The sequence below is a fragment of the Brevundimonas sp. AVps7 genome (assembly GCF_058681545.1).
This window is the reverse complement of sequence record NZ_CM178742.1, coordinates 3,227,535-3,282,471: the sequence shown is the minus strand read 5'-3', so window position 1 is coordinate 3,282,471 and position 54,937 is coordinate 3,227,535. Positions and strand designations below refer to the sequence as shown.

Sequence of the window (54,937 nt, the reverse complement as noted above, 5' to 3'; positions counted from 1 at the left end):
GCGACCTCGGTCTGGCCTCCCCGCGAAACGCCGAATACGCCAGCATAACCCTCGTCCGTCTCCAGCCGCGCCTGCATGGCCGCAAGACCTTGCTCCGCTGTCTGCGCCTGAACGGCGCCGGTTCCGCACAGCAACAGTGCGAGCGCGATGCCCAAACCTCGACCCATCGTCGTCTCCGATCCGTCTTCGCCGCTTCCGATGGCAGCGATACCATCGATCGCGCGTTGTTGTCCGCCTTCCGGCCTGCGGCTATACCGCCTCGCCGAACCCTCCTGCCTTTCAAGGACATCGCATGCTGAAGCCCCGCCAGGACCTGGTTCCGAACACCTTCGAATTCGAGACCATCCCCCTGGTCAAGCCGACGGGCTTCCGGGAGTACGACGCCCGCTGGATCCTCGAGAAGGAGATCAACCTGCTGGGCATCCAGGCCCTGGGTCTGGCTCTGGCCACCTATGTGCATGAGAACGATATCCAGCCGCGCATCGTCGTCGGACACGACTTCCGCTCCTATTCCTCGACCGTGAAGCACGCCCTGATCATCGGCCTGCTGGAAGGCGGGATGGAGGTTCTGGACGTCGGTCTGGCCCTGTCGCCCATGGCCTATTTCGGCCAGTTCGCGCTGGAGGCGCCCTGCGTCGCCATGGTCACCGCCTCGCACAACGAGAACGGCTGGACCGGCGTGAAGATGGGCACCAACCCGCCCGTCACCTTCGGCCCCGAGGAGATCGGTCGCCTGAAGGAGATCGTTCTGACCGGAACCGGCGTGGCCCGGCCCGGCGGTCGTCTGGAGCGGGTCGAGAACTTCCGCGAACAGTATCTCCAGGAGGTGGTCGGCGACATCAAACTGAGCCGCCCGCTGAAGGTCGTCTGCGCCTGCGGCAACGGCACGGCCGGCGCCTTCGCCCCCGAGGCCCTGCGCCGTATGGGCTGCGAGGTGATCGAGATGGACTGCGACCTCGACTACACCTTCCCCAAATACAATCCGAACCCCGAAGACCACGCCATGCTGATGCAGATGGCCACGCGGGTGAAGGAAACGGGCGCCGACCTCGCCCTGGGCTTCGACGGCGACGGCGACCGCTGCGGCGTGGTGGACAACACCGGCGAGGAAATCTTCGCCGACAAGATCGGCCTGCTGCTGGCCCGCGACCTGTCGGCCCTGCACGCCAACGCCACCTTCGTCGTCGATGTGAAGTCGACCGGCCTCTACAAGACCGACGAGGTCCTGAAGGCCAATGGCGCGACCACGGTCTACTGGAAGACCGGCCACTCCTACATCAAGCGCAAGACCGCCGAACTGGGCGCCTTGGCCGGGTTCGAGAAGTCGGGCCACTTCTTCCTGGCGAACCCGATAGGCCGCGGTTACGACGACGGCCTGGTCGCCGCCGCCGCTGTCCTGCAGATGCTGGACCGCAACCCGGGCAAGACCCTGTTCGATCTCAAGTCGTCCCTGCCGGACGCCTGGACCAGCCTGACCATGTCTCCGCATTGCGACGACGAGATCAAATATGACGTCCTCGCCAGGGTCGTCGCCGAATACGAAAAGCTGGCGGCCGAAGGCGGCTCGATCCTGGGCCGCAAGATCGTCGAGGTCATCACGGTCAACGGCGCCCGGGTCCATCTGGATGACGGGTCGTGGGTCCTGGTCCGCGCCTCGTCGAACAAGCCGGAGATGGTCGTGGTCGTCGAAAGCATGCGGTCCGAGGACGACATGCGCGACCTGTTCCACAAGGAGGTGAAGCCCCGCCTCGCCGCCCACCCGGAAGTCGGCGCCTACAACCAGGAAATCTGACCCTCCTTTCCGCTGACGCCGCGCGCGGACTCAAAAACAGAGTCCGCCGGGTCCGGGGAGTCCGGATGCCTCGCGCCGTTCCACACGTAAGGGGCGAGTGTAAGGGCGTTTCGGGCCGTGATGGATAAAAGGCCTCTCGTTAGAGCCCGGCTCTGATTCCAAAGGCGGATTCGGACGATCCGTTGATGGGTATGACCGGATTTCCTTCTCCCGCAAGGCGAGGGGGCCGCGCAGTTTGACCCCCGGCGCGGCGCGGTCCAGAACCGCCGCAACGGGGCGGGAGGCGGCGTGGCGGGACGGATCGACAGGGTAGCCATCGTTGGCGGAGGTTTCTCCGGCGCCATGCTGGCGGCGCGACTGGCCGAGGCCGGGATCACCTCGACACTGATCAACCGAACGCCGGACTTCGGCCTCGGCGTCGCCTATTCCACGCCGTTCGAGGGGCATCTGCTCAACGTCCGCTCCTCGCGGATGAGCGCCCTGGCCGACCAGCCCGATCATTTCGTGCGTTGGCTGGAAGCGAGCGCGCCCGCCTTTGCCGACCCCGACGGATTCGCGCCGCGCCTGATCTTCGGCCGCTATGTCCAGGCGCGGCTGGCCGAGGTCGAGGCGGCGCATCCGGGCCTGATCCATCGCATCACGGGCGAGGTGGCGAGGGTCGAGACCGACGGCCTCACCCTGTCAGACGGCCGACGCATCGCCTCCGACGCCGTGGTTCTGACCACTGGCAATCCGGCGCCAAAGACGGCCTCCGGCGCCTCGGCCCGCGTGCTGTCCGACCCCTGGGCCCCCGGCGCGCTGGAGGCGATCGGGGCGGACGATGACATCCTGATCGTCGGCACCGGCCTGACCATGGTGGACATGCTGCAGGCGCTGGAAGGACAGGGCTGGCGCGGCCGGGCGCAGGCCCTGTCGCGGCGGGGCCTCCTCCCGCGGGCGCATGCCGACCTGCCCGATCCGCCAGAAGCGCCGAACCCCGCCATGCTGGAAGGCCCGCTCTCGGGGCGGATGAAGGCGTCGCGGGTCGTGGCCCGGAGCGCCGGCTGGCGGGAGATGATGGAGGGGCTGAGGCCGGTCACCGCCGACCTGTGGGCGAAGGCCGATCCGACCACGCGCCGGGCGATCGTCCGGCATCTGAGGCCTTGGTGGGATGTGCATCGCCATCGGATCGCGCCCCGGATCGGCGTCTTCATCGACCGGCTCATGACCGAAGGACGGCTCAGCGTCGTCGCGGGCCGGGTGAAGGGGATCACGGCCGACGACACAGGAGTCCGGCTCGACTGGGTGCGGCGTGGTCAGGCGCAGCCGCCGCTGACCGCCCGCTGGCTGATCGACTGCACCGGTCCGGGCCATGCGCCGGAGGTCGATCCGGTGACCGGACCCTTGCTGACCGGCGGACGGGCGCGGCTGGATCCGCTGCGGCTCGGGCTTGAGCTCGACGCCTCCGGCCGGGTGCTGGCCGCCAACGGGAGCGCCGATCGGCGCCTGTTCGTCCTCGGCCCGCCGGCCCGAGCGGCCTTCTGGGAGACCATCGCGGTGCCGGATATCAGGAAGCGGATCGAGGACGTGGTCGCGGCGCTGAAGGCCTAGAGCATGATCGTTTCTGGTGGACCCGTTTGGCGGGTCCGGCATGAAGCGTGAATCATGCTCTCGCTTAACTCTGAAGCCTGATTCACGGCATCAGCGGAATCGCGAAGCGATTCCACCTCAGCCGATCAGGCTCTAGCGGAAAGCGCCTTCGCGCAGGTTCAGCCCGTGTTCGACGAAAGCCTTCAGACAGGCCAGCATCTGGGTCCAGCCCATGCAATTGCCGTAGGAGGCCTTGAGCCCTGTCGGCGTGTCGCGCCAGCCTTCCTCGCCGATGCGGACCAGGGTGCGCGTATCGCCGTCGAGCGGTGAAAAGCTCATCGTCACCGTGGTCATGTATTTCGCGCCGACCACCGGCTGGCCGTCCTCGGGCACGCCCTCGTTGGCCTCCCACTTCAGAACGATCTTCTCGTCCTGGACGACCTCGACCACCTCGACCGGGAAGGCGCCGGGGAAGTCGGCGAAGTCCCACTGGACCGTGGCTCCGGTTTCCAGCCGCCCGACCGCGCCGCCGGTGGTGAAATAGCCCGAGAGTTTCGCCGGATCGGCGACCGCCTCGAACACCTCGTGGACGGGTTTCGACACCCGCATCGACACCTCGAATTTCAGCGCCATCGTCTCTCTCCGTGGTTGCTGACCGGTTTCATATGTTATAGTCTTATAACATGTCAAACGCCGACGATCTGGACGCCGTGTTCAAGGCCCTGGCCAATCCGGTGCGGCGGCGGCTGCTGGATGCGCTGAAGGACCGGCCCCTGACCACCGGCCAGCTGTGCGAGGCGGAGGAGGGGCTGGATCGCTGCACCGTCATGCAGCATCTGAAGGCGCTGGAGGCGGCGGACCTCATCCTTGTCCGGCGCGAGGGGCGCGAGCGCTGGAACCACCTGAACGCCGAACCCATCAAGGCCGTCCACGACCGCTGGCTGGCGCCCTATACGCGCGGGGCGGTGAAGAAGCTGGCGGAGCTGAAGGAACGGGTGGAGACGGACGCCTAAACGGCGTCGGGCGCATCCGCCGCCCAGCAGCCGTCGAGATCGCGATAGAGCCTCTGAGCCCAATCGGCCAAAGGCGATCCATAGTTGCCTGACATCCTGAGCTCGTAGCCGACCAGTCCGTCCCATGTGGGCCAGCGCGCCCAAAGCGCGAACGTCGCCCCATCCGCAGTCATCCGCATGGGAAACTCGCGTCCAAGCCCCATCACATCGACGCGTGGCGGCTCGACCTCTTCGAGTGCGACAACCAGCGCCTCGACCTGAGGGCAATCCAGGGAATTCGCCCAGGTCGGATCGCTCTCTGTACGGCTGGCTTTGCGGATCGCCAGACCGCGACGTCGCTGGGGATCACCATGGGGCCGATCCCAATAGCTGAAGAATGCGAACCCATCCGCAGGATCACCCCAGGCGCCGTCGACAGTCAGACGCACGAAGGGTTCGTTGGAACCCAGCCTGGCCTCTTCATTCGCACGCTGAAATACGTCGAGGTCCTGAGCTGCGGCTGGCAAGGCGAAAGCGACCACAAACGCCGCGGCGAGCAGCGCCGAGCGGCTCATCCGCCCGCCGCCTTCACCGCCGCCGTGACGTCGGCCACGACGCGCTTCACCAAGGCCCCGTCGTCGCCCTCAGCCATGACGCGGATCAGTTTCTCCGTGCCGGAGGGGCGGACCAGCAGGCGGCCCTGACCCGACAGGGCGGCCTCGGCGTCGGCGATCGCGGCCTTGACCTTCGTGTCGTCCAAAGGCTTGCCCCCGGTGAAGCGGACGTTCTGGAGCAGCTGGGGCACGGGCTCGAACTGGCGGGCCAGTTCGCTCATGGGCTTGCCGCTCTCGACCAGCACCGCCAGCACCTGCAGCGCCGCCATCAGGCCGTCGCCGGTGGTGGCGTGGTCGTGCAGGATCAGGTGGCCGGACTGTTCGCCGCCCAGGTTGAAGCCGCCCTCGCGCATCCGCTCCATGACGTAGCGGTCTCCGACCTTCGTCCGCTCCAGCGTCAGGCCGTCGCCGGTCAGGGCGCGCTCGAGGCCGAGGTTGGACATGACGGTGGCGACCACGCCGCCGCCCTTGAGCAGGCCGCGACGGGCCCAGTCGCGGCCGATCAGGGCCATGATCTGGTCGCCGTCGACGACCTTGCCGTTCTCGTCGCAGACGATCAGCCGGTCGGCGTCGCCGTCGAGGGCGATGCCGATGTCGGCACGGTACTGTTTGACGGCGGCGGCCAGGGTCTCTGGATGGGTCGAGCCGCAGTCGGCGTTGATATTGGTCCCGTTCGGGGACACGCCGACGGCGCAGACCTCGGCCCCCAGTTCGAACAGGGTCGTGGGCGCGACCCGGTAGCCGGCACCGTTGGCGCAGTCGATGGCAATCCGCAGCCCGGCCAGCGACAGGTGGCGCGGGAAGGCGGCCTTGGCGATCTCGATGTAGCGGGGCGGGGCATCGTCGATCCGCTTGACCCGACCCAGTTGATCCGACGCCGCCAGACCCTCGTCGAGGCCGGCGTCCATCATGGCTTCGATCTTCAGTTCGATCTCGTCACTGAGCTTGTAGCCGTCCGGGCCGAACAGCTTGATGCCGTTGTCGGCATAGTCGTTATGCGAGGCCGAGATCATGACCCCGAGATCGGCCCGCATCGAGCGGGTCATCATAGCCACGCCCGGCGTCGGAATCGGGCCGAAGGTGCGCACGTCCATCCCGACCGAGGCGAATCCGGCGACGAGCGCGGGCTCGATCATATAGCCCGACAGGCGGGTGTCCTTTCCGATGACCACCAGATGGCGGCGATCGTCGCCCGACATGAACAACTTTCCGGCCGCCAGACCGACGCGCAGGGCGATCTCGGCCGTCATCGGGCTGCTGTTGGCCCGCCCCCGAATGCCATCGGTCCCGAAATATTTGCGCTCGCCCATAACCGGCTCTCCGTGTTCGGAAATCTTCCGAAACCGCTTATTAGGTGCCGGACACTAACGGCTTCACTAGAGCAGACGACACCAGTCGTCATCCTCGACCGAACCTTCCAGAACGAGCATCCCAGAATGTGCGGCATCATCGGCATCGTCGGAACCCAGCCCGTCGCGGATCGCCTGGTCGAAAGCCTGAAGCGGCTGGAGTACCGCGGCTATGACTCGGCAGGGATCGCCGCCCAGGTGAACGGGCTGCTGGAGCGCCGCCGCGCGCCCGGCAAGCTGAAAGAGCTGGAAAAGGTGCTGGCGGCCAACCCGCTCAGCGCCACGACCGGTATCGGCCACACCCGCTGGGCCACCCACGGCGCCCCGACCGAGGCCAACGCCCACCCTCACATCGCCGGCCGCGTCGCCGTGGTCCACAACGGCATCATCGAGAATTTCGCCGAGCTGAAGGCTGAGCTGATCGCCGCCGGCCGCGTCTTTTCCTCACAGACAGATACCGAGGTGGTCGCCCATCTGCTCGATTCAGAACTGGCGACCGGCCTTTCGCCGCTTGAGGCCTTCAAGGCGACGCTGGACCGGCTGTCGGGGGCCTTCGCCCTCTGCGTGCTGATCTCGGGCGAGGATGAGGTCATCCTGGCGGCTCGCAACGGCCCGCCGCTGGCTGTCGGTCACGGCGACGGAGAGATGTTCATCGGCTCGGACGGCCTGGCGCTGGGGCCCTTCACCAACAGGGTCACCTATCTGGAAGACGGCGACTACGTCATCGCGACCCATGACGGCGCCCGGATATTCGATGGCTCGGGCGCCGAGGTCGAGAGGCCGATCAAGACCGTGCCCGCGTCCGCCGTCCTGATGGAGAAGGGCAACTACCGGCACTTCATGGAAAAGGAGATCCATGACCAGCCGGAAGGGTGCCAGCGCACGATCGCCGCCTATGTCGACACCCTGACCGACCACACCAGGGTCGAGGGCGTGGATTTCGCCGCGCTGGACCGGATCCAGATCGTCGCCTGCGGCACCTCCTGGATTGCCGGAATGATCGGTCGGTACCTGATCGAGGATCTCGCCGACCTGCCCGTAGACGTCGAGATCGCCTCCGAGTTCCGCTACCGCAATCCGTCCCTGCGGCCCAATGCGCTGGCCATCGCCATGTCGCAGTCGGGCGAGACCGCCGACACCCTGGCCGCCTTCCGTCATTGCGCCCAGGCCGGGATGAAGACGGCGGCCATCGTCAACGCCACGGAATCAACGATTGCCCGCGAGGCCGACGTCGTCTGGCCGATCCATTGCGGACCCGAGATCGGCGTCGCCTCGACCAAGGCCTTCACCGCCCAGGTCTCGGTCATGATCGCCATCGCCATCGCGGCCGCCAGGGCGCGCGGCCGCATCGACGACGCCGAAGAGCAGCGACTGGTCCGCGTCCTGCTGGAGGCGCCGCGCCTGATCGCCGAGGCCATCGGGCTGGAAGATGCGCTCAAGGACATCGCCGTCGAGATCGCCAAGGCGAAAGACGTCCTCTACCTCGGCCGCGGGCCGATGTCGGCGCTGGCCCTCGAAGGCGCGCTGAAGCTGAAGGAGATCAGCTATATCCACGCCGAGGGCTATGCCGCAGGGGAGCTGAAGCACGGGCCGATCGCACTGGTCGACGAGGCGACCCCGATCATCATCCTCGCGCCGTTTGATTCGTGGTTCGAAAAATCGGCTTCAAACATGAGCGAGGTCATGGCGCGCGGCGGCCAGGTGGTCTTCATCACCGATCCCGAAGGGGCGAAACACGCGCCGGCGGGCGCGAAGGTGGTGGTAACGGCTCCGGCCTGCGACCCGCTGATCTCGGCCCTGGTCATGTCCGCACCGATCCAGCTGCTGGCCTATCACGTGGCCGTGGTGAAGGGCGCTGACGTGGATCAGCCCCGGAATCTCGCCAAGTCCGTCACCGTCGAATAGCGAAATCGCGCGCGCGGGGCTGTGAAACGTCGCGGCGCGCGTTAGCCTGCGAACCGCTGTCTGGGAGCCATCATGAGTTCGTCATCGTCCCGCGTCCGCAAGGCTGTCCTTCCCGTCGCCGGTCTGGGCACCCGTGTCCTGCCAGCGGCCAAGACGACGCCGAAGAACATGCTCAATGTGTTCGACCGGCCGATCCTGTCGCACATCGTCGAGGAGGCCCGCGCCTCCGGCATCGAGCACATGATCTTCGTGGTCGGGCGCGGTCAGGGCTCGATCGAGGACTATTTCGACCACGCCTACGAGATGGAAGCCATTCTCAAGGCCAAGGGCAAGGACGACATCCTGCTCCAGGTCGTCGCCGACCTGCCGAAGCCCGGCGAAATGAGCTTCGTGCGCCAGATGGCGCCGCTGGGTCTGGGCCACGCCGTCTTCTGCGCCCGGGACCTGATCGGCGACGAGCCGTTCGCCGTGATGCTGGCCGACATGCTGATGATGGCCGAGACGCCCGCCTTGAAACAGGCCATCGACGCTCACAACCAGACCGGCGGAAACGTGGTGGTGGTCGAGCCGGCGCCGGACGGCGAGACACACAAATACGGCATCGTGGCTCTCGATGGTCGCGAGAGCCGTCTGAACCGGATGACGGGCATGGTCGAGAAGCCGCCCTTGGGGACCGAGCCGTCGAACCTGTTCATCTCGGGCCGCTACGTCCTGACGCCCGACATCTTCCCCCTGCTGGCCGACCAGCAGACGGGGGCGGGCGGCGAGATCCAGCTGACCGACGCCATGGCGCGGCTGATGAAGGTCCGGGATTTCCACGCCCTGGAATACGAGGGAACGACCTTCGACTGCGGCGACCCCGTGGGGTTGCTGCGGGCCAATGTGGCCTATGGGCTGAAACACGCAGGCCTCGGCGCTGCGGCGCGTGCGGCGATAACGCCCCTGCTGTGATCCACCGCTCCGCTTTGCTCCGACCCCCGGCTTCGGCTACGCAAGGTCTCGGGGCGGAGGAAAAGACGCGATGAAGGTACTGGTTCTGGGCGGCGACGGCTTCTGTGGCTGGCCCACGGCGCTGCATCTGTCGGCACGCGGCTGGGACGTGATCGTCGTCGACAACCTCAGCCGACGGAACATCGACAACGAGCTGGAGGTCCAGTCCCTGACCCCCATCCGGACCATGGGCGAGCGGATCGCCGCCTGGAAAGAGGTCTCCGGCCGCGAGATCGGTTTCGTCAACATGACGGTCGGCAAGGAGTTCGACCGGCTCGTCGCCCTGATCCTGGACGAGAGGCCCGACTCGGTCGTCCATTTCGCCGAACAGCGGGCCGCCCCCTATTCGATGAAGTCGGCGCGGCACAAGCTCTACACCGTCGACAACAACCTGAACGCCACCAACCACCTGCTGGCGGCCATCGTGGAGAGCGGGCTGGACGTCCACCTGGCCCACCTCGGGACCATGGGGGTCTATGGCTACACCACCGCCGGGCTGCGGATTCCGGAGGGCTATCTGAAGGTCACGGTCCAGACCGACTTCGGGCCCACCGAGCAGGAAATCCTGTTCCCGCCGAACCCGGGCTCGATCTACCACATGACCAAGACCCAGGACGCGCTGCTTTTCCAGTTCTACGCCAAGAATGACGGGGTGCGGATCACCGACCTGCACCAGGGCATCGTCTGGGGCGCCCAGACCGAGGAGACCCGCAAGGACGAGCGGCTGATCAACCGGTTCGACTATGACGGCGACTACGGCACGGTGCTGAACCGGTTCCTGATGCAGGGCGCGCTCGGCTATCCGCTGACCGTGCACGGCACGGGCGGCCAGACCCGGGCCTTCATCCACATCCAGGACACGGTCCGCTGCGTCGAACTGGCGCTGAAGAACCCGCCGGAGAAGGGCGAACGGGTCAAGATCCTCAACCAGATGACCGAGAGCCATCGCGTCCGCGACCTGGCCGCCATGGTCGCCGGAATGACGGGCGCCGAGGTGCACAATGTCGCCAATCCCCGGCTGGAGGCTGACGAGAACGAACTCGTCGTCGCCAACGACCAGTTCCGCGACCTGGGCCTCAAGCCGATCACCCTGGCCGAGGGGCTGATGGCGGATGTCACCGACATCGCGCGGCGTTACGCCGACCGGGCCGACCGGTCGAAGATCCCCTGCGTGTCCGCCTGGAACGGCAAGCGGGCGGAAGCCCTCCGGACTGCGCCGGAACCGGCATCCACCCCGACGCCCGCCCCCCCGCGCGCGAAGGCGCGGGTCGGCTGATCCCCGGAATGGCGCAAAAGTCCCTGCTGGTTTTCGGCGCCGGCTATCTCGGTCGGGCCGCGCTGGCCGAAGCGAACGCGCGCGGCCTGTCCGTGGCGGCGACCTCCCGGGACCCGGAACGCCGGGCCGGGCTTGAGGCTGACGGCATCACCGCTGTCGATCCTGCAGACACGACGGCCCTTGCGACCGTGGTCGGTCAGGCCTCCGCCATCCTCGTGACCGCTCCCCCTGAAGGCCAGGGTTGCCCCGGGGCGATGGCCCTTCTGCCTGCGCTGAGTGAGGCGCAGGCCTATCCCGACTGGATCGGCTACGTCTCCTCGACTGCCGTCTATGGCGACCGGAACGGCGGCTGGGTGTTCGAGGACGACGCCCTGAACGCCGCCAGCCTGGAGGGCGCGCGTCGCGTCCGGGCCGAGGCGGACTGGCTCGATGCCGGACGGGGCATGGGTTTGACGGTGCAGGTGTTCCGGCTGCCGGCCATCTACGGCCCCGGCCGTTCGGTGGTGGACCGTTTGCGCGACGGCACGGCCCGGATCGTCAGGAAGCCCGGCCAGGTCTTCAACCGGGTCTATGTCGAGGACGCCGTCGCCGGCCTGTTCGCCTCGATGGAGCGTCCCCGGCCCGGCGCGGCCTACAACCTTACAGATGACGCCCCGTCGCCCGTCGATGTGGTGATGGCCGACGCCGCGCGACGCATGGGACTGCCCCAGCCGCCCGAGGTCGACTGGACCGACCCCTCGGTGTCGGAGGGGATGCGGCGCTTCTATCTCGACTCGAAACGCATCTCGAACGCCCGCGCCAAGGCCGAACTCGGCTGGCGACCCGCCTATCCGTCCTGGCGCGAGGGACTGGAGGCGATTCTCGCCTCCAGATGAGGTCTATCCCACCCGCGGGGTCTTCAGCCTCCGCTTGTTCGCATGCGTCTCCGGCGCGGAGCCCAGGGCCTCGGGGATCTCGCCCTTGAAGTAGAACCTCTGCCAGGCCTCCTTGGCCGCATCGGGATCGCCCGAAGCCAGACGGGTGTTGAAGTCTGTGCGCTGGCGGTTCCAGGCCTCGAACTGGCCCTTCATCACCGGGTTGGACTCCAGCGTGCGGATCACCGGCTGGACCGCCTCCATCTTGCGATGCTCGACCAGGTGGATGAAGCAGAAGGGCTCGCCGCGTTCGAACTTCACCCGCCCCGGCCGCGTGAACAGCCAGTTCATGGTGAAGGGGAAGGGCAGCCAGTCGGTCTCGATCAGCCCGACCAGCGGCTGGATGCCGTCCTTCATGTGGTTGGGCGACCCCGAACAGATCATCCCCCAGCCTGGCGGCGTGCGGAACAGATACTGGGGATGCATGGTCAGGACCCCGCGCGAGAAGTGCGAGGTGACGAAATGGTCGAGCTCGGGCTGGGGCCGCTCGGGCGTGATGGTGATGTCGGACTGCGACGGTCCGCCGTTCCACTCGGCCGTGAAGGTGAAGGGGCACAGGATCTCCCACCCCGTCGTATTGGCCATGGTCAGGGGCAGGCAGCGATAGGGATGCCGGCTGACGAAGGCGTCCATCCAGTTCCGCGACTGACGCCCGGGCACCAGATCCGGCGGCCGGGCCGACATGGGGTAGCATTCCAGTTCCAAGGCGGCGCTCCGGCAGGTATCCAACGGGATCATACCTAGCCCGGCCCGCCATGACCGCTCAACCTGCCTATGACCGAGACAGACTGATCGCCTGGATGGCCGAGCGGGGCATCGAGCAGACGACCCGTGACCACCCCGCCGTCTTCACCGTCGACGAGGGCCACGAGATCAAGGCCGCCATGCCCGGCGCCCACACCAAGAACCTGTTCCTCAAGGACAAGAAGGGCCGGCTGTGGCTGATTTCGGCCCGTCAGGACACGGTCATCGACCTCAAGGCCGCGCCCCGCACCATCGGCTCGGACCGGGTGTCGTTCGGCAACGAGGTGCTGATGTACGAGACCCTGGGCGTTCGGCCCGGGTCGGTCACGGCGCTGGGGCTGATCAACGACGTCGACCGGCGCGTGACCTTCGTGATCGACAGGCGGCTGTGGGAGGCCGACATCGTCAACTTCCACCCCCTGACCAATACGGCGACGACGGCCCTGACACAGGCGGCGTTCCTGCGGTTCATGAAAGAGATCAGGCGCGCGCCGCTGGTGATCGACTTCTCCGCAGACTTGCCGCCGGCCGCCCCCGCGACCATCTGAGCCCTTCCGCGTTACCGACCCTGAGCCGCATAGAGATCCGATGACCCTCGCCGATACCCCGACCTCCGCCGACGACCTGATCAAGGACGGCTCCGACGCCGGCTTCATGGAGGACGTGATCGCCCAGTCGAAGATCCAGCCGGTCATCGTCGACTTCTGGGCCACCTGGTGCGGACCCTGCCGGACCCTGACCCCGGCGCTCGAAAAACAGGTCCGGGCGGCCGGCGGCGCGGTGAAACTGGTCAAGATCGACGTCGACAAGAACCCCGCCTACGCCGGCCAGTTGCGGGTCCAGTCGATCCCGACCGTCTATGCCTTCGTCGACGGCCAGCCGGTCGACGGCTTCCAGGGCGCGGTGCCGGAAAGCCAGATCAAGGCCTTCATCGAGAAGCTGTCGGGTGGCGCGGGCGTCAACACCGACGTCGAACAACTCCTGGGGCTGGGCGAGGAATCGCTGGGCCTGTCGGACTTCGGCGGCGCGGCGCAGGCCTTCGCCCACGTCCTGACCATGGAGCCCGACAACCAGAAGGCCATCGCCGGCATGGCGCGCGTCTATCTGGCCGGCGGCGACGCCGATCAGGCGCGCCAGACCATCGCCATGGCCCCCCAGGATTCGACCGAGCCCTCCGTCGTCACCGTCCGTGCCCAGCTGGCCCTGTCGTCGAGCGCCCCCACGGCCGAGACCGCCGCGCTTGAAGCGAAGGTGAAGGCCGATCCGAACGACCATCAGGCCCGCTATGACCTGGCCCTGGCCCAGGCCGCCGACGGCGACCTGAAGGCCGCGGCGACCAGCCTGCTCGACATCGTCGCCGCCGACCGCGAATGGAACGGCCAGGCGGCGCGCAAACATCTTCTGGTCGTGTTCGAGGCCGCCGGCCTGTCGTCCGACGTCGCAAAGGACGGGCGTCGCCGCCTGTCCTCGATCCTGTTCTCGTAAAGGCGTCCGGATGGCTCAGGGCTATGTGAAGGCCGTCGACCTGCCGCAGGTGATCCCCGTCTTTCCGTTGCCGGGGGCCATCCTGTTGCCACGCGGTCAGCTGCCGCTGAACATCTTCGAGCCGCGCTATCTGAACATGATCGACGACGCCATGGCGGGCGAACGGATGCTGGGCATGATCCAGCCGACCGGCGGTTCGGCTCAGCTGCCCAGCCTGTCTGCGGTCGGCTGCGCCGGGCGGATCACCAGTTTCGCCGAGACCTCGGACGGTCGCTACCTGATCACCCTGACCGGGATCGCCCGCTTCCGCATCACCACCGAACTGCCCAGCCAGACCCCCTATCGCCAGGTCCGCGCCGCCTTCGCCCCGTTCGAGGCCGACCTGTCGGCGCCGCACGAGGGCGAGGCCTTCGATCGTCCGGCCTTCCTCGCCGGGCTGAAAACCTATCTGGAGCGCCGCCAGCTCGAGATCGACTGGGAGACGGCCGAGGCCGCGCCTCAGGAGGCCCTGATCAACAGCCTGTCGATGGCCCTGCCGTTCGAACCGGCGGAGAAACAGGCCCTGCTGGAGTCCCCTGCGCTCGACGACCGCGTCGACGTCCTCACCGCCCTGATGCGCATCGACGCGGCCGAGACCGGCGACGGCGACACGCCGACGTCGATGCAGTAGACAGAAACCTTCTCCGATCCAGCAGAGGACCGGGCTCAAGCAGCAAGCGCCCGCGGCGCGAGCGGTAGCCCTCTACAAAAATGAGCGACGCATTTCACACCCCGTCATCCGTTGATCCGCGCCTGCTGGAAGTCCTCGTCTGCCCGATCACGCGCGGTCGGCTGGACTACGACCGCGAGGCCAATGAGTTGATCTCCAAAGGGGCGAAGCTGGCCTTCCCGATCCGCGACGGCGTGCCGATCATGCTGCCGGAAGAAGCGCGGCAGCTGGATTAGAAGTCCTCCCTCATTGGGGGAGGTGGCTCGAAGCGAAGAGACGGAGGGGGCTCGCTCCAGACTCCGGCATGCGCGGCTAGCCCCCTCCACCGCTTCGCGGTCCCCCTCCCCCATAGGGGGAGGATTTAGACCAGCTCCCCCCGGAGCAGCTTCGGCAGGTCCCCTGTCGCCCCGCCAGCCTCGCGCATGAAGGCGCGGCGGAGGGGGCCGATGCGATTCACCGCTGCCATGCCAAGGTCGCGGGCGAGACGCACAGGCGGCAAATCGTTGGAGAACAGCCGCACGAAGCCGTCAAACCCGGCGGCCAGGGCGACGTTGTCGAACCGGCGCCAGCGGGCGTAGCGGTCCAGCACCACAGCCGACCCGATATCCTCGCCCAGCCGCATCGCCTCGATCAGCACCTCGGCGAGGGCGGCGGCGTCCTTCAGCCCCATGTTCAGGCCCTGACCCGCGACCGGATGCACCCCGTGGGCCGCGTCGCCGATCAGGGCGGTGCGCGGGGCGGTCAGTTTGGTGGCCAGTTCCAGCGCGAGCGGATAGACGAACCTCGGCCCCTCGGGCGTCGCGCCGTCGAGGAACTCGCCGAAACGGCGGCTCAGGTGGGACTGGAAGGCCTCGTCGGAACAGACCTTCAGCGCCTCGGCCGCTTTCGTGGTCTCGGTCCAGACGAGGCTGGCGCGTTGCTCGGTCAGGGGCAGGATGGCGAACGGGCCGTGCGGCAGGAAGTATTCATGGGCGACATTGCCATGGTCGCGGCCGAGCCGGGCCGTGGCGACGACACCCGACTGGCCGTAACCCCAGCCGACGGTCTCGATCCCGGCGGCCTTGCGCACCTTCGAGCCCCGCCCCTCGGCGCCGACGACCACCGGGGCGCTGATGACCGAGCCGTCGGCGAGGGTCACGCGCGCGGCGGGGTTCGTCTGTTCGACCCCGACCACCGAGCCGGGCGTGCGCAGATCGATGTCGGTCGCCGTGACCGCCTCGGCGAGCGCCGACCGGATGCGCCGGTTCTCGACCATGTAGCCGAGCGGCTCGCCGCCGTTGGCGTCGCCGATCTCGTCGGCTTCGAAGCGCAGGAAGGCCGGCGAGGCCGCCTTCGACGCCGCGCCCGGACGACGGCCGTCGGTGACCAGAATGCGGTCCATCCGGCAGGCATGCGGCCGCATGGCCTCTCCGACGCCGAGCGTGTCCAGCATCCGGAAGGTCGACCAGGCGATCGCGGTCGATCGCCCGTCGAACGTTGACGCCAGCTGGGCCGAAAATGGCTGGGGATCGATCATGGCGACCCTGAGCCCCCCCCGCGCCGCCGCCAGCGCGAACGTCGCGCCCGCCATGCCGGCGCCGGCGACAATGACATCGTGGGTGTGGGGGGAGGCCATGGCCGCTTGTCGCGCCGCCGGGGCCTCGCGTCCAGTGGCGAGGGGTCGCAGCAGTCGGCGAGGTAAACAGCCCCTTAACCCTGAGCCTGCGACACTGGTCTCCAAGTCCGTCCGGAGCCTCTGCATGTCCGCAGCCCTCGCCATCAGCCAGCGCGCCATCCTGGGCGCCCTCATGATCTGGGACGCGCCCTTCATGGTGCGTTTTCGCGGCGTGCTGCAGGCCCTGCTGGCGACCCTGCTGGTCGTGGCCCTGGTGTCGTGGAACCCGGCCGATCCGAGCCTGAACGCGGCCTCCTCGACCGCCCCGACCAACTGGCTGGGCGCCAACGGCGCCCTGTTCGCCGATGTCTTCATGCAGTCGCTGGGCCTCGCCGCCTGGCCGGCCGCCGCCCTGACCGTCGCCTTCGGCCTGGCCGCCGCCATCGGCGACGCGATCCAGCAGCGCCTCAAGCCGACGCCGTTGAAGGCTCTCGCGGCCTCGGGCGGTGTGCTCAGCCTGTCCGCCGCCCTCTCGGCCCTCGCCGCGCCGACCGCCTGGCCGCTGGCGGCCGGTCTGGGCGGTCTGTGGGGCGACGGGGTCATCGGACTGGTCGATTCCGGCTTCCGCGCCCTCGGCGTGCCCGGCGGCGAGATCATCGGCGGCATCGCCTTCCTCGCCTTCGGCCTGTGGGCCTGCGGCTACGCGGTGGGCCTGCGTCTCAACGACTTCGCCGAGGGCGTCGCCTGGGCCTCGGGTCTTCGTCGCGCCGCCGAGCCCGCGACGCCTGCACGTCGCCGTCCCGTCCGGCCTGCGCAGGAAGCCGAAGCCACGCCCGCGCGCGCACCCCGCCGCGCCGCCAAACTGGAACTGCCCGACTACGACGCGGCGGACGCCGGGGCCGATACGCCCCTGCCTTGGGACGAGCCGGTCCCCACCCCGGCCTGTGCCGCCCCGCGCGCGGCCGAAAACGAGATCAAGGTCGCCGCGCCAAAGCCTGCCAAGGCCTCGAAGAAGACGATCGACGACGACCAGGCCGTGTTCGACTTCGTGCGGCCGGAGGGCGACTTCTCCCTGCCGCCGCTCGGCATGCTGGCCAAGCCCCAGGCCCGCGTCGGCATGGTCGACGAGACGGCCCTGAAGCAGAACGCCAGGATGCTGGAGGGCGTGCTCGCCGAGTTCGGGGTCAAGGGCGTCATCGACCAGATCCGCCCCGGCCCTGTGGTCACCCTCTACGAACTGGTCCCGGCGCCCGGTGTGAAGCACGGCCGGGTCGTCGCCCTCTCCGACGACATCGCCCGCTCGATGAGCGCCCGCGCCTGCCGTATCAGCGTCGTTCCGAACCGGAACGCCATCGGCATCGAACTGCCCAATCTGAAGCGCGAGACCGTCTATCTCAGGGACCTGCTGGCCTCGTCCGAATACGGCAAGCCGGCCCACATCCTGCCGCTGGCCCTGGGTGAGACCATCGGCGGCGACCCCTATGTGGCGGACCTGGCGCGCATGCCGCACCTCTTGATCGCCGGCACCACCGGATCGGGCAAGTCTGTGGGGGTCAACGCCATGATCCTGTCGATCCTCTATCGGCTGAGCCCGGCCGAATGCCGCTTCATCATGATCGATCCCAAGATGCTGGAGCTGTCGGTCTATGACGGCATCCCGCACCTGCTGGCCCCGGTGGTCACCGATCCGAAGAAGGCCGTCGTCGCCCTGAAATGGACGGTGCGCGAGATGGAGGACCGCTATCGCCGCATGTCCAAGCTCGGCGTCCGCAACGTCGCCAGCTACAATGAGCGCGCCCGCGAGGCCCAGGCCAAGGGCGAGCATTTTGAACGCACGGTCCAGACCGGCTTCGACGATCAGGGCCGCCCGGTGTTCGAGAGCGAAAAGATTCGCCCCGAGCCCATGCCCTATCTCGTCGTGGTCATGGACGAGATGGCCGACCTGATGCTGGTCGCCGGCAAGGACGTGGAGGGCGCGGTCCAGCGTCTGGCCCAGATGGCCCGCGCCGCCGGCATCCACCTGATCATGGCCACCCAGCGCCCGTCGGTGGACGTCATCACCGGCACGATCAAGGCCAACTTCCCGACCCGGATCTCCTTCCAGGTCACCTCCAAGATCGACAGCCGCACCATCCTCGGCGAACAGGGCGGCGAACAGCTGCTCGGCCAGGGCGACATGCTCTACATGGCCGGCGGCGGCCGCATCACCCGCCTGCACGGGCCCTTCGTGACGGACCAGGAGGTCGAGGAGGTCTGCAAACACCTGCGCAGCCAGGCCGAGCCCGACTATCTCGACCTGATCACCGACGATCCGGACGGCGACGGCGACAACGCCTTCGACGAAGGCGGCAACAGCTCCTCTGGCGACGACCTTTACGACCGCGCCGTGGCCGTGGTCACGCGCGACCGCAAGGCCTCGACCTCCTACGTCCAGCGCCGCCTGCAGATCGGCTACAACCGCGCCGCCTCCCTGATCGAGCGGATGGAACAGGAAGGCGTCGTCTCCGCCGCCAACCATGCAGGCAAGCGGGATATCCTGGCCGGTCCGCCGCCGATGGCGTGATCTTGCTCCCTCCCCTTTAATAGGGCGGGAGAAGGCTTGCTGGAACCTTCCCGTCTGAACAGGGCTTCATCCCGCCGCCGGAATAAGGTCTAGCTGCCGTCATCGCGATGCCGCGCCGACCCGTCACAACGGCGACATCGAAAATCGTCCCGCCGTCCGGTGTCGCCGGACACGGCGGGAAGGAGAGAAGGACGACCATGACCCTGTCCCGCAGAGACCTCGGCTTCGGCCTCGCCGCCATCGCCGGGCTCGTCGCGCTTCCGGCCTCCGCCCAGACGGCGCTTTCGGCCGAGGACCGCGCCACCTTGGCCACGGCCCAGACCTATCTGCAGAACCTGACCTCGGCCCAGGGCAATTTCGTCGAGACGGGCGCCGGCGGCCAGCGCCGCGAGGGGCGCTTCTATCTCCAGCGTCCCGGCAAGATGCGGTTCGAGTACACGAATCCGGCGGGCCTGCTGGTCGTGTCGGACGGAAACAACGTCAAACGCTACGACCCCCGCCTCAACGTCTTCCGCCAGGTGCCGCTGGGCATGACGCCCCTGTCGACCTTCCTGGCGCGTAACGTTCGCCTGGATCAGGGCGTGCGGATCGATCGCGTCACCCGCATGCAGTCGGGCGCCTTCGCCATCACTGCGCGCGACGAGCGCCGGCCGAACGAGGGCTCGGTCATCCTGGCCTTCTCCGGCAGCCCGCTGCGGCTGCAGGAATGGACCATCACCGATGCGCAGGGGTCACGCACCCGCACCCAGCTGACCTCGCTCCAGCCTGCCTCGGGTCTGGCCGCAAGCCTGTTCCGCCTGACCGACCCCACCCGTCGTCCCGGCCGCAACTGACGGATTCACGAATCGTGAACCGTGTTCGGACGATCACAGGCAATCGCGCTTTCGAGGGGTTTGACTATTTCCAGGGCGCGTGACACTTTGAGCACAGGACGGCGGCGGCCGTTCCTACGCCTTCGGAATTCATCCCCTCCCGACGGCGGCGAGAGAGAAACCAACCTTAACCCCCGGCGCCCTGCGTCGGGGGTTTTTTGCATCTTTCTGGCGCGATCGCCCGCTGCACGGCGGCGCGCTGCTTGAGCGCGCGCCCGTATCGGCTAGACGGAGCTCATGCTTCGTGTCGCCACCTGGAACATCAACTCCGTCCGCCTGCGCATCGACCAGGTCGCGCGCTTCGTCACCGAGGCGAAGGTCGACGTCCTGTGCCTGCAGGAGATCAAATGCCTGGAGGACCAGTTCCCGCGGAACGCCTTCGTCGAGATGGGCATGCCCCACCTGAAGATCGCGGGCCAGAAGGGCTGGCACGGCGTGGCCATCGCCTCACGCCTCCCGATCGATCACTCCGACACCTTCCAGGCCTGCAAGCTGGGCCACGCCCGTTGCGTTTCGGTCCGGGTCGCCGGGGTCGACATCCAGAATTTCTACATCCCGGCCGGCGGCGACGTGCCGGACCGGGAGCTGAACCCGAAATTCGATCACAAGATGGATTTCTACGAACAGCTGACCGCGACGATCACGGCCCAGGATCGCGGATCGCGCCTGCTGATGTGCGGCGACTTCAACATCGCCCCCAGTGAGTTCGACGTGTGGAACCACCGCTACATGTCGAAGATCGTCAGCCACACCCCGCTGGAGGTCGAGACCCTCAACCGGCTCCAGGCCGCCGGCGGCTTCCACGACGTCGTTCGCGACGCCTATCCGGAGCCGCAGAAGCTGGCGTCATGGTGGAGCTATCGCGCCCAGGACTTCCGCAAATCCGCGCGCGGCCTGCGTCTCGACCACATCTGGACCTCGCCGGGCCTGACGCCCTCGGTCATGCCGGGCTCGGCGATCATCCACGAGCCTGTGCGGGCATGGGAACAGCCAAGCGACCACTGCCCGATCACGGTCGATCTGGACGTCTAGTTGGCCCCTAGAACGGGAAGAAGATCGGAATGGCGACCATGGCGGCAACCCAGGTCACCAGGTTCAGCGGCAGGCCCACGCGGACGAAGTCCATATAGCTGTACCCGCCCATGTTGAAGACCAGAACATTGGTCTGATAGCCGAACGGCGTGGCGAAGGCGGCAGAGGCGGCCATCATGACGCAGACCAGAAAGGGGCGCGGATCCACGCCCAGGCTCTCGGCCAGAGCCACCGCGATCGGGGTGATCAGCACGGCCACTGTCGCGTTGGAGAGCAACTCCGTTGCGAACAGAGTCACGCCGTAGAGGACTATCAGGGCGCCCAGCGGCCCCATGGGGCGGATCACATGGATCAGGCCGTCAGCGCCCGCCGCGGCCAGCCCGGTGACCTCGATCGCCGTGCCGACCACCACCATCCCGGCGATCAGCAGCAGGATTTCGGGTCTCAGTCCGGCATAGGCCTCCTCGGGCGTGATGACCCGGCACAGGATCAAGGCAACCGCTCCTGCGAAGGCCGAGGCCGCGATGGGCGCCCATCCCAGCGCCGCCGAGGCGATGACCAGTGCGAAGATCGCCAGCGAGATCATCGCCGGCCTCAGGCGAAACGGCAGGTCGGCCGCCCCGTAAAGCGCGACGTCTCCCAGGTGGGCGTCGCCCGAACCGTCCGACTGGTTGCGGGATTCTCCGAGGCGCGGCAGGCCAAATGGCAGGAGCCGGCGGCGCTGGCGGTTCTTCGTCTCCGCCTCGGCGCGCCGGCGGCTCTCCTCGATCATCGCGACACGCGCAGCCTCGGCCTCATCCTCAGCCACCGCGCGGCCCAGCTGGCGTGCGCCGACGAAGTAGAGCCACAGCGCACCGGCCACGGCGATGAACAGACCCACCGGCGTGATCTCGAACAAGCCGAAGACTGGTTGGCCCGCGTTCCGCGCCATGTCGTTGACCAGCAGGTTGGTCGACGTCCCGATGAGCGTCAGCAGCCCGCCGAGGACGGTTACATGACTGAGCGGCATGAGGAATCGCTTGGGCGACAGATGCAGGGACTTCGCCACGTCGCGGATGACGGGCGCGGCGAGCACGACGACCGGCGTGTTGTTCAGAAAGCCGCCGACCGAGCCGCACAGGCCGATGACGATCCAGATACCCGTCGCCCCGATCCTGGCGGCGAGCTGCGTCGCCTGACGAATCAGCAAGCCCAGAAGCCCCGACAGCTCGATGGCGTAGGCGATGACGAACAGGCCGGCCAGGGCGATGACGGCCGGGCTCGCAAAGGCGCCCTGCACCTCGACCGGTCGCACGACCCCGAGCAGCAGCAGGACGGCAGCGCCGGTCAGGGCGACGACGTCGGCGCGGACCTTGCCATGGATCAGGACGCCGACCACGCCGACGAGCACCGCGAGGGCGGCGATCTGATCGAAGGTCATGGACCCGTGCAGACCGCTCCGGAGCGCTGACGTCAACCTTTTTCGGGCCCGGGCCCCCGGGACAGCGAACCCGTGCTAGACGTGACCCATGCCCGCACCGACCGTGTTGCTTCGCCCGTCGGCCGTCGCGCTCGCGGCGACCGCCCTACTTCTTTCGGGATGTGAGAGGGACGAGACCGCGACGCCGCCGCCAACGATCGCACCGCCAGCGGCGGAACCCGCTCCCGCCCCGGCGACGCCCGCCCCCACCCTGGATCGCGCCGGCCTGTTGCAGGCCATGGACGCGGCGGCCTCGGCCTATGCCGCAGGCCGGACGCCCGAGGTCTCGCTGGCCGGACGGCGCTTCATCATTCGCCAGGCGTTCGGCTGTGCGGGCGAGACCCCGCCGCCTGTGGACACGGCTCCCGGGGACGGACTGGCGGCCTGGTCGTGGGGGGCCCGTCGCGAGAGCCTGCGACTGGTGCTGGCCCCCGGCGACTGGACGGATTCGCCGCTGCTCGCGGGTGCCGCCGACAGCTGGGAAGCGGCCGAAGGCTTCTGGCTGTCCCGACCCTGGCTGCGGGCCGAGGGTTGTCCGGGGGGCGGGGGCGACCCCCTCGCGAGCGGCCCGGTCGCTCCGTCGCCCCAGTCCGTCGGGCTTGCCGCGGTGTTCGAGGCGGACGGCTCACGGTTGGGCCGCCGCAACGGTCGCGCCTACGAATTCACCGTGCGCGGGAAGGGCGACGAGGCCCCGGCCGCGCCCGTCGGAGGCTACAGGCTGGTGCTCGAGGGCCGGATGACTGCGTTTGCGGACGGGCGCGCCATCCGATGTCGGGCCGCCTCAGCGGACCAACGGCCGGTCTGTATCGGCGCGGTTCATCTGGACAGGGTGGCCTTCGAGACTGCCGACGGCGCCACCCTGTCGGAGTGGCGGATCGGCGGCTGACGGCTAAGGCTGAAGCCGGTATCCGCCCGCATCCGTCAGCAGCAGACGCGCCTGGCCGGGCTCGGGCTCGATCTTCTGGCGCAGGCGATAGATGTGGGTTTCCAGCGTGTGGGTCGTGACCCCGGCGTTGTAGCCCCAGACCTCGGTCAGCAGCTCCTCGCGCGACACCGGCTTGGCCCCGGCGCGATAGAGGTATTTCAGGATATTGGTTTCCTTCTCCGTCAGCCGGATCTTCTTGCCCTTGGGGTCGATCAGGACCTTGCCGGCCGGGCGGAAGGAATAGGGGCCGATCTGGAAGACGGCGTCCTCGGACTGTTCGTGGCTGCGCAGATGGGCGCGGATCCGCGCCAGCAAGACGGCGAAGCGGAAGGGCTTGGTCACATAGTCGTTGGCGCCGGAGTCGAGACCCAGAACCGTGTCGGCGTCCGAATCCTGGGCCGTCAGCATGATGACCGGGGTGGAGACCCCGTCCTTGCGCAACAGGCGGCAGGCCTCGCGGCCGTCCATGTCCGGCAGGTCGACGTCGAGCAGGATCAGGTCGGCGCGGATCTCGCGACCCAGGCGCACGCCCTCCGTGGCCGTCGAGGCCTGGACGGTCTTGAACTCCTCGTGCAGCGCCAGCTGTTCGGCCAGGGCCTCGCGCAGGTCGTCGTCGTCGTCGATGATGAGCAGGGTCTTGGCTGTGGGCATCTGTCTAGAATGGCGAGGCTTGGCCCGAACGCCAAGGCGGCGGTCGAATTTGGTTGGGATTCAGCCCCTAGAGGGCGCGAAAGCCGGGTTTCGTTCCCCGAACAACGCCGATCCGATCCGCACGTGAGTCGCACCGAGCCGGATCGCGGCCTCATAGTCGCCGCTCATCCCCATCGACAGGACGCCCAGACCGTTGCGCTCGGCGACCCGGGCCAGCAGGGCGAAATGCAGGATCGGCTCCTCGTCGGCAGGAGGAATGGCCATCAGACCCTCGACGATCAGCCCCTCGGCACGGGCGGCGGCGATCAGGGCGTCGGCGTCGCGCGGGGCGACCCCGGCCTTCTGCTCCTCCTCGCCGGTGTTGATCTGGATCAGCAGGCGGGGCGAACGGCCGATCTTCTGCGAGGCTGAGGCCAGGGCGCCGATCAGTTTCGGACGGTCCAGGGTCTCGATCACGTCGAACAGGGCGACGGCGTCCTCAGCCTTGTTGGACTGGAGCGGGCCGATCAGGCGCAGTTCGAGGTCGGGGAGGCCCCGCTTCTGAAGACTGGCGCGGCGATCGGTCCAGCGCGCTTGCGCCTCCTGCACCCGGTTCTCACCGTACACCCGCAGGCCGGCGGACAGGGCGGCGTCGATGGCCTCGTCTGGCTGGGTCTTGGAGACGGCGGTCAGGGTGATCGCGGCCGGGTCTCGCCCCGCCGCCTTCGCCGCTCCGGCCATGCGCGCCCGGATCGTCTCCAGACGCGCGGCGAAGGCCTCTGTGGTGGACGCGGCTGTCGAAGCGGGGGATGAGGCGGCCATGGAGTTTCCGGAGACGACGGAAGAGGGAGCCCGGCTGTGGGCCATGGCGCAGGGCTTAGCCCGGACGGCGGACGCTGTCAGGGGGGGCGTGCGGTCGCGGGTCCCGCCGATGTTGCTGTTCACCGACCCGGACCGAACGCCCAGGCCCTGGGAGATCGCGGCGCGTATGCCTCCGGGATCGGGCGTGGTCTATCGGTCGTTCGGGGCAGAGGACGCACTGGAGACCGCCGAACGGCTCCGCGCCGTGACCCGGGCGCGCGGCATGACCCTGTTGATCGGGCTGGATGCGGATCTGGCGGACCGCGTCGACGCCGACGGCTTGCATCTGCCCGAACGCGCTCTGTCGGCGGCCTATGCGCTGTCGGGTCGGCGGCCGGACTGGATCCTGACGGGGGCGGCCCATTCCGTGCAGGTGGCGGTGGCGGCGCGCGATCTGGATGCGCTCGTTCTGTCGCCGATCTTCCCGGCCGGCGGGGCCTCAGCGGCGAAACCCGCTCTCGGCATGGAGTCCCTGGCTTCCGCTTCAGAGGGCCGGACGCGCGTCATCGCGCTCGGCGGGATCACGGCCGGAAATTCAGGCGAATTGCAGGGATCAGGCGCTTATGGCCTGGCGGCGATCGGCGGACTGGCGAAGGCGTTCGCGCCCTAGAGCATGATCGTTTCTGGTGGACCCGCTTCGCGGGTCCGGCATGAAGCGTGAATCATGCTCCCGCTTAAATCTGGAGCCTGATTCACGGCATCAGCGGAATCGCGAAGCGATTCCTCCTCAGCCGATCAGGCTCAGAAGCGGAACAGGGTTTCCAGACGCACGCGCGGCTGGGCGCGGCGGTCGGTCTCGGGAGCGCGGGCCGGGTCCTGTTCGGGCGATGCCAGACCAGCGGCGGCGCCGACGCGCAGACGCGGCGACAGGCGGTAGTAGGCGCCGGCTTCGACGTCGCCCCATTCGGCTTCGCGGCCGACAGGCTGGTTCAGGTTGAAATCCAGGCCCCAGCGGCCGTTCTCGTTCCAGCGCAGGCCGCGACGCGGCGCCACCGGCGTGGAACGTTGGGCGTTGGAGGCCTCGGCCAGGGTCACGGCCGGAACGCGCGACCGCGATTGCGCCGAGGCTTCGCCCGCGACGCCCATGAGAGCGACGAGACCGAGAGATGCAGCGAGGATCGCCGACAGACGCATTTCCAACCCTTCGACCCGGCGTTTCTCGCCGGACCCTTGTTCCTGAACCCGGTGGTTCCACCGAGGACCCGCCGATTAGACACCGGTAGTCCGCCCGGTCAACGCAACGAGGCCCAACGAACCCGGTTCCACAGACTCTTGCATCCGCCTGTGGCTCAAGCGTCACGGGAAGGCGGCGGGAAGGTGTTCGCCGGGCCGGGGAATCGCTCCACAGGGCCAATCCGTGTCGGGGCGCCGCATCCGGACAGCCGAACCGGTCCGGATTGCCTTGTCATCGCCCCTTTTGAGCGTGTTATAGAGCCGCGCCTGGTGAACGGTCGGCGACCGCGCGCCTTTGCGTCCGCCACCCGCAACGGGGATACGGCAGGTCAGCACCCGAGGGAGACGACGTTCGATGGGTTTTGTTCGCGGCAAGACGGTCCTGGCGACCACGATGTTGGTCACGGGCGGTCTGCTCCTCTCCGCCTGCGGCGGTCTCCCGTTCTCGGGCGGCTCGACCCCTCGCGCCACGACGGCCCAGACGGGCATCGGCGTGAACGCCTACCTGTGGCGCGCCACTCTCGACACCCTCAGCTTCATGCCGCTTCTGACCGCCGATCCGTGGGGCGGCGTCGTGAACTATGACTGGTACGTCAATCCGCAGACGCCGAACGAACGTTTCAAGGCGACCGTCTTCATCCTCGACACCCGCCTGCGCGCCGACGCCCTGAACGTCACGGTCACCAAGGAAGTCCGCGGCGCCGGCGGCGAATGGACCGCCTCGCCCGTGGCCGCCCAGACCGAGGCCGATCTGGAAAACGCGATCCTGACCAAGGCGCGCCAGCTCAACCTTTCGAACGCCGGCTAAAAACCGCTAGAACACCGACCTCCTTCGGGTTCCTCCGACAGGAGCCGCCCGAAGGAATCCCGTGTCCGCCTCTCCGACCCGTTACGACCCCAAGACCGCCGAGCCGCGCCAGCAGGCGCGCTGGGCCGATGCTGACGCCTTTGTCACCCGGGATACGGGTCGTCCGAAATACTATGTCCTTGAAATGTTTCCCTATCCGTCGGGGAACATCCACATGGGGCACGCCCGCAACTATGTGATGGGCGACGTCGTCGCCCGCCATAAGAGGGCTCAGGGCTTCGACGTCCTGCACCCCATGGGCTGGGACGCCTTCGGCATGCCGGCCGAAAACGCCGCCATGGAGCGCGGCATCCACCCCAAGGGCTGGACCTACGACAACATCGCCTCGATGCGCGCCCAGCTGAAGCTGCTGGGCCTGTCGCTGGACTGGTCGCGCGAGTTCGCAACCTGCGATCCGGAATACTACGGCAAACAGCAGGCCTGGTTCCTGGAGCTGTATCGGCGCGGCCTGGTCTATCGCAAGGACGGGACGGTCAACTGGGACCCCGTCGACAACACCGTTCTGGCCAACGAACAGGTCATCGACGGGCGCGGCTGGCGCTCGGGCGCCCTGGTCGAGAAGCGCAAGCTGAACCAGTGGTTCCTGCGGATCACCGACTATGCCGACGATCTGATCGACGGCCTGAAGACCCTGGACCGCTGGCCCGAGAAGGTCCGGCTGATGCAGGAGAACTGGATCGGCAAGTCAAAGGGCGCGACCCTGTGGTGGGACATCGCCGAGGTCCCGGCCTTCCTGCCCGCCTCGCCGGACGGTGAACCGAACCATGCGCGGGATCCGATCGAGGTCTACACCACCCGGCCCGACACCCTGTTCGGCGCCAGCTTCATCGCCCTGGCCCCCGACCATCCCCTGACCAAGGCGATCGCCGAGCATCGGCCCGACGTCGCCGAGTTCGTGAAGGCCTGCGCCCAGACGGGCACCTCGGAAGCCGATATCGAGAAGGCCGAAAAACTGGGTGTGGATCTGGGCGTGCGCGTCCGCCACCCCTTCGACCCGGACAAGATCCTGCCCGTCTGGGCGGCGAACTTCGTGCTGTCGACCTATGGCTCGGGCGCCATCTTCGGCTGCCCGGCCCACGACCAGCGCGATCTGGATTTCGCGCGCAAATACGAGCTGCCGGTCACCCCGGTGGTGAAGCCCGATGACGCGGACACGGTCGAGATCGGGACCGAGGCCTACGTCGGTCCGGGCCGGATCTTCAACTCGGGCTTCCTGGACGGTTTGTCCGTCGAAGACGCCAAGGCCGCCGCCATCGCCCGTCTGGAAGCGTCCAGCCACGGCAAGGGCGCGACCATCTATCGCCTGCGCGACTGGGGCGTCAGCCGCCAGCGCTACTGGGGTTGCCCCATCCCCATCGTCCACTGCCCGTCCTGCGGCGTGGTCGAGGTTCCGGCCGATCACCTGCCCGTCGTCCTGCCCGACGACGTGACCTTCGACGTGCCCGGCAATCCGCTGGATCGCCACCCGACCTGGAAGCACGTCAAATGCCCGTGCTGCGGAACGGACGCCGTGCGCGAGACCGACACCCTCGACACCTTCGTTGATTCCAGCTGGTATTTCGCCCGCTTCACCGACCCGACGGCGGCCGAGCCGATCAACAAGGACGCCGCTGATCGCTGGCTGGCCGTCGATCAGTATATCGGCGGGGTCGAACACGCGGTCCTGCACCTGCTCTACGCCCGTTTCATCACCCGCGCCCTGTCGGACGCCGGCATGCTGTCGGTGAAGGAGCCCTTCGCCGGTCTGTTCACCCAGGGGATGGTGGTCCACGAGACCTACCGCCGCGCCGACGGCGCCTGGGTCGAGCCGACAGACGTCGAGTTGACCAATGATGCGGGCAAACGCAGCGCCCGCCAGCGCTCGACCGGTGAGACCCTGGTCATCGGCGACATCGAGAAGATGTCGAAATCGAAGAAGAACGTCGTAGCCCCCCAGGAAATCCTGGACTCGCACGGCGTGGACGCCGGCCGCCTGTTCGTCCTGTCCGACAGCCCCCCCGAGCGCGACGTTCAGTGGACCCCAGGCGGCGTCGAGGGCGCCAGCCGCTTCGTGCAACGTGTCTGGACCCTGTTCGACAGTTTCGATCCCGCTGGCGTGGGCGATCCGGCGTCGGACGCCCTGCTGCTGAAAGAAACCCACAAGGCCATCAAGGCCGTGTCCGAGGGCGTCGAAGGATTCCGCTTCAACTCCGCCATCGCCAAGCTCTACGCCTTCGTTGCCACCATCCGCGACCATGACGGCGCGTCCGGCAAGGCGCGGCGCGAGGCCCTGTCGGCCCTGGCCCGGCTGGTCGCTCCCTTCACCCCGCACGTCGCGGAAGAAGGCTGGACCCGTCTGGGAGAGACCGGAATGGTGCTGGACGCCCCCTGGCCCGTCTTCGACCCGGCCTTGGCCGCCGACGACGAGGTCGTCCTGCCCATCCAGATCAACGGCAAGCGTCGCGGCGAGATCACGATGCCCCGCGGCGCCGATCCGAAGGCCGTAGAAGCCGAGGCGCTCGCCAACCCTGCCGTTCAGGCCTATCTGGAAGCCAACTCCCAATCGATCCGCAAGGTGATCGTCGTGCCCGACCGTATCGTCAACCTGGTGGCCGGCTAGGTGTCGGCCCGCAGCCTGTCAGCCCTGGCGGCCGCCTCCCTGCTTCTGGCCGGGTGCGGGTTCACGCCGCTGTACGGGGATGCGGGCGGCTCGCCGTCCCTGAGCCGGATTGCGGTGACGACCCAGGACGATCGTCTCGGCTATCGTCTGCGCGAACAGCTCGAGGACGCCCTCGGCTCGAACCGCAACGCGGCGCCGCTCTACCGGCTCGAGACTCTGGTGCAGCAGAACCGCCGTCCTCTGGGTCGCCGGATCGACGACACCGCTACGCGCTATGAGCTGACGGTGCGCGGAGCCTGGACCCTGACGCCCGTCTCCGGCGGCGCAGCCCTGACCGGGACAGAAACCGTCACCACCACCTATGCCGCCGCCGACCAGCCCTATGCCGCCATTGCGGCCCAGCAGGACGGCGAGGACCGCGCCGCCGCCGAACTGGCCCGCCTGATCCGCGTCGACCTGATGCGGGCTCTCTCAGCCCCATGATCCTGGCCAAGCGGCCCGAGGTGGACCGCTTCCTGGCGAAGCCGGACGCCGGGATCCGCGCCTGCGTCATCCACGGCAAGGACCGCTCCGGCGTCGCCGAGCGCGCAGAGACCCTGTGCAAGGCCATCACGCCCGACCTGAACGACCCGTTCAACGTCACCCTGCTGACCGATACGGACATCGACGGCGACGAGGCGCGGCTCGAGGAAGCTCTGACGGCCCTTTCGATGATCGGCGGACGGCGCCTCGTCCGCGTGCGGCTGGGCGGCGACAAGGCTTCGGTCGACAAGATGCTGGCGGGTGCGTTGAAAACCCACGCTGAAGGCCTGTTCAATCCCGACTGCATGCTGGTGGTCGAGGCGGGCGCGCTCGGCCGCGACTCCGCCCTGCGCAAGGCCGCCGAGGCGGGCAAGGGCTCTGTCGGCATCGCCTGCTATGAGGACGAGGCCGGCGATATCGCCCGCATGACCCGCGAGGCCCTGGCCGTCGACAAGGTGGGCCTGACCACCGACGCCCTCGCCGCCTTCGTCGCCCGCCTGCCCCGCGAACGCGGCCTGATGCGTCAGGAGATCGAGCGGCTGGCCCTCTACGTCGGTCCCGGATCCGGCCGCACCATCGATGTCGAGGAGCTGGAGGCCCATCTGGGCGTCGAGGCGGACGCCTCCCTGTCCGATGCGGCCCTGCAGGCTTTCGGCGGACGCCCCGCCCCTGCGCAAGGCGGACTGCGACGCGCCCTGGCCGAGGGCGAGAGCGCTGTCATGGCGGTCCGCTCCGCCTCTATCCACCTCGGCAAGCTGCGCCGCATCAATGTGCTTCAGGCCGCGGGCGCGGGGTCCAAGGAGGCCGCCAAAGCCGCCGGCGTCTTCTGGAAACAGGAGAACGAGATGCTGCGTCAGGCTCGCGCCTGGCGTCTCGAAGAGCTCGATGTCGTTCAGGACAGTGTCAACACCGCCGACGTCGCCACCAAGACGACCGGCATGCCCGAACACCTGATTGCAGAACGTCTACTGCTCGAAATCGCCGCCAGGGCTCGCCGTTTGGGCCTCTAGGGCCGATCGACTCCGCCGACTTTGCAGGTTTCTGCATGAACGGCTGTAGCTATCGTGGTCGAAATCACCGGATCGCGTCGTTTTGGCATAGCCGAAATCACCGCGAACTCACCGCTGTGCAGTCCACCTGGCATTGACCGCAATCAGCCCCGCTTCGAGGCCTTCCTGAACGCCGGTTTGGCCATGGCCGCGCTCTTGAGGGCGGCGATCTTCTCCGGGTGCTGGCCAGCCTTGAAGGCCGGGCCACCCGCCTTGCCTGAGGCTTGCTTCGCCGCAAGGACGCGTTTCAGGGCTTCGGCGGGGGTCTCGGGCGTGTCGGTCATGCCCTCACCCTAGCACGGCAATGCCTCAGGAACGCATCAACCGCCGGCACAGGTCGTCCAGCTGCTCCAGCCCGGCATAGGACAGGGTCAGTTCGCCCTTCCCGCCCCGGTCCGCCAGAGAAACCTTGATCCCCAGCGCATCGGCCAGATCCTGTTCCAGGGCGGCGATGTCGGGCGAGGCGGAGCCCTGCGCCCCCGCAGCCCTGGGCGATTTCGGCTTCTGTTCGTCCTGCGACTTGCGGGCCAGGGCCTCGGCCTGACGGACGTTCAGACCCAGGTCCACGACCTGATCGGCCAGGGCGTCCGGGTCCTTTGCCGTCAGCAGGGCGCGGGCGTGACCGGCGGACAGACGTCCCTCCAGCACATGGGCCCGCGCGCCCGGCGTCAGCTGCGTCAGACGTAGCGTATTGGCGACATGGCTCCGGGACTTGCCGACAATGCCGGCCACCGCGTCCTGCGTCCGCCCGAACCGCTCCATCAGCACGCCATAGGCGGCGGCCTCCTCCAGCGGGTTCAGATCGGCGCGCTGGACGTTCTCGATGATGGCGACTTCCAGCACCTCCAGATCGTCCATCTCGCGGACGATGATCGGCACCTCGGTCAGCCGGGCGGCCTGGGCCGCACGCCAGCGGCGTTCGCCGGCGATGATCTGCCAGACGCCGTCCTCACCGGGCTGCTGACGTACCAGGATCGGCTGCAGAACCCCCTTGTCGCGGATCGACTGGGTCAGTTCGTCGTGCTCGGCCTTGGTGAACGACTTGCGCGGCTGATCCGGGTTCGGCTTGAGGCTCTCGATCGGCGCGGACAGCACGCCGGTCGGCAGAACCGCGCCCGGCGCGACCGACACGGGCTCGGCGACCGATTCACCCATCAGGGCGGACAGGCCGCGGCCCAGACCTCTTTGACGTTCAGACAAACTCTTGATTCCGTATCGTTATCAGGCGGCGAGGCGGCGGCGTTCGCGGCCGACGACTTCCTTGGCGAGCTTCAGGTAGGCCTGGCTGCCGGTGCATTTCAGGTCGTAGATCAGGACGGGCTTGCCAAAGGACGGCGCCTCCGACACCCGCACGTTCCGGGGGATAACGGCCTCGTAGACCTTGTCGCCGAAGTGGGCCCGGACGTCCGCCGCAACCTGTCCCGACAGGGCGTTGCGGCGATCGTACATGGTCAGGACCAGACCCTGGATCTCGAGGGTCGGATTCAATGATTGACGGACCATCTCGATCGTCTTCATCAACTGCGTCAACCCTTCCAGAGCGAAGAACTCGCACTGCAACGGGACCAGCACGCCGTCGGCCGCGGCCATGGCGTTGAGCGTCAGCAGGTTCAGCGACGGCGGGCAGTCGATCAGCACATAGTCGTACCCGGTATGGCCGTCCGTGGCCTGGGCCGCGAGGGCGTCGCGCAGGCGATAGGAGCGACGATCCGCCTGGCTGAGTTCGATCTCGACGCCCGACATGTCGGCGTCGGCAGGAATGATGTGCAACCCGGGTACGGCCGTCGGAACCGCCGCGTCATGCACGGACCGGCCATCGACGATCACGTCATAGATGGTGATCCGGCGTGTTTCACGTGGAACGCCGAGACCCGTGCTCGCATTGCCCTGGGGGTCCATGTCGACGATCAGGACCTTCTCGCCGATGGCGGCCAGCGCCGTGCCGAGATTGATCGCGGTCGTCGTCTTGCCCACCCCGCCCTTCTGGTTGGAGACGGCCAGGACGCGTGGCGGCTTCACCGGGGAGGACTTGGTCATACTAACCACGTTGCTGATTTCCACGGGGGCGAAGGCTCCGGACGGTGACGATGCGACCCCTCGGATCGCTGCGCGACACCGAAAGCTCAGCTTCGACATGCCAGGAGTTCGAGGCCTCCCGCAACTCGGTCTCGGCCTTCTCTCCCTTGAGAAACAGACCTTGTGCACCGCGAGACAGGTAGGGCTGTGCATAACCCAGCAGCTTTTCCATCGGAGCGACCGCGCGGGCCGTCACGACGTCCACCTTGATCGCCTGCGCCTCGGCCCGCCCCCAGACGACGGTCGCCGGCAGGGCCAGTTCGTCGACGATGGTCTGGAGGAAACGGCAGCGTTTCTGAAGGGAATCGATCAGCCAGACGTGGGCGTCCGGCCGTCCCTTGACGAGGATGGCCAGAACGACCCCGGGGAAACCGGCGCCTGCGCCGAGATCCGCCCAGGTCCGGGCGAAACCGGCGAGATCCAGCAACTGAGCCGAATCCCAGGCATGACGGTTCCAGAAATCGGGCAGACTGTCGGGCCCGACCAGGTTCATGACGTCATTGGCCTCGGTCAGCATCAGCCGAAACCGTTCGAGGTCGTCCATCCGCTCCGGCCAGGCGCCGGTCGCCTTCTGGAATTCGTCAGCGGTCATCAGGCTGCGACCGCTGACTTCTTCACATGCGACAGCAAGGCCGTGAGCGCACCGGGAGTCACCCCCTCGATGCGACCGGCCTGACCCAGGGTGCGAGGCTGAACGAGCGAAAGCTTCTCGCGGACTTCGTGCGACAGGCCGCCGATAGCGGCATAATCCAGAGCGGCCGGCAGGGTCAGCGCCTCCTCACGGCGCAGGGCCTCGGCGTCGGCCGTCTGGCGATCGAGGTAGCCGGCGTAGCCCGCGTCGATCTCGACCTGCTCCCGCACGACCGGGCTCCAGCCACCGATGACCGGGAAGGCCGCTGCGAAGGCCGACAGGTCGACACCCGGATAGGCGAGCAGATCCCGCATGGAACGACGCTGCCCGTCGGGATTGACGGTGATGCCGAGAGCCTGCGCCTCCTTCGGCGTGAACTTCGTCTCGCGCGCCAGGGTCGTCGCCTCGGCCAGGGCCGCCGACTTTGTCTCGAAGGCGCCCCGGCGGTCCGAAGACACAATTCCGGCCTCGATGCCCAGCGGGGTCAACCGTTGATCGGCGTTGTCGGCGCGGAGAGTCAACCGATACTCGGCGCGGCTGGTGAACATGCGGTAGGGCTCGGTCACACCGCGCGTGACCAGATCATCGATCATGACGCCGATATAGGCCTGGTCCCGCCCCAGCACGATTTCCGGGGACCCCGCGGAGGCGCGGGCGGCGTTCAGACCGGCAATCAACCCTTGAGCGCCAGCCTCTTCATACCCGGTCGTACCGTTGATCTGACCGGCCAGATAGAGCCCCGGGCGGCGCTTGACCTCCAGCGCCGGCGTCAGCTCGCGCGGATCGACGTAATCGTATTCGATCGCATAGCCGAACCGGAACACCTCGACCTTTTCCAGTCCGGGCATGGTGCGCAGGAAGGCGTTTTGCGTCTCCGGCGAGACCGAGGTGGAGATGCCGTTCGGATAGACGGTCGGATCGTCTAGGCCCTCGGGCTCCAGGAAGACCTGGTGCGAGGTCTTGTCGGCGAAACGGACGACCTTGTCCTCGATCGAGGGACAGTAGCGCGGACCGACCCCGGTCAGCTTGCCGCCATACACGGCGCTCTCGCCGAGATTGGCGGCGATGATGGCGTGGGTCTCTTCAGTCGTATGGGTGATGCCGCAGGCGATCTGGCGCACGTCGATCCGGTCGGTCAGGAAGCTGAAGGGCACAGGCTCAGCATCCGCCTCCTGCATCTCCAGCCGGTCCCAGGCGATGGTGCGGCCGTCGAGGCGCGCGGGCGTGCCGGTCTTTAGGCGGCCCATCTGCAGGCCCGCGCCATAGAGGTCGGCAGCGAGCCCGGTCGAGGGCGCCTCGCCATGGCGGCCAGCGGGGATCCGCTCGTCGCCGCGATGGATGACCCCGTTGAGGAAGGTCCCGGTCGTCAGGACCACCGCGCCTGCTTGAAGCGAGACACCCTGCCCCGTCGTGACACCGACGACGCGGTCGCCGTCGAGGATCAGCGCCTCGGCGGTTCCGGCCATCAGGGTCAGGTTGGGATAGTCGGCCAGCTCGGCCTGCATGGCCTCGCGGTACAGGCGGCGGTCGATCTGGCTGCGGGGCCCCCGCACGGCGGCGCCCTTCGACCGATTCAGGAGACGGAACTGGATGCCCGCCTTGTCCCCGAGCCGACCCATCAGCCCGTCGAGAGCATCGATCTCCCGTACCAGATGGCCCTTGCCCAAGCCGCCGATGGCGGGGTTGCAGCTCATCTCGCCGACGGTCTCGAGCTTCTGGGTCAACAGCAGGGTGCGGGCGCCGGCGCGTGCAGAGGCAGCCGCGGCCTCGCAGCCGGCATGGCCGCCGCCGATCACGATGACGTCGAAGGAAGAGGGGGAGCTCATAGGCGGGGACATAGGGGAAAAGGGGTCGAAACGCCACCGACGCACTGTTTCACGTGAAACAGTTCGCGATCACTTGCCGATGCAGAAGGTCGAGAAGACTTCGCCGAGGATGTCCTCGACACCGATCGCGCCGGTGACCCGGCCGAGGGCGTCGGCAGCGCGCCGAAGATCGTCGCCGGCGAGTTCGGGCGCAGCCGTCAGATGACCTCGGGCCGCCTGAACTGCTGACGACGCTTCCGACAGCCGCCGTCGATGCCGTTCGCGCGTCACGGCCGGGAAGTCGGCGCCGGACAGGTCGCGGGCCAGCCGAGCAGACAGTGCATCGTGAAGGTCGCGCAGGCCTTCGCCGGTCAGGGCGCTGACGGCGATCACCTCTCCGGCGGTCGTGGACAGGTCCGCCTTGGTCCAGACGATGAAATCGTCGGGCCGGACGAAGGCTGCGGCGTCACCCTCCGGATCGCCGGGAGCCCGGACCCAGAGACGCAGGTCTGCGCCCTCGGCGCGGGCGCGGGCCCGACGCACGCCCTCAGCCTCCACCACATCGTCGCTTTCGCGGAAGCCCGCCGTGTCGGACAGGGTCACCGCATAGCCGCCGATGACCAGATCCGCGTCGAGCACATCCCGCGTCGTCCCGGCGATCGGGGTGACGATGGCCGCTTCCCGCTCAACCAGGGCATTGAACAGGGCCGACTTGCCGGCGTTGGTTTCGCCGATGAGGACAATGCGATAGCCCTCGCGGACGCGTCGGCCGCGGTCGGCGTCTGCCAGGGCAGCGTTCAGATCAGCGGTCAGTCGATCAAGCACTGGCCCGGCGGACTGAGCCAAGTGATCGGGAACATCCTCGTCGGGGAAGTCAATCTCGGCCTCAACGAGGGCGAGAGCGGTCAGAAGATCCCGCCGGAAACCGGCGTAGGTCTGGCTCAGCGCGCCGTCGAGCTGGCCGAGGGCCTGGGCCGCCTGGGCTGAGGTCTCGGCGTCGATCAGGTCGGCGACCGCCTCGGCCTGGGCCAGATCCATGCGGCCGTTCTCGAAGGCGCGGCGGGTGAACTCGCCAGGCTCGGCGGGACGCAGTCCCAGGGCGATCAGAGCCGAGGAGACGGCGTCGATGACGGCGCGCCCGCCGTGCAGGTGGAGCTCGGCGCAATCCTCGCCGGTGTAGGAACTCGGTCCGGGGAAGCGGAGGACGAGAGCCTGATCCAGGATAGCGCCGCCGTGCCGCAGGGTTCTGAGCGATGCAAGCCGCGGCTTTAGACCGGGCGCGCCAAGGGCGGCGAGGGCCTGATCGGTCGCCGACCCGGAGAGGCGGAGGATCGCGACGGCGCCTCGGCCGGGAGGCGTGGCGAGTGCGAAGACGGTATCGGTCATGGGATGTGTCTCCCCCCCAATGCTTGGGAAGGAGACAAGATCATCACTTCGGCGTGGTCACCGCCGCCTGCATCAACTGGCGGAACTGGTCCTGGGCGGCCATGCCGAAATTGGCCCAGTTCTTCATCAGCTCTTCGGGTTGCATGGCCGACATGTTGGCGTCCATCCGCTTCTGCATCTCGGCGACGAGATGATCGTTCAGCGGCGCGACATCCGGCAGGCCCAGAAAGGCTCGCGCCTCGGCCGGGGTGCACTCGACTTCCACATTCACCTTCATGGCGCATCTCTCCTTGTTTCACGTGAAACATAGAGCGAATCCCCGGGGCGGTCGCCCCTAGGTGTTCATCGACTGGAAGAAGTCGGCGTTGTTCTTGGACTGGCGTAGCTTGTCGAGCAGGAATTCGATCGCGTCCTGGGGACCCATCGGGTTCAGAATGCGACGCAGGACATAGGTCTTGGTCAGCTGGTCCTTCGGCGTGATCAGCTCTTCCTTGCGGGTGCCGGACTTCAACACGTCGATAGCCGGGAAGATGCGCTTGTCGGCGACCTTGCGGTCCAGGACGATTTCCGAGTTACCCGTGCCCTTGAACTCTTCAAAGATGACCTCGTCCATGCGGGAGCCGGTGTCGATCAGGGCGGTGGCGATGATGGTCAGCGAACCGCCCTCCTCCACGTTCCGCGCCGCGCCGAAGAAGCGTTTCGGCCGTTGCAGGGCGTTGGCGTCGACGCCGCCGGTCAGGACCTTGCCCGACGACGGCACAGTGGCGTTGTAGGCCCGGCCCAAGCGGGTGACCGAGTCCAGCAGGATGACGACGTCCTTCTTGTGCTCGACCAGTCGCTTGGCCTTCTCGATCACCATTTCGGCGACCGCGACGTGGCGGGTGGCCGGCTCGTCGAAGGTGGAGGCCACGACCTCGCCCTTCACGGTGCGCTGCATGTCGGTGACTTCTTCGGGGCGTTCGTCGATCAGCAGGACGATCAGCGAGACCTCGGGGTGGTTGGCCTCGATCGACTTGGCGATGTTCTGCAGCATGACCGTCTTGCCGACGCGCGGCGGAGCCACGATCAGGCAGCGTTGGCCCTTGCCGAGCGGGGCGACGATGTCGATGACCCGGCCCGAACGGTCCCGCAGGGTCGGGTCCTGGATTTCCATGGTCAGCCGCTCGTTCGGATAGAGCGGGGTCAGGTTGTCGAAATTGACCTTGGTGCGGACCGTCTCGGGGTCCTCGTAGTTGATGGTGTCGACCTTGAGCAGGGCGAAGTACCGCTCGCCCTCGCGCGGGCCGCGCACGGCGCCGTGAACCGTGTCGCCCGAGCGCAGGCCGAAGCGGCGGATCTGGGACGGCGACACATAGATATCGTCCGGGCCCGGAAGATAGTTGGCGTCCGGCGAGCGCAGGAAGCCGAAGCCGTCGGGCAGCATTTCCAGCGTGCCGGAGGCGATGATCTCGACCTCTTCATCGGCCAGGGTCTTGAGGATGGCGAACAGCAGGTCCTGCTTGCGCAGGTTGGAGGCGTTCTCGATCTCCAGCTGTTCGGCGAAGGCCACCAGTTCGACCGGGGTCTTGTCGTTCAGTTCCTGAAGCGTGATCCGGCCGGACGGGACGACGGGTTCGCCGTCTTCCTCGGCGCCCTCGGCGTCGTCGCCGATGTCGGCAGCCACATCGGCGTCATTGGCGCCGTCCGCCTGCGAGGTGTCCTCAGCGGTCTCAGGCGTCACACCCTCAGGCGCTTCGGCCCCAAGGGTCTCGGACTCTGGAGCGGTGTTGTCGGTGTCGCGGACGTCGGTCATGTCGGAACTCTGGATTCACGCCGTCACGGCCCGGCGTCGAGGGACGTAAGGCGGGGACGGATGGAAGGTTTGGCCTTTCGGCCGAAGGGAGGGCGTCGGGTCCGAAGGCGGCGTCTGCCTGCGATCGGTCGTCGCATAGAGAAGGGCAGCGCCGCGAACGACGCCTCGGGGTCAGCGGAACCACGAAACGCACCCTTGGGTCAAGCCGCACTCAAGCAGCGAACCGCCGCGTGGCGAGCGGTAACGCTGCTAGAATGTCCACTCGGTCGTCACCGACAGGACCATGAGGATGGCCAGCACGAAGGGGATCTCGTTGGTCATGCGCCAGAACCGACTGGTCCTGGTCGACGTCCCGGCGGCGATCTTCCTGCGTTCGCCGGCAAGAAAGCCGTGCCAGCCGGCCAGCAGGAAGACGCCGATCAGTTTGGTGACCATCCAGGGCTCGGCGAGGAAGGCGGCGCCACGCATCTGGATGTCCAGATGGATCAGCCAGCCGCCGAAGACGAAGGCCAGGACCATGGCCGGGTTGACGATGATGCGCAGCAGACGTTCCTGCCACAGACGCAGCAGGGTCTGCATTTCGGACTTCAGCGGCTCGGCCTTGCTGTTCTGCTCGGCGTCATAGGCATACAGGCGGGGCAGGAACAGCATCCCCGCCATCCAGGCGATCACCGCCAGAATGTGCAGGCCTCGCGCGAGATCATAGAGGTTCACGCTGCGGCCCCTTCGTCCTGGAACGGACAGGCCTTCCACCGTGCCTGGCAGCCGGGCCCGAACGGCGCCGTGCCGGTGCGGCCAAGGCTGCCGGTGACGGCCTCGGCCAAGGCGCCGATGAAGGCTTCGGCCACGCCGACGGCAGGGGTGCGCAAATAGGGATGCAGACCGGCTTCGTGGGCCAGTTCGCCGTATTCGATGTCCAGCTCGACCAGGGTCTCGATGTGTTCGGAGACGAAGGCGATCGGGGTGACGACGACGCCGACCTCATCGGCCGCAGCCTGTTTGATGACGTCGGGCGTCGAGGGCCCCAGCCATTTCATCGGTCCGACCCGGCTCTGGTAGCAAAGCCTCCAGTCGGTCAGGCTGGCGGCTTCGGCGACCGCCGCGACCGTGCCCTCGATCTGCTCCTGATAGGGATCGCCCTGGGCGACGAGTTTTTCCGGGATCCCGTGGGCGGAGAACAGGACCCGCATCGCACGGCCGGGATAGTCGCGTTCGGCCTCAGCCAGTTTGGCGCGGATGTTTGCGGCCTGGGCCTCGATCCAGCCGGCGGCGCGAGGATAGCAACAGATGGCCCGTGACCGGCCGGACCCGGCGTAGGCGGCCTTCCAGGCCTTCAGAGACGACTGGGTCGTCGTGGTCGAGAACTGCGGATAGAGCGGCAGCAGCACGACTTCATCGGGTCCAAAGGCAGCGACGTCGACCGCCGTTTCCTCGGTCAGCGGATGCCAGTAGCGCATGGCGATGAAGCTCTTGACCTCGTCATCAGGCAGCAGGCTCGCCAACCGGGCATCGAGCGCCGCCATCTGTTTGCGGGTCTCGGCCTTCAGGGGCGAACCGCCGCCCGCATCCATCATCGCATAGTTGGCCTGGGCGCTCTTCTCGCGGCGTGAGGAGATCAGTCTGGCCAGCGGCGTCCGGGCGAATCCCGGCAGGCCGATGATCGCCGGGTCGTTGAACAGGTTGAACAGGAAGGGTCGAACCGAGGCGGCGTCGTCCGGCCCGCCCAGATTGAACAGGACGACTGCGATGCGTTTGCCGGCCATTCGTGGGTCCTTACTGGGCGCCCAGGCGCTTCAGCACCCGTTCGACGTGGGCGATCGGCACATCCGGCAGGATGCCGTGGCCGAGGTTGAAGATCCATGGACCCGCGCCCCAGGCCTCGACAAGCTCATCCACCCTGCGGTCCAGAGCCGCACCACCGGCGCGGAGCAACAGGGGATCGAGCGCGCCCTGGATCGGCTTGATCTTCTGAACCTGCCGGCCACGCTCCAGCGAACAGGCGGTATCCAGCGCCACACCCTGCACATCGACCTCGCGCGCATAGCGTTCGGCATGAAGAGCCGAGCCACGCGGGAAGCCGATCAGGGGCACGGTGACGCCCAGCTCGCGAACCCGGGCGACCAGCTTCTGGTGCGGCCTCATGACCAGACGTTCGAACAGGTCGTCGGGCAGGCCCTCGGCCCAGCTCTCGAAGATCTTGAGGGCGTCGGCGCCCGCGTCGGCCTGCATCTTCAGATAGCGGGCGGTGGCCTCGACCAGAACGTCCAGAACCGCGTCGACCTTTTCGGGATCAGAGTAGGCGTAGGATCGCGCCTGGGCCCGCTCGCCCTTGCCCATCGTGTTGTGGTGACCGTCCAGCATGTAGGTGGCCACGGTCCAGGGCGCGCCGGCGAACCCGATCAGGGCCCGTTCAGGCTCCAGCTCGGCCCGCACCCGGCTCAGCGTCTGCCCGACCTGATGCAGATGCGCGCCCGCCTCTCCCGCCCGTTCGGCCATAGCGCCAGGAGACGGCATAAGGCCCAGCTTCGGTCCTTCGCCCGTCTCGAACCAGACGTCCTGGCCCAGAGCCTGGGGGATCAGCAGGATGTCGGCAAAGACGATGGCCGCGTCGAAACCGAAGCGGCGCATCGGCTGCATGGTCGCCTCGGCCGCCATCTCGGGGTTCAGGCAGAAGGCGATGAAGTCCGGCGCCTCGGCCCTCAGAGCCCGGTACTCAGGCAGGTATCGACCCGCCTGACGCATGAACCAGACGGGAGGCCGCTCAAGGGTCTCGCCCTGCAGGACCCGGATCAACGAAGGCGTGATGCTCATGACCCCGGCTCTACGAGGATGGGCGCATCCTCTCAACCCCGCGCTTCTCCTCTTATCCTGATCAGAATCTTAGAATCTTTTGAGGAAGCAGGCAGACGGCGGGACGACGGGGATGAATCCGCAGGCGTCCCCACGCCGAACGCCCTTGTCCCGAGCCCGGGGCCGGCGCTCGCGACAGCCGGATGACAGCCTGTGGAAACCGGGCAAAACCCTTAACAAACCCTTAACGGACGGGCGCTCCGGCAGGCGTATGACCTGAGATTAGCCTGGGCGCCGTTTACCTTTCGTTAAGCATTTCCCCAGCGGTTCGAGGCGCGCGCTCGCGGCCTGGGATGATCCGATGGCGGACGAGGCCTGCCGTCCACCATCCTCCCCGCTCGCCGGGCGGCGAGGCCCGCGCTATAGAAATCGGCGCCCCCGCCTGGTCGGTCGGCGCCCCGCCCGATCCACAGGATTCATCGTCATTCCCACGTCCCCGATCTTGGTTCTCCCTCGCCGTGGTCCGGCGCTCCCGACGCGGGGTTCGCGATGAGCCCGGCAAGGCCGGCGGGGGCGTCGCGGCTCGCGACCTATTTCCATGTCCATCTGGTCTCGGATTCGACCGGCGAGACGCTGAACGCCATGGCCAAGGCGGTGACGGCCCGGTTCGACGGGGTCATCCCGATTGAGCACATCTATGCCCTGGTGCGGTCGGACAAACAGATGGAGCGGGTGCTGGCCGAGGTGGCGGCGGCGCCGGGCGTCGTCCTGCACACCATCGTCGATCGCGACCTGCGGGCGCAGCTGGAGGAAGGCTGCCGGACGCTCGACATGCCCCACATCGGGGCGCTGGATCCGCTCGTGGGGGCATTGTCCCGCTATCTGGGCGCGGCCCTGTCGACCCGGGTCGGGGCCCAGCACGCCTTGGACCACGACTATTTCAACCGGATCGGGGCGCTGGACTACGCCATGGCCCATGACGACGGTCAGGGCACGGCCGAACAGCTGGAGGGCGCCGACGTGGTTCTGGTCGGGGTGTCGCGGACATCCAAGACCCCGACCTGCATCTATCTGGCGCACCGGGGCGTCCGCGCGGCCAATGTCCCCCTGGTGCCGGGACAGGAGGACGGCGAGCGCCTGGTGGGGCTGAAGAACCCGCTGATCGTCGGACTGACCGTGTCACCCGACCGGCTGGTGCAAATTCGAAGGAACAGGCTGGACGGCCTGAACGCCACCCATGCCTCCTCCTATGTCGAGCCGGACGCCGTGCGCGAAGAGACGATCAAGGCGCGGCGGGCCTTCGAACGCCGGGGCTGGCCCACCATCGACGTCACCCGTCGCTCGATCGAGGAGACTGCGGCGGCCATCCTGAACCTGTTGACCGAACGCCGCACGCGCCGGCTGGGAGCTTCCTGGTGAGCGAAGTCGCCGACGGTCTGATCCTCGCCTCCCGAAGCGCCGCCCGCCGCGCGATGCTGACCGGCGCCGGCGTCCCTTTCACCGCCCTGGACGCCGGGGTGGACGAGGATGCGATCAAGATCTCGCTCGCGGGCATCGATCCGGCCGAACTGGCGCTCGAACTGGCCCGGGCAAAGGCGCTCGCTGTGTCGCGCCATGATCCGGAAGCCTGGGTTCTGGGCTCGGACCAGACCCTGGATTTCGACGGCGGGATGATCTCCAAGGCGGCGAACCTCGCCGAGGCCCGGGAGCGACTGCACGCCTTGCGAGGCCATGCCCACCACCTGAACTCCGCCGCGGCCCTGGCCAACAACGGCGCGGTGGTCTGGTCGGGGGTCGATACAGCGCGGATGACGATGCGCCGCTTCTCCGACGACTTTCTCGACGCCTATCTTGATGCGGAAGGCGAGGGCCTGCTCGGCTCGGTCGGCTGCTACCGGCTGGAGGGAATGGGGTCCCAGCTCTTCGACCGGGTCGAGGGCGACTATTTCACCGTCCTCGGCATGCCGCTCTGGCCCGTGCTCGACGAACTGCGCCGGGCCGGGGTGATCCGCACATGAGCAAGGCCCGTATCACCGGCGCCGTGAAGGTCGGGGGCATCGTCGGCAACCCCGTCGCCCACTCCCTGAGCCCGGTCATCCACAACTACTGGATCGAGGCCGCCGGACTGGATGCGTCCTATGTCGCCTTCTCGCCCAGGGACCCCGCGGCTTTCGAGACCCTGGTCGCAGCCGGTCGCGCCGGCCTGCTGAGCGGCGTCAACGTCACCGCTCCGTTCAAGGAACAGGCCTTCGCCCTGGCGGATTCCGCATCCGGGACTGCACGGGAAAGCGGATCGGCCAATATCCTCGTCTTCCGCGACGGCGGCGTCTTCGCCGACAGCGCCGACGGTCTCGGCCTGCTTCGCGCCTTGCAGCAGCAGGCGCCGAAGCTGTCCCTCGCCGGTTCTCCGGTCGTCATCCTGGGCGCCGGAGGAGCCGCGCGCGCCGCCGCCGCGACCCTGGCCGGAGCCGGCGCCCATGTCCGGATCGTCAACCGCACCCGTGACCGGGCCGAGGCCCTCGCCGCCGACCTTGGAGGATCGGTCTCGGTCGCCGAGGGACCGGCGGCGTTCCAGGACGCGGCCCTGATCGTCAACGCGCTCAGCGTCCGGCCCGAGATCGACCTTTCGGCGCTCGACCCCGCCACGACGGTCATGGACATGACCTACAAGCCGGTGATCACGCCCTTCCTTCAGGCTGCACGGAACGCAGGGCTCGTGACCGTTGATGGTCTGGCCATGCTGATCGGTCAGGCCGGGCCGTCGTTCGAGGCCATCTTTGACGTCGCGCCGCCGGATCTCGACCCGCGTCCCGTTCTCCTCGCCCATCTGGGAGAAACGGCGTGATCCTGCTGGGCCTGACCGGCTCGATCGGCATGGGCAAGTCGACCACCACGGCCATGTTCGCGGAGCATGGGGCGGTCATCTGGAACGCCGACGACGCGGTCCACGCCCTCTATGCGACAGGTGGGGCGGCGGTCGAGGCGATCGGCGAGGCCTTCCCCGGCGTGGTCGTGGACGGCGCAGTGGACAGGACGCGGCTGGCCGAGGCGCTCGGCCGCGACGACACAGCCTTCAAACGGCTGGAAACGATCGTCCACCCGCTGGTCGCGGCCGGGCGAATGGCCGATCTGGAAGCGGCGCGGGCGGCGGGCGTCAAGCTGGCGGTGCTCGACATTCCCCTGCTGTTCGAGACCGGGGGCGACCGGGCCGTGGATGCGGTCGTGGTGGTCACGGCCGACGCCGAAACCCAGCGCCGTCGGGTCCTCGCCCGTCCCGGCATGACCATCGAACGCTTCGAAGCCATCCTGGCGCGCCAGATGCCGGACGCGGAAAAGCGCCGCCGCGCCGACTTCGTCATCGATACCGGCCGGGGACTGGACGCCGCCCGCGCCCGGGTCGCTGAAATCGTGGGGATGGTTCTGGCCCCGAGCTGGAAACGACCCGTCCAGACTCTTTCGCCCACCGACGAACGCCCCCATTAAGGCGTCATGTCCCGCGAAATCGTTCTCGACACCGAAACCACCGGCTTCGACCCTCGCACGGGCGACCGGCTGATCGAGGTCGGCTGTATCGAGATCATGGACCTGTTGCCGACGGGGCGGACCTTCCACCGGTTCGTCAATCCGGAGCGGCTGATCCCGCCGGACGCGACCCGGGTTCACGGCATCACCGACGACAAGGTCAAGGACGCGCCGAAGTTCGCCGAGATCGTCATCGACCTGATGGACTTCATCGGCGACGCGCCCGTGATCGCCCACAACGCCCAGTTCGACCGTAACTTCATCGATCATGAGTGCGGCCGCTGCGGTCAGGCCCTGCTGCACGAGACCCGCTGGATCGACACCTTGCAGCTCGCCCAGAAGCGCTGGCCGGGCATGCCCAACTCGCTGGACGCCCTGTGCAAACGCTACAAGGTCAGCCTGGCCGACCGCTCGTTCCACGGCGCCCTGATCGACGCCCGTCTTCTGGCCGAGGTCTATCTGGAGCTGAAGGGGGGCAAGGAGCGGGTTCTGGACCTGTCGAGCCGGCGCGAAAGCCAGGCCGCGGCCGCCCATGCCGCCGCAGGGGGCTATCAGCCGCGTCCGCGCCCGCTGAGCCCGCGCATCCACCCGGAAGAGGTCGAGGCGCACCGCGTCTTCCTGTTGGCCACGCTGAAAGACCAGTCCCTGTGGGCCGGCTACGGGCTCGAGGTCGTCGAGCCCGCTGCGTAGGGCCTAGGCCGCGCCGCCCTGCTGGGCCTGCTGTTGCTGGCGCGCCGTATAGATGCCGGCGAAGTCGATCGGATCCAGCATGAAGGGCGGATAGAAGCCGCCGTCCGCCGTCGCCCGCGCCACGATCTCGCGGGCGTAGGGGAAGAGATAGCGCGGGCACTCGATCAGCAGCATCGCCTCGATGTCGGCCTCGGGAATGCCGGTGAGCTGGAACAGGCCGCCGTACAGCAACTCGACCTGGAAGACCGGCATGGTTTCAAGCGCGGCCTTGATCGACAGTTTGAGATCGACCTCGAAAAGGCCGTCGGGACGGCCTTGCGCGTTCAGTTCGACCCCCATGTCGATGGCCGGCTTGCCCTCCATGCGCAGCGTGTCCGGCGCCCTGGGGTTCTCGAAGGACAGGTCGCGCACGAACTGGGCGAGGATACGGAAGCCCGGGACGACGGGTTGTTCGGTCGGGGCTGCGCCGTTGGCGTCGGCGGGCGAAACGTCAGTCATGGAAGCGAAGCCGTTCAAAATGGCGGAAAAGCGAGGCGCCGCGACTAGCATCCGCCTGAACGTCCCGCAACTTGGCTCTTGAATGCGCTGTCGCTCGCCGCGCGGCGGCGCGCTGCCTGAGCGCGTCCAGAACGCGTTTCCGGGAGGTCGCGGCGGCATGTCACAACCCGCCCGGGATGCGCCGCGCCTTGCGCACGCCCATATCAGACCGTAATCGTCCCGTCCGACGCGCCCGGCCCTCTTGGCCGGGATCAGGACGCCATCCAGGGATACCCCGTGCCGGTACAGTTCCAGCTCGTCATCTTCGCCGTGATCGCCGCGGTCGTCCTCTTCCAGCTCTACAATGTGCTGGGCAAGAAGGTCGGCCGTCAGCCCCAGGAAGACGCCAGGACGCCCGCCCTGCCTGCTGCGGGGGCGACTGGCCCGGAGGCTCAGGCTCGGGTCCCCGCCCTCGACGCCGCCACCATGGCCGCCGCCGCCTCTCTGCGCGCCCGCGACCCGGCCTTCGACCCGGCCAAATTCATTGAAGGGGCCCGCCAGGCCTATGAGACCATCGTGCGCGGCTACGCCTCGGGCGATCGCGCTGCGCTGAAGCCGCTGCTGACGCCGGCCGTGCTGGACTCCTTCGAGAGCGGCATAGCCGCCCGCGAAACCCGGGGCGAGACCGAACAGGTCGAGTTCCTGCACCCGCCGCGCGCCGATCTGGAACTGGCCTCCGCCGAGGGCGACCGCGCCGTGGCCAAGGTCCGGTTCCTGGCCGAAATCCGCTCGAAAATCCTCCTGCCCGAAGCCGAGGCGACACCGGGCGCTCCGGCAGAACCCCGCATCGAGGAACGCCGCACGGCCGAGCACTGGACCTTCGAACGGTCCCTGGGCGCCGCCGACCCCAACTGGGTCCTCGCCCGCGTCGAACCCGCCAACGCCTAGGGGCCGCCGCCCCTTGGGACGCGACCTGAGGCTGGCGCTGGCAGGCGTGCTCCTGCTTCTGGCGGGGTGTGCGACCTCGACGGTCGAGTCGCCCGCGCCGCCAGCCGGTCCTGTCGTTCCCGCCGACCCGCCTCCTCAGGTTTCGACTCTGCCCGCCCCCCAGTCCCTGCCGGGCTGGGCAGACGAGGACCATCTCGCCGCCTTCCACGCCTATGCCGACACCTGTCGCGTCGCACGCGAGCCAGCTGCGACGCGCCAGTGCGAGCGGGCCCAAGAAATCAAACGCCTGTCGCGGCCTGTGACGCCCTCCGCCGCGCGCGCCTTCTTCGAGAGCGGCTTCGCGGTGGTCGAGGCCCGGCCCGCCGAGGGTCGGTCGCCCCTGCTGACCGCCTATTTCGCGCCGGAGTACGACGCGCGTCGCGCACCCGACCGGGTATTCGACACCCCCGTGCTCGGCCGTCCCGCCGGCTGGTCGCGGGGTCAGGTTCTGGATGAACGGTCGGTGATCGAGGCCGGCCCGCCGCCATCGCCGCCCTTGGCCTGGATGCGCGCCGAGGACCTGTTCTTTCTCCAGATTCAGGGCTCAGGCTATCTGACGTTCGAGGATGGATCGAAGGCCCGCGCCGCCTACGCCGCCGACAACGGCCGGACCTTCGTCGGCATCGCCCGACCGATGGCGGAGCGTGGCCTTTTGCCGACGAACGGAACCTCGGGCGAGGCGATCCGGGCCTGGCTGGCTGCGAATCGGGGGCCGGAGGCTCGCGCGGTCACGGCCCTGAACCCCCGCTATATCTATTTCGCGCTGGACCCTGACGACGGTGGCGATCCCGCCGGAGCCGCAGGCGTTCCGCTGCCGGCCCGGCGAGCCATCGCGGTTGATCCGGCCAGCTGGACCTATGGCGATCCGGTGTGGATTTCGGCCGGCGCCGGAAACCTTGTGGGCGCGCGGCACGGCTACACCGGCCTGGTCATGGCGCTGGATACCGGTTCGGCCATTCGCGGCCCTGTCCGCGCCGACCTCTATATGGGCCGCGGCGCGGCGGCGGGCGCCGAGGCCGGGGCGGTCCGGCACCCCCTGCGCATGTGGCGGCTGATCCCGCGTCCCTGATCCCGGGCCGAATTCGCCGCGCGTTAGGGTTTCCGGCGGAAAGCGCCTAGATGGGCGGCGGATTCGCCGCCTGGCCATCCCTCCCATGACATCCTCGACCGTTCGCACGCCCCAGCCCCTCACGGAGCGCGTCCTCGAACGCCTCGTCTATCGCAGCGATGCCGTCAGCGCGGCCGAAGGTCCGATGGATCTGTCGGCGATCGTCGCGACCTCGGTGCGCAACAACGGCCGTCGCCGGATCACCGGCGCCCTGGCCCACCAGTCCGGGACCTTCGTCCAGGTGCTGGAGGGCGATCCCGAAGCACTGACCGCCCTGATGGCCGACATCGAGACAGACGAGCGGCATCGCAATGTGCGCGTCCTGGCCCGTTGGCCGGTTCAGGCCCAGCTGTTCCTCGGCTGGGCCATGGTGCTGGTCGACACCCGCAAGCTGTCGCCGCACCTGTCCAAACTGTTGTCCCAGACGGGATCTGGAGCCCAGGTCACGGCCGTGATCAGCGACCTCGCCAACGCTCGCCTGGGCTCGATGGTCTAGGTTAGCGTCTCAGCCCGCCCAGAATTCCCCGCAGCAGTTCGCGGGTCAGGGTCGATCCCGCCGTGCGCAGCACCGACTTGGTCAGGGCCTCCATCGGCGTCTGGCGGTTCGACTTGCGCGGAGCCTTGGGCGCGGGCGGCGCTTTCGGAGCCGCCGGAGCGCGACCCTGAGGCGCAGGCTTCGCGGCCGGCGCGGCGGCGGCCTCTGTCTGGGCATACCGGGCGGCGAGGATTTCCTCGGCGGATTCGCGGTCCACGACGGTGTCGTAGACACCCTTCACCGGACTGGCGGCCATGACCGCGGCGCGTTCGACATCGGTCGCGGGGCCCAGACGACTGTCCGGCGGACGGATCAGGGTCCGCGCGACCACGCGCGGCGCGCCTTTTTCATCCAGCGTCGAGACCAGGGCCTCGCCGGTGCCCAGGGCCTGGATGGCCTCGGCAGTATCGAAGGCCGGATTGACGCGGAAACTGTCTGACGCCGCCTTAAGGCCGCGCTGATCGGACGGGGTATAGGCGCGCAGCGCATGCTGGATGCGATTGCCCAGCTGGGCCAGGACGCTGTCCGGGATATCGGCCGGGTTCTGGGTGATGAAATAGACCCCGACCCCCTTGGAGCGGATCAGACGCACGACCTGTTCGACCTTCTCAAGCAGCGGCTTGGGCGCGTCCTTGAACAGCAGGTGGGCCTCGTCGAAGAAGAAGACGAGGCGCGGCTTCTCCGGGTCGCCGATCTCGGGCAGCTGTTCGAACAGTTCCGACATCAGCCACAGCAGGAAGGCGCCATACAGGCGCGGACTGTTCATCAGCCGGGTCGAGTCCAGCACATTGACCTGACCCCGTCCGTCGAGGCTGGTCCGCATCATGTCGGTCAGCTTCAGCGCCGGCTCGCCGAAGAAGGCGTCGCCGCCGTCCTGTTCCAGCTGCAGCAGGGCGCGCTGGATCGAGGCGATCGAGGCGGGGGCGACATTGCCGACCTCGCGGCCGATGCGAGGGGCGTTCTCGGCGACATAGGTCAGCATCGACCTGAGATCGTCGAGGTCGAGCAGCAGCAGGCCTTCCTTGTCGGCGACGTGGAAGGCGACCGTCAGCACCCCCTCCTGCACGTCGTTGAGGTCCAGCATCCGGGCCATCAGCAGCGGGCCGATCTCCGACACGGTCGCCCGCACCGGGTGCCCCTTCTGGCCGTACAGGTCCCAGAAGACCGTCGGCGCGGCCTTCGGGACGAGGGTCAGGTTCATCCCGGCGGCGCGGGCCAGCAGCTTCTCGTTCGGCGTCCCGACCTGGCTGATGCCTGACAGGTCGCCCTTCACGTCGGCGCAGAAGACGGGGACGCCCATCTCCGAGAAGCCCTGGGCCATGATCTGCAGGGTCACGGTCTTGCCGGTCCCGGTCGCGCCCGCGATCACCCCGTGCCGGTTGGCCCGGTTCCACAGCAGGATCTCGCGCTGGGGCGTCTCCCCATCGGCGGATTGGCCCAGGAACAGGCCGGGGTTGGCGGCGACATCGGTCATGCGGTGGTCTCCCTAGGCTCCGATGATTAGCCGCGGCGCGGGCCATAGCCAATCGACGATTGACCGGCGCCGCGACGCCCCCGACAACACCAGATATGAAACCACCGATCGCCGTTCCGACATCCGCTGTGGCCCGCAACGCCCTTGTGACCCTGGCCGTCGTGGCGACCGGGGCCGCCCTCTACTGGCTGCGGGACATCCTGACGCCGCTGGCGATGGCGATCTTCCTGCTGATCATGATCGACGGGGTGAAGCGGTTCATCGAGGACCGGACGAGGCTGCCCCGCCACTGGGCCGGTACGGCCGCGCTGGCCGTGGTGGTTCTCGGGTTCCTGGCCTCCATCGCCTTCATCGTGAACGGGGCGGCAGGGTTCTTCACCGACGCCTCGGGCGTGTCGAGCGGCATCGGGCCCCGGATCGACGCCATCATCGCCGACGGCGGGCGGCTGTTCGGCATGGCGACGCCTCCAACGGCGCATGAGTTGTTCGCCGGACTGGATATCCGCGGCTACCTGACCACCCTGGCCTTCCAGGTCCAGGGCGTGGTGTCCGGCGCCTTCTTCGTCATGGTCTATCTGGCCTTCCTGCTGGCGGCCCAGACGGGCTTCCGACGCAAGCTGGTGAGCCTGTTCCCCAACCGCGAGAGCCGCCAGGAGGCCTCGGAGGTGTTCCAGCGCGTGCGCGGCGGGGTCGAGGGCTATCTGTGGGTCCAGACCGTCACCGGCGGCATCATCTGCGTCGCCGCCTGGATCCTGATGCGACTGGTGGGGCTTCAGAACGCAGAATTCTGGACCTTCGTCATCTTCGTGGTCGGTTTCATCCCGGTGCTGGGCGGGGCCATCGCGGGACTTGCGCCGCCGCTCTTCGCCCTGGTGCAGTTTCCGACCTACTGGCCCGCCCTGATCCTGCTGGTCGGGCTGCAGTTGATCCTGTTCGTGGTGGGCAACGCGATCCAGCCGCGCATGCAGGGCGACAACCAGAACATCGACCCGGTCGCCGTCCTTCTGGCCCTGGCCCTGTGGGGCAAGCTGTGGGGCGTGGTCGGCATGTTCCTGTCGACGCCGCTGGCGGTCATGGCCATGGCGATCCTGGCGGAGTTCAAGGGCTCGATGTGGATCGCCATCCTCCTGTCCGGAGATGGCAGGCCCTACGCCGAGGAGGACGAGGAAAGCCACGCGCACAAGCCGCCGGCCCGTCGTCCCGCCCGCGTCAAACCGCCGCGCGCCGGCGCCGCAGAACCCTGAAACCCGACCCCTTGCGAGCCGGTTCGGTCGATCCCATCTGCCATCCAGACGTCGCGGCCCCCTCCCCTCCCCCAAGGCCGCGGCGGCATCGACCGGCGCTCGTTCCCCCCTCCAGCGCCGGTTCAAGAGAGGCCGTCGGACGCCCGTCCGGCGGCCTTTTTCTTTGGGCGCGCGTGGTGCGCGAAAGCGGCGCCGCCGGAATTTGGAGGGGACGCCATGCATCCGTGGGGAACATGCGAGCGTCGCTGTCGTTAGGCCGCCGGAAGGGTTGTCACGCCGCAGTCGCGAGGCGGGTTCGACCAAGGATTGGAAAACATGATTAAAATCATCTCTGCGGCTGCTACGGCGCTGCTGCTCACCGGCGTCGCGGCGCCAGCCATGGCTCAAAGCTGGATGCCCAACTGGGACGCGCGCCCGGACTGGTCCGGCCCCTATATCGGCGTCTACGGCAGCGCGACGAAGGCCAATGACCAGGACGACGAGCGCCTGCGGTTCGACCGAAATCTGGACGGAAACTTCGGTGATACGGTCGTTACGGCGGCCGGCGCGGACGCCTTCAGCTCCGGTTCGTGCGGCGGCTCAGCCAATACCGGCGATTTCGCCGGCGGTTGCGACGACGACGCGGACGGGTCGGAGGGCGGCGTAAGGGCCGGCTGGGACTTCCAGTTCGGCTCGTTCGTGGTCGGCGCCGTTGCCGAATACTCCGGCTTCGGCAACGCGGAGGACAGTGTGACGTCGTATTCGACGACGCCGGCGTCCTACACGTTCGAACGCAAGCTGGAGAACCTCGCCGCCCTGCGCGGACGGATCGGCTACGCCTACGGCCCGGCGCTGATCTACGGCACGGCCGGCGCCGCCAGCGGCGAGATGTCGAACCAGTTCTATTCGTCGAACACCCAGAACAGCTTCACCGCCACGACGGATGACGACCAGGCCGACGGCTACCAGGCCGGCGGCGGCGTCGAATATATGCTGGCTCCCAACCTCAGCGTGACCGGCGAGTATCTCTACACCTCGCTGGAGGCGCCCGATTTCGACATTCGCGTCGGGCGAGGCGTCGCAATCGCAACCAATCCCTTCGTCCTGACCCCCAACACCACGGGTACGGACATGCGGCGCTCCAACGGCCGCTTCGGTCTGCACGCGGTGCGGATCGGCATGAACTACCGTTTCTGATCTTTCCCCCGGGTTAGTGAACGGTGATCAGGCGCCGGGTTCTCGCGAGAGGACCCGGCGTTTGTCGTTTCGGGCCTTTCCGAGCCGCGCGGCTCGGCCTATCCAGCGATCAGAGACGGGACGCGTCTCTGCGGTGATGTCACCGTAACGGTTGAGCGATAGCGTCCGGTCCAGACCCTGGCGGCCCTGCCGCGCCTTTTCGAGACCCTGCCCATGTCCGGCGACCTCCGCACCTCCTCCCAGCCCTCCAGCCCGGAGGCGCTGCAACGGGCCTTCGCGGGGGCGTTGGGAGGCGGCGGGGGCGCCGGCGACCTGGAACAGTCCTTCGTCGCCCAGGCCTTCGAGGACTATGCCGAGGACGAGACGCCGGAACTGGCGCTGGAGGATGTTGGCGCGGTGCTGGCCGACGCCTGGCGCTGGGCCGAGCGGCGCGCGCCCGGCGAAACCCGCGTGGCGGTCGAACCCCTGACGGCGGGCGGTGGTCGCGCCACCCCCTATGACGTCCTTCGCATCGTACAGGACGACCGGCCCTTCCTGGTCGACAGCGTCATGGGCGAACTGGCCGATACCGGCGTTTCGGTCCGGGCCCTGTTCCACCCCGTCCTGAAGCTCTCGCGACAGGCCGATGGATCGCGCAAGTCGGACGACGGCGGCGCCCGCGAATCCCTCATCGTCCTGGTCATCGATCCCCTGCCGCCCGAGCGGCGCGAGACCCTGATGGCCGGCGTCGAACAGACCCTGACCGATGTGCACACGGCGGTCGCCGACTATCCGGCCATGAATGAGCTGATGGCGCGGTCGATCGGCCATCTGGAAGCCTGCCCGGGCGGCATCGATCCGGCGATCGTGGCCGAGAATCTCGAGTTCCTGCGCTCGCTCAACGACGACGCCTTCGTCTTCCTGGGCGCCCGCGACTACGACTATCCGCGCACCACCGATGGCGGCTATGCGGCGCAGGCCCCGCTCGACCAGTCGGGCGCAGGCGTCGGTGTGCTGCGCGATCCGGAACGGACCGTGCTGCGCCGCACGTCCGAACCCGCCGTCCTGACCGCCCAGATGAAGCGCCAGATCGACCTGTCGGACCCGGTCACGGTGGCCAAGGCCAATCTGCGCAGCCGTGTCCATCGCCGCGCCTACATGGATTATGTCGGGGTCAAACGGTACGGCGACGACGGCCGTCCTTCGGGCGAGACCCGCTTCGTCGGCCTGTTCACCGCCGAGGCCTATGACCGGCCGCCGTCCCAGGTGCCGCTGATCCGTCGCAAGGTCGCCAATGTGCTTGACCGGGCCGGCAAGGCCCCCGGCAGCCACAACGAGAAGCGGCTGAAGAACATCCTCGAGAACTACCCGCGGGACGAGCTCTTCCAGATTTCGGAGGACGAGCTGCTGACCACGGCGCTGGGCATCCTGCATCTGTTCGACCGGCCCCGGATCAAGATCTTCACGCGCAAGGACCCGTTCGACCGGTTCGTCTCGGTCCTGGCCTTCGTGCCGCGCGAGCGCTACGACGCAGGCGTGCGCGAGCGGATCGGCCGCATTCTGGCCCGGGCCTGGGGCGGACGCGTGTCGGCCTGGTATCCGCAACTGTCGGACGCCCCCCTGGTGCGGATCCACTACATCATCGGCGTGACGCCGGGCGATCACCCGACCCCGGACGCCCGCGCCCTGGACGCCGAAATCATCGAGACCGGCCGCAGCTGGGTCGATCGGTTCGAAGGTGCCCTGCGCGTCGCCGAGGTCGACGACAGCCAGATCGGCGCCATGAGCGCCCGCTGGGCCGAGGCCTTCGGACCGGGCTACCGGGAACGCTATGACGCCGCCGAGGCCGTCACCGATCTGCAGGAAATCGATCGGTTGAACGAGACGGGAGACACGACCGTCGGCGAACCCGTCGCCGTCCGCGCCTTCCGCCATGCCGACGACAGCCCGCTGCAGTTCCGTTTCAAACTCTATCGCCGCGGCGCCGCCGTCCCCCTGTCCGACGTCCTGCCGATCCTGGCCGACATGGGTCTCAAGACGCTGGAGGAGTTCGGCCACGCCATCCGTCCGGCGGGTCAGACCGGCTCGGCGCAGGAAATCCACGTCCACGAGTTCCTGCTGGAGGACCCGCGCGGCGCGGCGCTTGAGTTCGGCGACATCAAGGGTCCGTTCGAGGCGGGCTTCTCGGCCGTCTGGTCCGGGCATACGGAGAGCGACGGCTTTAACCGTCTGGTGCTGGAACTCGGCGTCGGCTGGCGCGAGGCGGCCCTGATCCGCACCCTGGCCCGCTATCGCCAGCAGACCGGTCTCGACCCGTCCCAGGCGGTGCAGGAAGAGGCGCTGCGCGACTATCCGGCCATCGCCCGCGCCCTGCTGTCGTTCTTCGCCTGCAAATTCGATCCGGCCCACGGAGGTTCGGCCGATGAGCGCGCCGCGACCTGCAATGAAGTGAACGACAAGATCACCGCCTTGCTGATGGACGTGAAGTCGCTCGACCACGACCGGGCGCTGCGCCGGATGGCCGCCCTGATCGGGGCGATCAAACGCACCAACTACTACCAGACGGCGGCCGATGGAGGCTTCAAGCCGCATATCTCGATCAAGATTGCCTCGCGCGAGCTTGAGGACCTGCCCCTGCCCAAGCCCTACCGCGAGATCTTCGTCTGGGCCCCGCACATCGAGGGCGTCCACCTGCGCTTTGGGCCCGTGGCGCGGGGCGGCCTGCGCTGGTCGGACCGCCGCGACGACTTCCGTACCGAGGTGCTCGGTCTGGTGAAGG

54 protein-coding genes (2 of these 54 only partly in view) are annotated in these 54,937 nt (G+C 68.0%); 31 read left to right on the top strand and 23 right to left on the bottom strand.

The genetic code is table 11. From position 1 onward, the window contains the following. Positions 1-167 carry the 5' portion of a serine hydrolase domain-containing protein gene (locus ACW17Y_RS16345; RefSeq protein WP_492036724.1) on the bottom strand. 862 nt of this gene lie to the left of the window's left edge, so 167 of the gene's 1,029 nt are visible here — the first part of the coding sequence; its start codon is at positions 165-167; its stop codon lies beyond the left edge, outside the window. 125 nt (positions 168-292) lie between these two features. Between ACW17Y_RS16345 and ACW17Y_RS16340 the strand changes: the two genes are divergently transcribed. Next, positions 293-1,792: a phosphomannomutase/phosphoglucomutase gene (locus tag ACW17Y_RS16340; RefSeq protein WP_492036723.1), complete on the top strand. Its 1,500-nt coding sequence runs from the start codon at positions 293-295 to the stop codon at positions 1,790-1,792. Between the two features lie 288 nt (positions 1,793-2,080). Next, a complete protein-coding gene (locus ACW17Y_RS16335) occupies positions 2,081-3,382 on the top strand; it encodes an FAD/NAD(P)-binding protein (protein WP_492036722.1) in 1,302 nt (433 codons plus the stop codon). A 132-nt stretch (positions 3,383-3,514) separates the two neighbouring features. On the opposite strand, the gene ACW17Y_RS16330 is transcribed toward ACW17Y_RS16335, so the two are convergent. After that, positions 3,515-3,994, bottom strand: a complete 480-nt coding sequence (locus tag ACW17Y_RS16330; protein ID WP_492036721.1) for an SRPBCC domain-containing protein — start codon at positions 3,992-3,994, stop codon at positions 3,515-3,517. Between the two features lie 50 nt (positions 3,995-4,044). On the opposite strand from ACW17Y_RS16330, the gene ACW17Y_RS16325 reads away from it, so the two are divergent. Continuing rightward, complete coding sequence (locus tag ACW17Y_RS16325) at positions 4,045-4,374, top strand: ArsR/SmtB family transcription factor (protein WP_492036720.1); 330 nt, start codon at positions 4,045-4,047, stop codon at positions 4,372-4,374. Here ACW17Y_RS16325 and ACW17Y_RS16320 read toward each other — a convergent pair. Next, complete coding sequence (locus tag ACW17Y_RS16320; RefSeq protein WP_492036719.1) at positions 4,371-4,928, bottom strand: hypothetical protein; 558 nt, start codon at positions 4,926-4,928, stop codon at positions 4,371-4,373. The two genes, ACW17Y_RS16325 and ACW17Y_RS16320, sit on opposite strands and share 4 nt — an antisense overlap. After that, positions 4,925-6,277, bottom strand: coding sequence for a phosphoglucosamine mutase (glmM, locus tag ACW17Y_RS16315; protein WP_492036718.1), 1,353 nt, complete (start codon positions 6,275-6,277; stop codon positions 4,925-4,927). The genes ACW17Y_RS16320 and glmM overlap by 4 nt, the downstream gene beginning before the upstream one ends. A 126-nt stretch (positions 6,278-6,403) precedes the next feature. Here glmM and glmS point away from each other — a divergent pair, with 126 nt between their 5' ends. From glmS to ACW17Y_RS16295, 4 genes are all read left to right on the top strand, one after another. Then, positions 6,404-8,221 carry a glutamine--fructose-6-phosphate transaminase (isomerizing) gene (gene glmS / locus ACW17Y_RS16310; protein WP_492036717.1) on the top strand — a complete coding sequence of 606 codons (1,818 nt, stop codon included), beginning with the start codon at positions 6,404-6,406 and terminating at the stop codon, positions 8,219-8,221. Positions 8,222-8,293: 72 nt separating this feature from the next. Next, on the top strand, positions 8,294-9,172 hold the full coding sequence (locus tag ACW17Y_RS16305; RefSeq protein WP_492036716.1) for a UTP--glucose-1-phosphate uridylyltransferase: 879 nt from the start codon (positions 8,294-8,296) through the stop codon (positions 9,170-9,172). A 70-nt stretch (positions 9,173-9,242) separates the two neighbouring features. Further along, entirely contained in the window at positions 9,243-10,487 is a 1,245-nt protein-coding gene (locus tag ACW17Y_RS16300; protein ID WP_492036715.1) for an NAD-dependent epimerase/dehydratase family protein, read from the top strand. An 8-nt stretch (positions 10,488-10,495) separates the two neighbouring features. Then, positions 10,496-11,362 (top strand): NAD-dependent epimerase/dehydratase family protein, encoded by an 867-nt coding sequence (locus ACW17Y_RS16295; RefSeq protein WP_492036714.1) that lies wholly within the window; start codon positions 10,496-10,498, stop codon positions 11,360-11,362. A gap of 3 nt (positions 11,363-11,365) precedes the next feature. Here ACW17Y_RS16295 and ACW17Y_RS16290 read toward each other — a convergent pair whose 3' ends face one another. Continuing rightward, positions 11,366-12,106: a DUF6065 family protein gene (locus ACW17Y_RS16290; protein ID WP_492036713.1), complete on the bottom strand. Its 741-nt coding sequence runs from the start codon at positions 12,104-12,106 to the stop codon at positions 11,366-11,368. Between the two features lie 50 nt (positions 12,107-12,156). On the opposite strand from ACW17Y_RS16290, the gene ACW17Y_RS16285 reads away from it, so the two are divergent. The 4 genes from ACW17Y_RS16285 to ACW17Y_RS16270 all read left to right on the top strand — a co-directional run bounded on the left by ACW17Y_RS16285 (position 12,157) and on the right by ACW17Y_RS16270 (position 14,575). After that, positions 12,157-12,693, top strand: a complete 537-nt coding sequence (locus tag ACW17Y_RS16285; RefSeq protein ID WP_492036712.1) for a prolyl-tRNA synthetase associated domain-containing protein — start codon at positions 12,157-12,159, stop codon at positions 12,691-12,693. Between the two features lie 40 nt (positions 12,694-12,733). Then, the gene (locus ACW17Y_RS16280; protein WP_492036711.1) at positions 12,734-13,630 is read left to right on the top strand and encodes a tetratricopeptide repeat protein; all 897 of its coding nucleotides are present in this window, start codon (positions 12,734-12,736) and stop codon (positions 13,628-13,630) included. 10 nt (positions 13,631-13,640) lie between these two features. Next, positions 13,641-14,300 carry an LON peptidase substrate-binding domain-containing protein gene (locus ACW17Y_RS16275; RefSeq protein WP_492036710.1) on the top strand — a complete coding sequence of 220 codons (660 nt, stop codon included), beginning with the start codon at positions 13,641-13,643 and terminating at the stop codon, positions 14,298-14,300. An 80-nt stretch (positions 14,301-14,380) separates the two neighbouring features. Continuing rightward, the gene (locus tag ACW17Y_RS16270) at positions 14,381-14,575 is read left to right on the top strand and encodes a Trm112 family protein (RefSeq protein ID WP_426038548.1); all 195 of its coding nucleotides are present in this window, start codon (positions 14,381-14,383) and stop codon (positions 14,573-14,575) included. A gap of 125 nt (positions 14,576-14,700) precedes the next feature. Here ACW17Y_RS16270 and ACW17Y_RS16265 read toward each other — a convergent pair whose 3' ends face one another. Further along, the gene (locus ACW17Y_RS16265; protein ID WP_492036709.1) at positions 14,701-15,954 is read right to left on the bottom strand and encodes a UbiH/UbiF/VisC/COQ6 family ubiquinone biosynthesis hydroxylase; all 1,254 of its coding nucleotides are present in this window, start codon (positions 15,952-15,954) and stop codon (positions 14,701-14,703) included. A gap of 124 nt (positions 15,955-16,078) precedes the next feature. Here ACW17Y_RS16265 and ACW17Y_RS16260 point away from each other — a divergent pair, with 124 nt between their 5' ends. The 3 genes from ACW17Y_RS16260 to xth all read left to right on the top strand — a co-directional run bounded on the left by ACW17Y_RS16260 (position 16,079) and on the right by xth (position 20,400). Then, positions 16,079-18,496: an FtsK/SpoIIIE family DNA translocase gene (locus ACW17Y_RS16260; protein WP_492036708.1), complete on the top strand. Its 2,418-nt coding sequence runs from the start codon at positions 16,079-16,081 to the stop codon at positions 18,494-18,496. A gap of 197 nt (positions 18,497-18,693) precedes the next feature. After that, positions 18,694-19,329 (top strand): LolA family protein, encoded by a 636-nt coding sequence (locus tag ACW17Y_RS16255; RefSeq protein ID WP_492036707.1) that lies wholly within the window; start codon positions 18,694-18,696, stop codon positions 19,327-19,329. A gap of 276 nt (positions 19,330-19,605) precedes the next feature. Continuing rightward, positions 19,606-20,400, top strand: a complete 795-nt coding sequence (gene xth / locus ACW17Y_RS16250; protein ID WP_492036706.1) for an exodeoxyribonuclease III — start codon at positions 19,606-19,608, stop codon at positions 20,398-20,400. A 7-nt stretch (positions 20,401-20,407) separates the two neighbouring features. On the opposite strand, the gene ACW17Y_RS16245 is transcribed toward xth, so the two are convergent. After that, a complete protein-coding gene (locus ACW17Y_RS16245) occupies positions 20,408-21,820 on the bottom strand; it encodes an SLC13 family permease (protein WP_492036705.1) in 1,413 nt (470 codons plus the stop codon). 88 nt (positions 21,821-21,908) lie between these two features. Between ACW17Y_RS16245 and ACW17Y_RS16240 the strand changes: the two genes are divergently transcribed. After that, the gene (locus tag ACW17Y_RS16240; protein ID WP_492036704.1) at positions 21,909-22,745 is read left to right on the top strand and encodes a hypothetical protein; all 837 of its coding nucleotides are present in this window, start codon (positions 21,909-21,911) and stop codon (positions 22,743-22,745) included. A gap of 3 nt (positions 22,746-22,748) precedes the next feature. Here ACW17Y_RS16240 and ACW17Y_RS16235 read toward each other — a convergent pair whose 3' ends face one another. Both ACW17Y_RS16235 and ACW17Y_RS16230 read right to left on the bottom strand, forming a co-directional pair. Next, positions 22,749-23,435, bottom strand: a complete 687-nt coding sequence (locus tag ACW17Y_RS16235) for a response regulator transcription factor (protein ID WP_428151262.1) — start codon at positions 23,433-23,435, stop codon at positions 22,749-22,751. Between the two features lie 60 nt (positions 23,436-23,495). Continuing rightward, on the bottom strand, positions 23,496-24,236 hold the full coding sequence (locus tag ACW17Y_RS16230) for a YggS family pyridoxal phosphate-dependent enzyme (protein WP_492036703.1): 741 nt from the start codon (positions 24,234-24,236) through the stop codon (positions 23,496-23,498). Here ACW17Y_RS16230 and ACW17Y_RS16225 point away from each other — a divergent pair. Beyond that, positions 24,235-24,885 (top strand): thiamine phosphate synthase, encoded by a 651-nt coding sequence (locus tag ACW17Y_RS16225; RefSeq protein ID WP_492036702.1) that lies wholly within the window; start codon positions 24,235-24,237, stop codon positions 24,883-24,885. The genes ACW17Y_RS16230 and ACW17Y_RS16225 overlap by 2 nt on opposite strands. A 131-nt stretch (positions 24,886-25,016) precedes the next feature. Here ACW17Y_RS16225 and ACW17Y_RS16220 read toward each other — a convergent pair whose 3' ends face one another. After that, complete coding sequence (locus ACW17Y_RS16220) at positions 25,017-25,409, bottom strand: NtrZ family periplasmic regulatory protein (protein WP_492036701.1); 393 nt, start codon at positions 25,407-25,409, stop codon at positions 25,017-25,019. Between the two features lie 394 nt (positions 25,410-25,803). On the opposite strand from ACW17Y_RS16220, the gene ACW17Y_RS16215 reads away from it, so the two are divergent. The 4 genes from ACW17Y_RS16215 (at position 25,804) to holA (ending at position 30,447) form a co-directional block, all read left to right on the top strand. Beyond that, entirely contained in the window at positions 25,804-26,256 is a 453-nt protein-coding gene (locus tag ACW17Y_RS16215; protein ID WP_492036700.1) for a DUF3576 domain-containing protein, read from the top strand. A gap of 61 nt (positions 26,257-26,317) precedes the next feature. Continuing rightward, positions 26,318-28,915: a leucine--tRNA ligase gene (gene leuS, locus ACW17Y_RS16210; RefSeq protein ID WP_492036699.1), complete on the top strand. Its 2,598-nt coding sequence runs from the start codon at positions 26,318-26,320 to the stop codon at positions 28,913-28,915. After that, positions 28,916-29,398, top strand: coding sequence for an LPS assembly lipoprotein LptE (gene lptE / locus ACW17Y_RS16205; RefSeq protein WP_492036698.1), 483 nt, complete (start codon positions 28,916-28,918; stop codon positions 29,396-29,398). Beyond that, the gene (gene holA, locus ACW17Y_RS16200; protein ID WP_492036697.1) at positions 29,395-30,447 is read left to right on the top strand and encodes a DNA polymerase III subunit delta; all 1,053 of its coding nucleotides are present in this window, start codon (positions 29,395-29,397) and stop codon (positions 30,445-30,447) included. The genes lptE and holA overlap by 4 nt, the downstream gene beginning before the upstream one ends. 143 nt (positions 30,448-30,590) lie before the next feature. Here holA and ACW17Y_RS16195 read toward each other — a convergent pair whose 3' ends face one another. The 11 genes from ACW17Y_RS16195 to hemE all read right to left on the bottom strand — a co-directional run bounded on the left by ACW17Y_RS16195 (position 30,591) and on the right by hemE (position 40,987). Next, positions 30,591-30,770, bottom strand: a complete 180-nt coding sequence (locus ACW17Y_RS16195) for a hypothetical protein (RefSeq protein ID WP_309627085.1) — start codon at positions 30,768-30,770, stop codon at positions 30,591-30,593. A 25-nt stretch (positions 30,771-30,795) separates the two neighbouring features. After that, entirely contained in the window at positions 30,796-31,686 is an 891-nt protein-coding gene (locus tag ACW17Y_RS16190) for a ParB/RepB/Spo0J family partition protein (RefSeq protein WP_492036696.1), read from the bottom strand. Positions 31,687-31,707: 21 nt separating this feature from the next. Beyond that, complete coding sequence (locus tag ACW17Y_RS16185) at positions 31,708-32,523, bottom strand: ParA family protein (protein WP_492036695.1); 816 nt, start codon at positions 32,521-32,523, stop codon at positions 31,708-31,710. 1 nt (position 32,524) lies between these two features. Further along, entirely contained in the window at positions 32,525-33,154 is a 630-nt protein-coding gene (gene rsmG, locus ACW17Y_RS16180; protein ID WP_492036694.1) for a 16S rRNA (guanine(527)-N(7))-methyltransferase RsmG, read from the bottom strand. After that, on the bottom strand, positions 33,154-35,019 hold the full coding sequence (mnmG, locus tag ACW17Y_RS16175) for a tRNA uridine-5-carboxymethylaminomethyl(34) synthesis enzyme MnmG (RefSeq protein ID WP_492036693.1): 1,866 nt from the start codon (positions 35,017-35,019) through the stop codon (positions 33,154-33,156). The genes rsmG and mnmG overlap by 1 nt, the downstream gene beginning before the upstream one ends. A gap of 69 nt (positions 35,020-35,088) precedes the next feature. After that, the gene (gene mnmE / locus ACW17Y_RS16170; RefSeq protein ID WP_492036692.1) at positions 35,089-36,384 is read right to left on the bottom strand and encodes a tRNA uridine-5-carboxymethylaminomethyl(34) synthesis GTPase MnmE; all 1,296 of its coding nucleotides are present in this window, start codon (positions 36,382-36,384) and stop codon (positions 35,089-35,091) included. A 43-nt stretch (positions 36,385-36,427) separates the two neighbouring features. Next, positions 36,428-36,661, bottom strand: a complete 234-nt coding sequence (locus ACW17Y_RS16165; RefSeq protein ID WP_492036691.1) for a DUF6489 family protein — start codon at positions 36,659-36,661, stop codon at positions 36,428-36,430. A gap of 57 nt (positions 36,662-36,718) precedes the next feature. After that, the gene (gene rho / locus ACW17Y_RS16160; protein ID WP_492036690.1) at positions 36,719-38,176 is read right to left on the bottom strand and encodes a transcription termination factor Rho; all 1,458 of its coding nucleotides are present in this window, start codon (positions 38,174-38,176) and stop codon (positions 36,719-36,721) included. 249 nt (positions 38,177-38,425) lie between these two features. Next, positions 38,426-38,890 carry a CopD family protein gene (locus ACW17Y_RS16155; protein WP_492036689.1) on the bottom strand — a complete coding sequence of 155 codons (465 nt, stop codon included), beginning with the start codon at positions 38,888-38,890 and terminating at the stop codon, positions 38,426-38,428. Then, positions 38,887-39,939: a ferrochelatase gene (gene hemH, locus ACW17Y_RS16150; RefSeq protein WP_492036688.1), complete on the bottom strand. Its 1,053-nt coding sequence runs from the start codon at positions 39,937-39,939 to the stop codon at positions 38,887-38,889. Before hemH ends, ACW17Y_RS16155 begins: the two co-directional genes overlap by 4 nt. Before the next feature lie 10 nt (positions 39,940-39,949). Continuing rightward, positions 39,950-40,987: a uroporphyrinogen decarboxylase gene (gene hemE / locus ACW17Y_RS16145; protein WP_492036687.1), complete on the bottom strand. Its 1,038-nt coding sequence runs from the start codon at positions 40,985-40,987 to the stop codon at positions 39,950-39,952. Positions 40,988-41,515: 528 nt separating this feature from the next. Between hemE and ACW17Y_RS16140 the strand changes: the two genes are divergently transcribed. From ACW17Y_RS16140 to dnaQ, 5 genes are read left to right on the top strand one after another with little or no spacing between them, the layout of a single operon-like run. Continuing rightward, positions 41,516-42,385, top strand: a complete 870-nt coding sequence (locus ACW17Y_RS16140; protein ID WP_492036686.1) for a pyruvate, water dikinase regulatory protein — start codon at positions 41,516-41,518, stop codon at positions 42,383-42,385. 53 nt (positions 42,386-42,438) lie between these two features. Further along, positions 42,439-42,984 (top strand): Maf family protein, encoded by a 546-nt coding sequence (locus tag ACW17Y_RS16135; RefSeq protein WP_492038319.1) that lies wholly within the window; start codon positions 42,439-42,441, stop codon positions 42,982-42,984. After that, entirely contained in the window at positions 42,981-43,811 is an 831-nt protein-coding gene (locus ACW17Y_RS16130) for a shikimate dehydrogenase family protein (protein WP_492036685.1), read from the top strand. Before ACW17Y_RS16135 ends, ACW17Y_RS16130 begins: the two co-directional genes overlap by 4 nt. Then, on the top strand, positions 43,808-44,449 hold the full coding sequence (gene coaE, locus ACW17Y_RS16125) for a dephospho-CoA kinase (RefSeq protein ID WP_492036684.1): 642 nt from the start codon (positions 43,808-43,810) through the stop codon (positions 44,447-44,449). The genes ACW17Y_RS16130 and coaE overlap by 4 nt, the downstream gene beginning before the upstream one ends. 6 nt (positions 44,450-44,455) lie before the next feature. Further along, positions 44,456-45,178: a DNA polymerase III subunit epsilon gene (gene dnaQ, locus ACW17Y_RS16120; RefSeq protein WP_492036683.1), complete on the top strand. Its 723-nt coding sequence runs from the start codon at positions 44,456-44,458 to the stop codon at positions 45,176-45,178. 3 nt (positions 45,179-45,181) lie between these two features. Here dnaQ and secB read toward each other — a convergent pair whose 3' ends face one another. Further along, positions 45,182-45,676 (bottom strand): protein-export chaperone SecB, encoded by a 495-nt coding sequence (secB, locus tag ACW17Y_RS16115; protein ID WP_492036682.1) that lies wholly within the window; start codon positions 45,674-45,676, stop codon positions 45,182-45,184. A gap of 276 nt (positions 45,677-45,952) precedes the next feature. Between secB and timA the strand changes: the two genes are divergently transcribed. From timA to ACW17Y_RS16100, 3 genes are all read left to right on the top strand, one after another. Further along, positions 45,953-46,603 carry a TIM44-related membrane protein TimA gene (gene timA / locus ACW17Y_RS16110; RefSeq protein ID WP_492036681.1) on the top strand — a complete coding sequence of 217 codons (651 nt, stop codon included), beginning with the start codon at positions 45,953-45,955 and terminating at the stop codon, positions 46,601-46,603. 13 nt (positions 46,604-46,616) lie between these two features. Further along, positions 46,617-47,711, top strand: coding sequence for an MltA domain-containing protein (locus tag ACW17Y_RS16105; protein ID WP_492036680.1), 1,095 nt, complete (start codon positions 46,617-46,619; stop codon positions 47,709-47,711). A gap of 85 nt (positions 47,712-47,796) precedes the next feature. Then, positions 47,797-48,246, top strand: coding sequence for a BLUF domain-containing protein (locus ACW17Y_RS16100; RefSeq protein ID WP_492036679.1), 450 nt, complete (start codon positions 47,797-47,799; stop codon positions 48,244-48,246). A gap of 1 nt (position 48,247) precedes the next feature. Here the strand turns inward: ACW17Y_RS16100 and ACW17Y_RS16095 are convergent, their stop codons facing one another. Beyond that, complete coding sequence (locus tag ACW17Y_RS16095; protein ID WP_492036678.1) at positions 48,248-49,759, bottom strand: helicase HerA-like domain-containing protein; 1,512 nt, start codon at positions 49,757-49,759, stop codon at positions 48,248-48,250. Between the two features lie 95 nt (positions 49,760-49,854). On the opposite strand from ACW17Y_RS16095, the gene ACW17Y_RS16090 reads away from it, so the two are divergent. From ACW17Y_RS16090 to ACW17Y_RS16080, 3 genes are all read left to right on the top strand, one after another. Continuing rightward, positions 49,855-51,003 (top strand): AI-2E family transporter, encoded by a 1,149-nt coding sequence (locus ACW17Y_RS16090; RefSeq protein ID WP_492036677.1) that lies wholly within the window; start codon positions 49,855-49,857, stop codon positions 51,001-51,003. Positions 51,004-51,318: 315 nt separating this feature from the next. Next, on the top strand, positions 51,319-52,179 hold the full coding sequence (locus ACW17Y_RS16085) for an outer membrane protein (protein ID WP_492036676.1): 861 nt from the start codon (positions 51,319-51,321) through the stop codon (positions 52,177-52,179). Between the two features lie 213 nt (positions 52,180-52,392). Then, a protein-coding gene (locus tag ACW17Y_RS16080) for an NAD-glutamate dehydrogenase (RefSeq protein ID WP_492036675.1) crosses the window boundary here: on the top strand, positions 52,393-54,937 show its 5' portion. Its footprint extends 2,366 nt past the window's final position; the window shows 2,545 of its 4,911 coding nt (coding positions 1-2,545); the start codon lies at positions 52,393-52,395; its stop codon lies beyond the right edge, outside the window.

Bases quoted from the DNA above. Each gene is read 5' to 3' on its own strand.
- ACW17Y_RS16340 (WP_492036723.1), top strand. From the start codon at position 293: ATGCTGAAGCCCCGCCAGGACCTGGTTCCGAACACCTTCGAATTCGAG.
- ACW17Y_RS16330 (WP_492036721.1), bottom strand. From the start codon at position 3,994: ATGGCGCTGAAATTCGAGGTGTCGATGCGGGTGTCGAAACCCGTCCAC.
- ACW17Y_RS16325 (WP_492036720.1), top strand. From the start codon at position 4,045: ATGTCAAACGCCGACGATCTGGACGCCGTGTTCAAGGCCCTGGCCAAT.
- ACW17Y_RS16320 (WP_492036719.1), bottom strand. From the start codon at position 4,928: ATGAGCCGCTCGGCGCTGCTCGCCGCGGCGTTTGTGGTCGCTTTCGCC.
- glmM (WP_492036718.1), bottom strand. From the start codon at position 6,277: ATGGGCGAGCGCAAATATTTCGGGACCGATGGCATTCGGGGGCGGGCC.
- glmS (WP_492036717.1), top strand. From the start codon at position 6,404: ATGTGCGGCATCATCGGCATCGTCGGAACCCAGCCCGTCGCGGATCGC.
- ACW17Y_RS16305 (WP_492036716.1), top strand. From the start codon at position 8,294: ATGAGTTCGTCATCGTCCCGCGTCCGCAAGGCTGTCCTTCCCGTCGCC.
- ACW17Y_RS16300 (WP_492036715.1), top strand. From the start codon at position 9,243: ATGAAGGTACTGGTTCTGGGCGGCGACGGCTTCTGTGGCTGGCCCACG.
- ACW17Y_RS16295 (WP_492036714.1), top strand. From the start codon at position 10,496: ATGGCGCAAAAGTCCCTGCTGGTTTTCGGCGCCGGCTATCTCGGTCGG.
- ACW17Y_RS16285 (WP_492036712.1), top strand. From the start codon at position 12,157: ATGACCGCTCAACCTGCCTATGACCGAGACAGACTGATCGCCTGGATG.
- ACW17Y_RS16280 (WP_492036711.1), top strand. From the start codon at position 12,734: ATGACCCTCGCCGATACCCCGACCTCCGCCGACGACCTGATCAAGGAC.
- ACW17Y_RS16275 (WP_492036710.1), top strand. From the start codon at position 13,641: ATGGCTCAGGGCTATGTGAAGGCCGTCGACCTGCCGCAGGTGATCCCC.
- ACW17Y_RS16270 (WP_426038548.1), top strand. From the start codon at position 14,381: ATGAGCGACGCATTTCACACCCCGTCATCCGTTGATCCGCGCCTGCTG.
- ACW17Y_RS16265 (WP_492036709.1), bottom strand. From the start codon at position 15,954: ATGGCCTCCCCCCACACCCACGATGTCATTGTCGCCGGCGCCGGCATG.
- ACW17Y_RS16260 (WP_492036708.1), top strand. From the start codon at position 16,079: ATGTCCGCAGCCCTCGCCATCAGCCAGCGCGCCATCCTGGGCGCCCTC.
- ACW17Y_RS16255 (WP_492036707.1), top strand. From the start codon at position 18,694: ATGACCCTGTCCCGCAGAGACCTCGGCTTCGGCCTCGCCGCCATCGCC.
- xth (WP_492036706.1), top strand. From the start codon at position 19,606: ATGCTTCGTGTCGCCACCTGGAACATCAACTCCGTCCGCCTGCGCATC.
- ACW17Y_RS16245 (WP_492036705.1), bottom strand. From the start codon at position 21,820: ATGACCTTCGATCAGATCGCCGCCCTCGCGGTGCTCGTCGGCGTGGTC.
- ACW17Y_RS16240 (WP_492036704.1), top strand. From the start codon at position 21,909: ATGCCCGCACCGACCGTGTTGCTTCGCCCGTCGGCCGTCGCGCTCGCG.
- ACW17Y_RS16235 (WP_428151262.1), bottom strand. From the start codon at position 23,435: ATGCCCACAGCCAAGACCCTGCTCATCATCGACGACGACGACGACCTG.
- ACW17Y_RS16225 (WP_492036702.1), top strand. From the start codon at position 24,235: ATGGAGTTTCCGGAGACGACGGAAGAGGGAGCCCGGCTGTGGGCCATG.
- ACW17Y_RS16230 (WP_492036703.1), bottom strand. From the start codon at position 24,236: ATGGCCGCCTCATCCCCCGCTTCGACAGCCGCGTCCACCACAGAGGCC.
- ACW17Y_RS16220 (WP_492036701.1), bottom strand. From the start codon at position 25,409: ATGCGTCTGTCGGCGATCCTCGCTGCATCTCTCGGTCTCGTCGCTCTC.
- ACW17Y_RS16215 (WP_492036700.1), top strand. From the start codon at position 25,804: ATGGGTTTTGTTCGCGGCAAGACGGTCCTGGCGACCACGATGTTGGTC.
- holA (WP_492036697.1), top strand. From the start codon at position 29,395: ATGATCCTGGCCAAGCGGCCCGAGGTGGACCGCTTCCTGGCGAAGCCG.
- ACW17Y_RS16195 (WP_309627085.1), bottom strand. From the start codon at position 30,770: ATGACCGACACGCCCGAGACCCCCGCCGAAGCCCTGAAACGCGTCCTT.
- ACW17Y_RS16185 (WP_492036695.1), bottom strand. From the start codon at position 32,523: ATGACCAAGTCCTCCCCGGTGAAGCCGCCACGCGTCCTGGCCGTCTCC.
- rsmG (WP_492036694.1), bottom strand. From the start codon at position 33,154: ATGACCGCTGACGAATTCCAGAAGGCGACCGGCGCCTGGCCGGAGCGG.
- mnmG (WP_492036693.1), bottom strand. From the start codon at position 35,019: ATGAGCTCCCCCTCTTCCTTCGACGTCATCGTGATCGGCGGCGGCCAT.
- mnmE (WP_492036692.1), bottom strand. From the start codon at position 36,384: ATGACCGATACCGTCTTCGCACTCGCCACGCCTCCCGGCCGAGGCGCC.
- ACW17Y_RS16165 (WP_492036691.1), bottom strand. From the start codon at position 36,661: ATGAAGGTGAATGTGGAAGTCGAGTGCACCCCGGCCGAGGCGCGAGCC.
- rho (WP_492036690.1), bottom strand. From the start codon at position 38,176: ATGACCGACGTCCGCGACACCGACAACACCGCTCCAGAGTCCGAGACC.
- hemH (WP_492036688.1), bottom strand. From the start codon at position 39,939: ATGGCCGGCAAACGCATCGCAGTCGTCCTGTTCAATCTGGGCGGGCCG.
- hemE (WP_492036687.1), bottom strand. From the start codon at position 40,987: ATGAGCATCACGCCTTCGTTGATCCGGGTCCTGCAGGGCGAGACCCTT.
- ACW17Y_RS16140 (WP_492036686.1), top strand. From the start codon at position 41,516: ATGAGCCCGGCAAGGCCGGCGGGGGCGTCGCGGCTCGCGACCTATTTC.
- ACW17Y_RS16135 (WP_492038319.1), top strand. From the start codon at position 42,439: ATGCTGACCGGCGCCGGCGTCCCTTTCACCGCCCTGGACGCCGGGGTG.
- ACW17Y_RS16130 (WP_492036685.1), top strand. From the start codon at position 42,981: ATGAGCAAGGCCCGTATCACCGGCGCCGTGAAGGTCGGGGGCATCGTC.
- dnaQ (WP_492036683.1), top strand. From the start codon at position 44,456: ATGTCCCGCGAAATCGTTCTCGACACCGAAACCACCGGCTTCGACCCT.
- secB (WP_492036682.1), bottom strand. From the start codon at position 45,676: ATGACTGACGTTTCGCCCGCCGACGCCAACGGCGCAGCCCCGACCGAA.
- ACW17Y_RS16100 (WP_492036679.1), top strand. From the start codon at position 47,797: ATGACATCCTCGACCGTTCGCACGCCCCAGCCCCTCACGGAGCGCGTC.
- ACW17Y_RS16095 (WP_492036678.1), bottom strand. From the start codon at position 49,759: ATGACCGATGTCGCCGCCAACCCCGGCCTGTTCCTGGGCCAATCCGCC.
- ACW17Y_RS16090 (WP_492036677.1), top strand. From the start codon at position 49,855: ATGAAACCACCGATCGCCGTTCCGACATCCGCTGTGGCCCGCAACGCC.
- ACW17Y_RS16085 (WP_492036676.1), top strand. From the start codon at position 51,319: ATGATTAAAATCATCTCTGCGGCTGCTACGGCGCTGCTGCTCACCGGC.